Below are 54380 nucleotides of genomic sequence, written 5' to 3' on the forward strand. Positions count from 1 at the left end.
CGGCGGTCTTGGCGTCCGGGTTCTTGTTGAGGAAGTCGACCATGTCAGGCGTCTTGTAGGCGGCCATGTTGGGCGCGAAGTAGCCGGTGGCGCGGCTCCACCAGGCGCTCTTCTCGGGCGAGGTCATCCACTTGATCAGCGTCCAGGCGGCCTTCTGCTTGTCGGCTTCGACGCCGGCCGGAATGATCAGCGAGGCGCCACCGATCGGCACCGCGTTGCGGACGTTGCGCGGGATGAAGGCGACCTTGTAGTTGAACTTGGCGTTCTCGCGCACATAGGTCAGCGAGCCCGTCGACAGCATCATCATCGCGGCGTTGCCGGAGATGAAGGAGGTGCTGACGGCAGGGCCGGGCGTGGCGCCGGGCGGGTGGACCTTGTGCTTGCTCACGAGGTCGTTCCACCAGGTCAGCGCGCCGAGCATCGAGGGCGTGTCGTAATAGACCTCGCCGCCGAACTCCTCGTTGTAGTAGCGCCCGCCATTGGTCATGGTGAGCGTTTCCATCATCCAGCCGCAATAATCATAGGCGCAGGGGATCGCGATGCCCCATTGGGTGACCTTGTCGCCCTCGCGCTTGGTGAGTTTCTTGGCCCAGTCGGTGAGCTCGGCCCAGGTCTGCGGCGGCTTGTTCGGATCGAGACCGGCTTCCTTCGCCTTGTCGGCATTGATGTAGAGCAGTGGCGTCGAATTGTGGAAAGGCACGCCATAGACCGAGCGGTCGATCACCGCGTTGCCCTGCAGCGCCGGGAAGAACTGGCCCAGGAACTTGTCCTTGGTGCTGCCGTCGGCGGCGATCAGGCTGTCGAGATTGGTGAGCTCGTTCTCGATCTGCATGTCGAGCAGGAAGTTCGCCGACATGATCACGGCCGCCGGCGGCTTGCCGGCCTTGATCGAGGCGCGCGTCTTGATCAGCGTGTCGTCATAGGAGCCGGTATAGACCGCGGTCGCCTTGATGTCGGGGTGACCGTCGTTGAACTCCTTGATCAGCGTGCCCATGTCGCGGGCGAGCTTGCCGTCGACGGGGACGGGGAAGAACAGATCGATCTCGGTCGGACCTTCGGCCATCGCCGGGAAGACAAGGGCACTCGCCATAGCGAGGCCGAGCATGAGCCTGCGGGAGAACAGCATCGACAAATCTCCTATTTGATGCCTGACGTGACGAAAGAGCTGATGAAACGCTTCTGGAAGATCAGGAAGGTGACGAGCAGCGGCGCGATCACCATCAGCGTGCCGGCGGCGATCGTGCCCCAGGCCTGAGTGCCTTCCGCGGTCGCGGTGAACACGGAGAGGCCAACCGTGAGCGGCCGCTTGTCCGGCGAATTGATCACCATCAGCGGCCACAGGAAGTCGTTCCAGTGGCTGGTCACGGAGATGATGGCAAAGGCCGAGAAGCTCGGGATCGACAGCGGCACGTAGATGTGACGGATGCGCTGGATCAGGCTGGCGCCGTCGATCAGGGCGGCGTCCTCGAGCTCGGTCGGAATCGCCTCGAACGCCTGGCGCATCAGGAAGGTGCCGAAGGCGGACGCGAAGAACGGCATCATCACGCCGGCGAGCGTGTCGTAGAGGCCGAGCTGCGCGACGAGCCGCAGATTCGGCACGATCAGCAGCACCGGCACCAGCATCAGCTGCATCAGGAACAGATAGAAGATCACCGTCTTGCCGGCGAAGTCGAGCCGCGCAAAGGCGAAGCCCGCGAGCGTGATTGTGACGAATTGCACCAGCAGAATGCCGGTGCAGATGATCGTGGTGTTGAGGAAATAGCGCGGGAAGTCGCCGATCTCCCAGGCATCCCTGATGTTGTCGAGCGTCGGCTTCAGGCTCGGAATCAGCTCGGCCATCAAATTGATGCCGTCGGAGGCCGGGCGCAGCGTCGCCACGCCCATCCACAGGAATGGGATCAGCCATGCGAGCGCGAGCAGCACGGTCAGCGCGAAGCCGAGCTTTGGCGTGATCTCGTTGCGGGTGGCGAGCGGGGCGTCATTGTAGAGCTTGTCGATCAGCTTCATGCGCCACTCTCGCGGTTCGCCATGGTGCGGAACGACAGCGCGGTGAGGGCCATCAAGGCGGCGAGCGTCAGCAGCGTTGCCGCCGAAGCCATGCCGATGTCGTAATGCTCCACCGCCTGCTGGTAGATGTAGAACAGCACGAGATTGGTGGCGTTCGACGGTCCGCCCTTGGTCATGACGAAGACGTGGTCGACCTGTGTCACCGCGTTCAGCGTGGCGATCACGGTGACGAACAGGAATGTCGGCTTGAGCTCCGGCAGAATGATGTAGCGCAGCCGCATGAACGGACCGGCGCCGTCGAGATGGGCTGCTTCCATCACGTCCTCGGGCACGGCCTGGAGCCCGGCAAGGAAGAACAGCATGTAATACCCGGCGTTCTTCCAGATCGTGATGATCATGATCGCATAGAGCGCGATGTCGGGGTCACCAAGCCAGTTCGGCACCACCGGCAGCAGCCGGCCGATGTAATAGTCGAGCAGGCCGACATTGGGCAGGAAGATAAAGAGAAACAGCGCCGAGGCCGCGACCATCGGGATCAGCACCGGCAGGAACAGCGCGGCCCGCAGCGCGCTGGTCACGGCGTTGGTGCGCGCCAGCGCCAGCGCAAACAGCAGCGCGAGACCGATGCTGGGGATTGCGGTGCCGATTGCGTAGATGAGGTTGTTGACGACAGCGCCGGTGAAGGCGGGGTCCGCGAGCACCGCGGCGATATTGTCGAGGCCGACGAAGCGGAGCGGTGCCTTCGGCGTGGCGCGCTGATAGAGCGCATCGATCAGCACGCGCCCCATCGCGCCATAGGTGAACAGCGCGAGGAAGATCAGCGAAGGCAGCAGCAGCAGATAGGCCGGCAGCGAGGCTTTGAGGCGAGCAATGAACCGCGTCACGATGTGCAGGCGCGGAGGCGCCGCAGCCGCGACCGGGAGAGCCGCGGGTTCAGCGAGGCTCATGTCACCGCGCCGGGAAATTGAGCGCATAGTCGCGGCCGTCCACGCCCGCAGGGGGCTCGAAGGGAAAGCGCAGACTGGTGTCGAGAAAGTCGTGGCTGTGCACGACGAGGTTCTGATCGTCGATCAGCACGACGCCGTAGGCCGGCGGCTCGTGGCTCGCCAGATGCGGCGCGTTGGCATCGAGCTCGAACCAGACCTGGTGGTTGGTGCCGCGCAGCGTCGAGAACGGGATCTTGCCGTAGCTGCCGAAGATCGGACGGTGCACATGGCCGAAGAAGAGATGGCGGATGCGCGCACGATAGGGCGCGATCAATTCGGCGAATTCCGCGCTCTGCTTCAGCGCGATCTCGTCCATCGCGTGCACGCCGACCGGGAAGGGCGGATGATGCATGAACACGACGAACGGCATGTCCGCCGGCGCGGCGGCCAGCGTCTTCGAAAGCCAGTCGAAGCGCCTGGTGCACATCTCGCCGGCGTGGCTGGTCTCGTCCAGCGTGTCGAGGAAGACGAACAGGCCGTGCTCGGTGGTGCGCGTCCCCTGCACAAAGCCGTTGGGATCGCGCGGCGCGGCCTTCAGGCCATCGAGGCAGGCGACGCGGCGATCGTGATTACCGACCATGGCGATATAAGGCATTTTCAGCGCAGCCATTGCGTCGGCAAAATTGGCGTAGGACTCCGCCTCGCCCCAATGCGTGAGGTCGCCGGTCACGACCGTGAAGGCGGCGTCCGACTGGTGCTTGTTGATGTCGGCGATCGCCGCATCCAGCCGCGCGCGCGGGTCGAGGCCATAGAGCTTCAGCCCGGGGTTCGCCAGATGCGTGTCGGTGATGTGGATGAACTTGAAGGGCATGGCGCGCTTGTCAGGATCGTTGGAGGATGGGCGCCTCCGGCAAGACGGCCCTGACAGGCCGTTAGAGTGCGTATGTTTCAGTTTGATGACAGTGGTGCCAGGGGCGTGCGGAAGATGGGGACATGCCGTAGAAAGCCCTAGCGGAGCGTGCTTCGCGCTGCGAAGACCTCTCATGATTGAAGCGCGATAGGCGATCTACCTTGCCGCGCAGATGCGGCCATGGTTTGCTCGACCTGCTCATCGAATTCGCAATACGAGATATCCGCATGTTGCCGCTGCACGTCCGCAAGCTGGGATGGCTTGTTGCCACCCTGCTGCTCGTCGTTTTCAACGCCATCCCAGATGCGGCGCGCGCCGATTTCAACTTCGCCCGCTACAAGGAGACCGATCTCGACGAATTCCTGACGCGGCGACGGCCAGCCACCGGCCGGGACGTCTATCCAATGTCACCGGTGAAGCTCGACGTGACCCTCGCCTCCCACGGCGGGCCGTGTCCGAGCCAGGATTTCAAGCGAGCCCTGATCACGAGCGGCATGCCCAAGCAGGACTCGGACGGATTGCAGGTGACCAACTGCATCACGGTGCGCTCCGCCCAGGGACGCGAGCTCAAGGTCTTCATCCAGGATGTCGTTTACGGCTTTCTTCCCGACGAGGTGCCTGTGGGGGACAAGCTGTCGCTCTATGCGATCCACATCTACACGTCACCGGAGGGGCCGGGCCTTCTGGTCAATGAATTCCTGACGCCCAAGAGTGCGCCGCGTGCCGACAAGCCGCCGCCGAACACGGCAATGGCGTCGTGCGGATGCTGGACCCTGGGCGAGCATCCCGGCGTCGATTTCACCTCCGACAAGGCCGGCGGCCCGGTGGCGGCGATGGCGGACGGCGTCGTCGTCAAGATCGAGAATAGCGAGCAGACGCCGGCCGATCTGCCGATCATCGGCGGCTGCGGTCGCTACGTCGTGCTCAAGCACACTTATCCCAATGGCGGCATCATCTACACGCGCTACGTCCAGCTCGGCCGCATCAATGGGCCGAATGGCCAGCCGCTCGCGATGGGCGCCACTGTCAAAGCGAAAGACACGATCGGCGAGGTCGGTCCCAACAAGGTGCTGCATTTCGAGCTCCGCCCCGTCGCGCCCGGCACGATAACGACCGACAAGGCGTGGGCTGAGCGCTACGCCAACATGCCGGACATGGAATGGTCACGCTACAATCCCGTCGATCCGCAGAAATTTGATGCGGCATCGTTCGGCGGGGTGCGGAAGGCGACGAAGTAGGGGCGGGTGGGACGCGCCTCACGTCCCGCAAAACGTCTGCAACACCCGCTGGTCCGGCAGCGGCGGATCGGCGTAGGCCGCGTACTCCGGCTGGTCCTGATAAGGCTTTGCCAGCACCTTCACCAATTCCTCGAACGGCGCGTAGTCGTCGTCATTCACCGCGGCCTGGATCACGGCCTCGACGCGGTGGTTGCGCGGGATGAAGATCGGGTTGACGGCGTGCATCGCGGCCTGCCGCTCGGCCGGGCTCTGCGGCTCCAGCGCGGTGCGCTGGCGCCAGCGTCCGGCCCACTCGTCGAAGGCTGCGGGCTCCGTGAACTGCGCGCGCACGTCGGCACCGTCATCAACCGCGGCATCACCGAGCTTGCGGAAGGTGAGGGTGAAGTCGGCCTGGTTCTTGGCCATGGCATCCAGCAGGTCCTGGATCAGGGCCTCGTCGCCGTCGCGCTCCGTGAACAGGCCGACCTTCTTGCGGAGCCCCACTTGATAGGCCGCGCTGAATGTCTCGCTGAAGGCGCCGAGAATGTCCTGGGCTTCCGCGACCGCCTTCTCCTGCTCGTCTCCGAACAGCGGCAGCAGGCATTCGGCGAGCCGGGTCAGATTCCACAGCGCAATGCGGGGCTGGTTGGCATAGGCATAGCGGCCCATCTCGTCGATCGAGGAAAACACCTGCGCAGGATTGTAGGCGTCCATGAAGGCGCAGGGGCCGTAATCGATGGTCTCGCCTGATATCGATGAGTTGTCGGTGTTCATCACGCCGTGGATGAAGCCGACCAGCAGCCAGCGCGCGACCAGCCCAGCCTGGCGCGCGACGACGCCCGCGAGCAGCGCGTGATAGGGCCGCTCGGCGCGAAGCAGGTCTGGATAGTGGCGGGCGATGACGTGATCGGCGAGCCGGCGAATCGCGTCGGTGTCGCGGCGGACCGCGAAGAACTGGAACGTGCCGACCCGGATATGGCTCGCAGCGACGCGTGTCAGCACCGCGCCAGGCAGCACAGTCTCGCGGATCACGGGCTCACCGGTGATGACGGCGGCGAGCGAGCGCGTGGTCGGGATGCCGAGTGCGAACATCGCTTCGCTGACGATGTACTCGCGCAAGACCGGCCCGAGCGCGGCGCGGCCATCGCCGCGGCGGGAGAACGGGGTGGGACCCGAGCCCTTGAGCTGGATGTCGCGGCGGATGCCGTCCTTGTCGATGACCTCGCCGAGCAGGATCGCCCGACCGTCGCCGAGCTGGGGCACGAATTGCCCAAACTGGTGTCCGGCATAGGCCATGGCGATCGGGTCGGCACCCGCTGGAACCGTCTTTCCGGCCAGGATTTCGGCGCCCTCCGGGGTCTCCAGCATATCGGGATCGAGCCCGAGCTGGACCGCCAGCGGCCGGTTCAGCTTGATCAGCCGGGGCGCGGCAACGGGGGTCGGCGCAACGCGGGCAAAGAAGCTGTCCGGCAGTGCGGAATACGAGTTCTGGAAGGGAAAATGGACTGTCATGGCCTCAAGATAGGCCTCGAACGCCTGATGGCAAAGGCTCGGGCCCAGATTGGCCAAAAATGGGCACTTCGAGCCCAAAACTGCCCGTTCCCTTGGTTGCCGCCTCCGGCCTCGTCGGGTAAACCCTGCCGCAACGTCGGACCGGCTGGCTCAGTCGTCCGATTCGCTTCCTCAGACATCATTTTGGGACGACCATGCATCGCTACCGGTCACATACATGCGGCGCGCTCCGCGAGAGCAACATCGGCGAGACCATTCGCCTCTCGGGCTGGGTCCATCGCGTGCGCGACCATGGCGGCGTGCTGTTCATCGACCTGCGCGACCATTACGGCCTGACCCAGTGCGTGGTCGACCCGGACTCGCCGGCGTTCGCGCTGGCCGAAAAGCTGCGCTCGGAATTCGTGGTCAAGATGGACGGCAAGGTCCGCCGCCGCCCCGAGGGCACCGACAATGACGATCTGCCGACCGGCAAGATCGAGATCTATGTCAGCGAGATCGAGGTGCTGGGCCCCGCCGGCGACCTGCCGCTGCCGGTGTTCGGCGACCAGGAATACCCTGAGGACATCCGCCTGAAGTACCGCTTCCTGGACCTGCGCCGCGAAAAGCTGCACCAGAACATCATGACGCGCGTCGAGATCATCAAGTCGATGCGCCGGCGCATGGAGGGGCAGGGCTTCTTCGAGTTCAACACGCCGATCCTGACCGCATCCTCTCCGGAAGGCGCGCGCGACTTCCTGGTGCCCTCGCGCATTCATCCGGGCAAGTTCTACGCGCTGCCGCAGGCGCCGCAGCAGTACAAGCAGCTGCTGATGATGTCGGGCTTCGACCGCTACTTCCAGATCGCGCCATGCTTCCGCGACGAGGACCCGCGCGCCGATCGCTTGCCGGGCGAGTTCTATCAGCTCGACGTCGAGATGAGTTTTGTGACTCAGGAAGACGTCTTCGCGGCGATGGAGCCCGTCATCACCGGCGTGTTCGAAGAGTTCGCCAAGGGCAAGCCGGTGAGCAAGAACTGGCGCCGGATTCCGTTTGCCGAGGCGCTGCGCAAATACGGCAGCGACAAGCCCGACCTGCGCAACCCCATCGAGATGCAGGACGTCTCCGAGCATTTCCGCGGCTCCGGCTTCAAGGTGTTCGCGCGCATGCTCGAAGACCCCAAGAACCAGGTCTGGGCGATCCCGGCACCTAGCGGCGGCAGCCGCGCCTTCTGCGACCGCATGAACTCCTGGGCGCAAGGTGAGGGCCAGCCCGGCCTCGGCTACATCATGTGGCGCGAGGGCGGCGAGGGCGCTGGTCCCCTGGCGAACAACATCGGGCCGGAGCGGACGGCAGCGATCCGCGCGCAGATCGGCACCAAGGAGGGCGATGCCGCCTTCTTCGTTGCCGGCGATCCCGACAAGTTCTGGAAGTTCTCAGGCCTCGCCCGCAACAAGGTCGGCGAGGAGTTGAACCTCACCGACAAGGAGCGGTTCGAGCTCGCCTGGATCGTCGATTTCCCGATGTACGAGTACAACGAGGACGACAAGAAGGTCGACTTCTCGCACAACCCGTTCTCGATGCCGCAGGGTGGTCTTGACGCGTTGAAGGGCCAGGACCCCCTGACCATCAAGGCGTTCCAGTACGACATCACCTGCAACGGCTACGAGATCGCCTCGGGCGGCATTCGCAACCACGTGCCGGAAGCCATGGTGAAGGCGTTCGAGATCGCAGGCTACGGCGAGCAGGAAGTGGTCGACCGCTTCGGCGGCATGTACCGCGCCTTCCAGTACGGCGCGCCGCCGCATGGCGGCATGGCCGCCGGCGTCGACCGCATCGTGATGCTCTTGTGCGGCACCAACAATCTGCGCGAGATCTCGCTGTTCCCGATGAACCAGCAGGCCATGGACTTGCTGATGGGCGCACCGTCGGACGCCACCACCAAGCAGCTCCGCGAGCTGCATGTGCGGGTGAACCTGCCGCAGAAGTGATCTTGCTTTGCCTCTCCCCGCATGCGGGGAGAGGCCGCATCGCATCGAAGATGCGAGGCGGGTGAGGGGGCTCTCCACGAGTCGGCCAGGCCGATATCACATTAGGTTTTTCAACGTCGTCATTGCGAGCGCAGCGAAGCAATCCAGAATCCCTCCGCGGAAAGACTCTGGATTGCTTCGCTGCGCTCGCAATGACGCGGAGAGGCCCGCGGCCTCTATGACAGAGTGATTGCGGAAGCAGCCCCTCACCCCAACCCTCTCCCCGTAAGAACGGGGCGAGGGAGCGCACCGCCGCCGTAGCCCTACAACCCCGTCGACGCCTCGATCCTGAACTGCGCCAGCGCGCTCTGTGGATCGGTTTGCAGGAGCTGCATCAATTGCATCAGCGGCGCCTTGGCGCGCGGGGTGAGCTTGATGGACAGCGTCTGACCCGGCGTCTCGACGAAGCGGGCGATCGCGTCCACGGCCGCGTCCGCATCCGGATTGGCGGAAGCAATCTGCTCGCGCTTGGCCTTGATGCTCTCCACGAGCGCCTGGCGTGCGGCGTCGCGGCTGACACTTTGCATGCGCGCGAACTGCGTCACGACGAGATCGACGCCGCCATTGTCGCGCAGTGAGAGCTCGAGCGCGCCGGCCTCGATCCGGGCCGCGTGGCCCATGAGCTGCGCGGGATCGGTTGAAAATATCTCACGCGGCACGTTGCCGAGAGCCACATGTAATTGCGCCTTGGCGATGCCTCCGATGTCGAGCGTCGCCGGCGCCAGAGCGAAGCTGTTGGCCGACTCGGTCCAGGCCGCGCCGAGATCGAGGTCGATCGCGAGCTTGTCGATGCCGCTGGCGATCAATGCAAGCTGCTTCGGATCGGATGGATCGGTGGGCGTGACAAATTTGGCAACCACATGCGCCTTGCTCGGAATCGAGCCGACCAGCTGCCCCCAGTCCAGGCTCAGCGTGTCGATCGTGACCAGCTTCTTCGTGGTCTTGAACGGCGCAGTGACGCCCTTGACCTCCGCACCTGCGAGCACGCCGAACAGGCCCAGCATCTGATCCGGTGAGGGCGCCCGCCCGGGCGTAGTGAGGCTTGCTGCCCACCGCACCAGGTTCGTCGTGCTGAAGGACTTCAGCGCGAAGCGCTCCATCTTGAACTGCCCTTGCGGGGACGGCGTGTCGACGCCCTCGACTGCGAATTCGCCGTCCTTGTACCTGACCACATTGATGCTGCCGGTTCCTTGCGGCGTCGTGATCGAGGTCTTGCCGATCTCGATTTTGCCGATGCGGAGGCCTTCATAGAAGTCGGCGAGCTTCTCCATCATCTCGCGCGCCTGAGCCGGCGTCGGCGGCGCCGACGGGTCCTGGGGCAGCATGGCAAGCATCTCGGCCAGCCGGAATTTCGACGGCTGCACCCCGATATCGTCGACGGAGAAGCCGTCGACCTGAAGGCGGACTTCGCCGGACGTCACCGTGTAAGGTCCCGCCGAAACCTGCCTGTAGAGCTGATGAGTGCTGTCGTCATTCGCCTTTTGCGGATCGAACGCGGCGAGCAGGCCGGTGGCATCGAAATCGCTCATCGTCAGGTTCGACAGCTCTCCCGTCAGCTGGCCGGGCTTGCCCGGCTGCATCGTCTTGAACGCGAAGGTGATCCGATCCGCCTTGGTCGCCTCGACCCTGCCGTGCCTGAGGTTTTTCATCACCAGACCCGAATAGGTGAGATCGCCACTTTCGGGCTTGGCGGTATCGGGCTTGCTGGCGACGGTGACGGCAATCGTCGGCACCTCAATTGAGGACGCCGAGACGCTGCTGAACTGTTCGAGACCGAACCGATAGAGATCGGTGATGGCATTTGATGGCGGCAAGGCCCGGGCCCTGATCGCCCCGCTGTAATCCCGTATCGTGGCTTGCGGGACTCTGTAGCCGGCCTTCATCTGCGACGGGCCGATGGTGCTGTCGATCGCAAACTCGATGCCCGAGACCTCGATTGCATCGGCAGAAAACTGGCCCTCGTCGCCTTGGCGCACGCCGGTCGCCCTGACGCTGGCGATCTTGATATGCATTTGCGACTGCTGGCCGGGATCGACGGCGAGGTCCTCGATCGTGAGGGTGCGGCTCGGCAGATCGAACCCGATCTTGCCGTGGCTGGCCTTGCCGCCGCTGCTGCGGATCTGCTCGAAGGCCGTCTCGATCTCGGCGGTGACGCGATGTTTTGCGTAGAGGCTGAAGCCGAACCATCCGCCGGTGGCGAGCACCGCGACTGCGACCAGGCCGATCAGGATTCGCTTCATTCCCAGCTCCAGTTGCTCGTTGTGCGCTGCGCAAGCTGCCATATTCGGGAAACGTCGCGCGGTCCAGGGAAAGCTAGCGCTGTCAAACATTTGACCGTGCGCCCTGTTGATGGGGCCGCAATCGGATGTTGCCACCGGGGCGCCCGCCGTGCTTGATCCCGTTTCCATGACCCGGAAATACCGTCCGCTTGGAAGGCTGCTCCGGATGATGCATTTTGAGGCCGGTAACGCGAGGCAGAGACCGCATGTCGTCCTATTCTGATGATCTCCACCAAGCGGCGCTGGCCTATCACCGTCTGCCGCGCCCCGGAAAGCTCGAGATCCAGGCAACAAAGCCGCTTGCGAACCAGCGCGACCTCGCGCTCGCCTACTCGCCGGGGGTGGCGGCTGCCTGCACCGAGATCGCCAAGAACCCGTCGGAGGCCGCAACGCTGACGGCCCGCGCCAATCTGGTCGCAGTGGTCTCCAACGGCACCGCGGTGCTTGGCCTCGGCAATATCGGCCCGCTGGCGTCCAAGCCGGTGATGGAAGGCAAGGCGGTCCTGTTCAAGAAATTCGCCGGCATCGACGTGTTCGACATCGAGATCGCCGCCGACACCATCGAGCGCGTGGTCGAGACCGTGGCGGCGCTCGAGCCCACCTTCGGCGGCATCAATCTGGAAGACATCCGCGGGCCGGAATGTTTCGAGATCGAGGCGCAGCTGAAAGAGCGCATGAAGATCCCGGTCTTCCATGACGACCAGCACGGCACTGCGATCATCGTCGCCGCCGCCATCACCAATGGCCTGCGCCTGAACGGGAAGAAGCTGTCGGACGTCAAGATCGTGGCGTCGGGGGCGGGGGCCGCGGCGATCGCGACGCTGAACCTGCTGGTGTCGATGGGTGCGCAGCGCAAGAACATCTGGGTCTGCGACATCGACGGCCTCGTTTACGAAGGCCGCAACACCACGATGGACCGCTGGAAGGCGGTCTATGTGCAGAAGACCGACAAGCGCACGCTTGGCGACGTCATTGGCGGCGCCGACATCTTCATCGGCCTGTCCGCGCCCGGCGTGCTCAAGCCCGAGATGTGCAAGGCGATGGGCGACAAGCCCCTGATCATGGCGCTCGCCAACCCGACGCCTGAGATCATGCCCGAGGAGGCGCGCAAGGTGCGCCCCGACGCGATGATCTGCACCGGCCGCTCCGACTACCCGAACCAGGTCAACAACGTCCTCTGCTTTCCCTTCATCTTCCGCGGCGCGCTCGATGTCGGTGCCAGCGCCATCAACGAGGAGATGAAGCACGCCGCCGTCGAGGCCATCGCGCAGCTCGCGCGCGAGGCGCCGTCGGATGCGGTGTCGCAGGGCTTTGACACCGGCGAGACGCAGGGCTTTGGCCCGGGCTCGCTGATCCCGAGTCCCTTTGATCCGCGGTTGATCTTGCGCATCGCCCCCGCTGTGGCCAAGGCTGCGATGGAGTCCGGCGTCGCGACGCGGCAGATCACCAATTTCGACGAATACACCGCGCTGCTCGAGCGCTTCGCCTTCCGCTCCGGCCTCGTCATGAAGCCGATGTTCGCCAAGGCCAAGACCCAGCCGGTGCGTGTGATCTACGCCGAAGGCGAGGACGAGCGCGTGCTGCGCGCGACCCAGGTCGTGCTGGAGGAGAATCTGGCGCGGCCGATCCTGGTCGGCCGTCCGTCGGTGGTGGAGGCGCGCATCAAGCGCTTCGGCTTGTTGATCAAGGCGGGCAAGGATTTCGACCTCGTCAATCCCGAGGACGATCCGCGCTATCGCTCCTATGTCCAGTCTTATGTCGAGGTCGCCGGCCGCCGCGGCGTGACACCGGATGCGGCGCGCACGGTGGTGCGCACCAACAACACGGTGATCGCGGCGCTTGCGGTCACGCGCGGGGAGGCGGACGCCATGCTTTGCGGCGTCGAAGGCCGCTACATGCATCATCTGCGTCATGTCCGCGAAATCGTCGGCTTCCAGGCTGGCGTCGGCGACTATGCCGCGCTCGCGCTGCTGATCACCAGCAAGGGTGCCTTCTTCATCGCCGACACGCAGGTGCGCCCCAATCCGAGCGCGGAAGAGCTCGCCGAGATAGCTTCGCTGGCGGCGGTCCATGTCCAGCGCTTCAACATCAAGCCGAAGATCGCCTTCGTCTCGCACTCCGATTTCGGCAGCTACGACACCGACTCCTCGCGCAAGATGCGCCGTGCAACCCAGTTGCTGAAGGAGAAGCATCCGGAGATCGAGGCCGACGGCGAGATGCAGGGCGACACCGCGCTCTCCGCCGCTGCGCGAAAAATGGTGCTGCCGCACTCCAAGCTGGAGGGCGAGGCCAACATCATGATCATGCCGACGCTGGACACCGCCAACGTCGCCTATCAGATGATCAAGTCGCTGGCGGACGCGCTGCCTGTCGGCCCGATCCTGATCGGCCCGGCGCGGCCGGCGCATATCCTCACCCCGTCGGTGACCGCGCGCGGTATCCTCAACATGACGGCGGTCGCCGTGGTCGAAGCGCAGGAGCGCGCCGCAAGGCAGCAGCCGACGCTGTTTACGTAAGGCGGCGGTTCTTCACCTCGCCCCGCTTGCGGGGAGAGGTCGGATCGCATCGTAAGATGCGATCCGGGTGAGGGGGAGCCTCCGCGAGTCCAACTGCTACCGACCTTGCGGAGGCTCCCCCTCACCCCAACCCTCTCCCCGCAAGCGGGGCGAGGGAGCACACCTCCGGCGCATCCACACCTCGATCTTTTCAAAACAGTTCGCCATTTCCCCGTTTGTAAACCGGCGCACAACTCATCATAATCGCTCGGTACTCTCGTCAAGACGCCGATCTCAAAAGCCTGAGCCAAGAGGCCGACCATGCCAGCGTTCGTGACTTTCGGGCGAATCCTGTTCGCCGTGCTGTTCATCTACACGGGCGCGACCAAGCTCTTTGCCATCCAGGCGACCGCTGATTTCATCGCCACCAAGGTCGTGGTGCCTGACGTGATCGCGCCCTATGCCAAGCAGGTCGAGACGGCGACCGCGATGACCACGCCGCAACTCCTGGCGATCGCGCTCGGCGGGCTCGAGATCATTGCGGGGCTGATGATCGCGCTGAATTTCGGCGCGCGCTTCTTTGCGATGCTGATGATCATCTACATGGTGGCGTCGACCGTCCTGTTCTACGATTTCTGGGATCAGCCGGCGCCTGACAACGCCAAGATGCTGGTCGACGCGCTGAAGAATCTCTCGATCATCGGCGCACTCTTCATGATCATGGGCTATGGCCGCGCCACGCGCTCGGCCGAGACCGCCTACGGGGACGTGTAGGTCTGGCCCTCGCGGTGTACCCAGCTTCGCGCAAGGTCGTTGCTGCAGGATGATCGGGAGCGAGTCATCGCATCGATGATAGGGCCCCCTCGTCATGTATGCCGAAGCTTCGTCAGTTGCTGTATCGCTCGAGGCCGGTCTCGCGCACCATCGCGCAGGCCGCCTGCCGCAGGCAGAGGCGATTTATCGGCAAATTCTGGCGTCCCAGCCGGATCACGCGGACGCTGTGTTCCTCCTGGGAGTTGCTTCGCTCCAGACCGGTCACCCCGACAGGGCGCTCGATCTCTTCATCCGTGCCGTCAAGCTCCAGCCACGTAACAGCGTCTATCACAGCAACATGGCTGTCGCTCTGCGCGCTCTCGGGCGCAGGGGCGAGGCCATCGCGAGCTACCGGGAAGCGCTGCTGCATCAGCCCGGCAATCTGGATACGCACGTTCAGCTTGGTCTCCTGCTGGGTGAATGCGGAGACGTCGCGAGCGAGGAGGCCCAGTACCGGCTCGTGTTGCGACATCCCGTTGGCCTCGACCTCGCCGCAGTTCGCGCTCAGGTCGATGCGCGTTTCCATCTCGCCAATCTGCTGGTGAGACGGAAGCAATTTGATGATGCGATCAGCGAGTTTCGGCAGGTGCTGCGGCACAGACCGGATTTTGCGGAGGCCCATTGCAATCTTGGGGCCGTGCTGTTCGATCTCGCCGCCTTCGAGGAATGCGAGCGTTGCTATCGCGAGGCGCTGCGCCTCAACCCGGGATTTGCGGAGGCCCATAATAATCTTGGCGGTCTTCTCATCAAATTGGGGCGCCTCGACGAGGCCGAGGTCAATCTTCGCGAAGCCTGCAAACTCAGGCCGGATTTCCCCGAGGCCTTGAACAATCTCGGCGACTTGCTGCGTCTGCGGGGGCGGCCGGAAGAGGCGGAAGCATGCTGCAGGCACGCTTTGCGTCTGAAGCCGGACTATGTTCCGGCGCAACTGATCCTGGGCAACGCGCTTCGCGAGTCCGGGCGTTTCCACGACGCGGAGTCTTGCTATCGGGCAGCTCTCGATCGCAATCCGGCCTGGCCGGAGGCGCTCAACAATCTCGGCACCCTGCTGTACGATCTTGGGCGCCCTGATGAAGCCATTCAGAGTTTACGAACGGCGGTGTCGCACAGGCCGGATTATGCCGACGCGCATTTCAACCTTGGGATCACGCTGTTGCTGGCCGGCCAGTTCGACGAAGGATGGCGGGAATATGAGTGGCGATGGAAGCAGGAGACGAAAAAGCCGCATCTGCGCGGCTTCCGCCTGCCTCTCTGGGATGGAGGCGCTATCGGCGATCGCGTCCTGCTGCTGCATGCCGAGCAGGGCCTGGGCGACACGCTCCAGTTCTGTCGCTTCGTGCCGGCCATTGCGGCGGGGCGGCGGGTCGTTCTCGAGGTTCAGCGGCCACTGCTGCCGCTCCTGGCGGGGCTGCCGGGAATCGAGAGTATCGTCGCCCGTGGTGACCCGCTGCCGCCATTCGATCTGCATTGTCCGCTGTTGAGCCTGCCGCGGGTCCTTGGCACCACGCTCGACACCATCCCGCGAGAGGCATCCTATCTCCGGGCCGATCCGCAACGCGTGGCGGCCTGGCGCCAGCGCGTCGGGCAGCTCGATGGCCTGCGGGTCGGCCTCGTCTGGGCCGGCAATCAGACCATGAGCGGCGACCGCCGCCGCTCCATTCCGCTCGAACGATTTTCGGAGCTCGCGGATCTGCCGGGGGTGAGTTTCGTGTCTCTGCAGAAAGGAGCGGCGGCCAGCCAGTCGCCGCCGCCGGGTCTGTGCTTGCATGATTGGACTGACGATCTTCGCGACTTCGGTGAAACCGCAGGGCTGATCGAAGCCCTGGATCTGGTCATCAGTGTCGACACAGGGGTGGCGCATCTCGCGGGCGCGCTTGGCCGCCCGGTCTGGCTGCTCAATCGCTTCGATCGATGCTGGCGGTGGCTGCTGAACCGCGACGACAGCCCCTGGTATCCGAGCTTGCGGCAATTCCGGCAGATTCAGCCCGGAGATTGGACCGGCGTCCTCCGGAACGTGCGGGCTGAGCTCGAGAAATCCAAGCCGACCCGGCCCGCCGCGCAGTAGGCGTTATGCGTTGCAAGCCCATGCGTTGCATGTAGGTATCTGGACACCGGTACAGTGCATGGGGTTGTTTTGCACGTTTTAGGTCGCCGGCCGCCACGGCGTGACGGTCACTCCATGCGCCGCATCGAGCATGTAGGGCGTGCCCGGCTTCATCCCATGCGACGCCAGCACTTCGTGCGGTGTCCGCTCCGGCACGCCCACAAAACAGCCTTCGCCGCCGGGCAGCCGCACATGCGGGGCTTCCGACAGCCAGAACGTGTCGAAGCGTTCCATGAACAGGTCGAACACGACGGGGCCGCCGATGATTGCGATCCGCCCCGAGGCGACATCCGCAAAGGCGCAAGCCTCCTCGAAGCTTGCATGATCCGGATTCCACAGCGTCGCGTTCGGCATCTCCGGATCGACGGTGAGGGCCTTGATCTTGCGGGTGGTGATCAGCCGCTTGCGCTTGGGCGAATTTTGCTGCTGCTCATGCGAGTTACGGCCGTGCACGATCAGCGCCGCGCCGTCGAGCGCCTGCTCGAAGAACAGCTTGTCGCCTTCGAACTTCAGGCTGTCGGGCATGACGCGGCTGGCGTCGGCAAGCATGCCGTCCGCCGAGACGATGACATAACCTTCGAAATGGAAGGACAAGCGACTTCTATTCGGAAACGGTCGTCACCACGGAATTGACCGGACGCGTGCTCACCGTCGGCAGCTTGACGTCCTTCATCAGGTCCTGGTCGTATTCGGGGAGCGAGGCGACCGGCGCCTTGGCGCGCATCGCCACCACCTTGTAGCCGCCGGCCTTGAGACGGTTCAGAAGCTCGGGCAGGGCTTCCGCCGTGTGCTTCTGGAAGTCGTGCATCAGGATGATGCCCTTGCCCTTCTTCTCGAGCCCCTTCATCACGGTCTCGATCACCTTCTCGGGCTTCGAGGCCTTGAAGTCGAAGGAGTCGATATCGCAGGAGAAGATCGCGACGTTGCGGTTGCCGAGATAGGTGACCATCTCCGGCGGATGTTGCAGCGCCGGGAAGCGGAAGAACGCTGCGGGCGAGATGCCGCCGAGCGCCCATTTCACGGCGCTGATGCCCTTCTCGATCTCCTCCTTGCGCTGCGCCTCGTTCAGCTTCTTGTTGTTGAGGTTGGCGTGCGACCAAGTGTGGGTGCCGACGACGTGGCCGGCCGCGTAGACCTGCTTCAGGATCTCCGGCTCGTAGGTGGCGTGCTTGCCGATCGAGAAGAAGATGCCGGTGGTGCACTGGTCGGCGAGCGCCTTCAGCACGGCGGCCGTGTTATGCGGCCAGGGACCGTCGTCGAAGGTCAGGACGACCTCCTTGTCGCGCAGGAAGTCGAGCTCCTTGAAATGCTCGAAGCCGAAGCCGGGACCGCCTGTCGTGTCGATCTCCACGGTGCGGGCGACGCCCAGCGCGTCCGGATTGTTGCAGGCCGCGCGTGCCGGCTGCGGCGCCTGTTGCGGCGGCGGCGGGAAGGCAGCGGCCTGCGGCGCGGGCGCTGCGGCTGCAGCAGGTGCCGGAGCAGCGGCTGGTGCTGCCGCGGGGGCGGCCTGGGTGGCGGCCGCGGGTTTCGCCGCCGGGGTCTGCGACCAAGCCGCGCCTGTCAGCGCAACAGACATCGCGCTTGCCAAAATCAGTCCTGCCGCCACACGCATGGTGTTGTCCTCGAGATTGATCCCGTTGTTCCGCCGCGGCTTTTCGCCTCTGGCAAAACCTATCCTGCCCCTGATCATCCTAGCCTAGATGGTGCTCCATCGCCATTGCAACGGCTGTTTGGCTCTTCGTCCCAATTGTGCCCAAGCCTGTTGAGCGAGGGGCCTCAACTGTCAGCCAAGGCCCGGGCGATTGCCGTCTTCATGCGTGTGTCGGCAGGCTCGACAGCTGACGGAAAGACCTCGGCGATGTAGCCGTCGCGGCCGATCAGGTATTTGTGGAAGTTCCACTTAGGAACCTCCTTCGGCCGTGCCTCGGCCGCCCATTTGTAGAAGGGATGCGCCTTCGCCCCGACCACGACGGCCTTGGCGGTGATGGGGAAGGTAACGCCGTATTGGTGGTGCGCAGTTTCCGAGATCTCGCTGGTGCCACCGGGCTCCTGGCCGCCGAAATCGTTGGAGGGCACGCCGATCACGGTGAGCCCGCGCTCGCGAAACTCGCTCCAGAGCTCCTGCAGCCCGGCATATTGCGGGGTGTAGCCGCACAGCGAAGCGGTGTTCACGACCAGCACGGGCTTGCCAGTGAACGCGGCCAGCCGAATGTCGTCGCCGGACAAAGCGGGGAACGAGAATGCGTAAGCGGAGATCCGGCTCATGCCGCCATCCGCCTGCGCGCGCGTTGCCGATGTGGCTGCCGCGAGAAGCGCCGTGGTGAGTAGGGTTCTGCGGTTCAACATGGCGGCGTCCCCCGGATGTGATCCGACAGGCAGCTTACTCCGGCGAGACGACCGGCCCGCTCAACACCGCGTTATCTGACGCGGTGCCAGGCTTAGTACAGGCGGACGATGAAGTCGGTGCCTTCGCCGGTCTCGCCCTGGTTGATGCCCTGGTCGGAGACGATGACCGAGCCGCCGGTGGTGAGCATCTCGTTGATCTTCGCCATGGCGTCGGCAGGGATGGTGATGCGATCAAGTGCCTCGGCCGGGCTATCCGGCGTGATCACCGGCTTTGCGGCAACAGGGATCACGGCGGCGCCACGCTGGCGGCGCGTGACGCGACCGTCGTCCTCACGCGCAGCGGCGCGGACGGCGACGGGTAGAGACACCACGGACCAATGCAGCGCATTCGTATCGGTCTTGTCGACCTCGGCGGTGAAAACGTGAGTGCCGAGCGGCCGGTCGCTTGCCGCGATGGTCACGGGCACATCGAACAGCGGCGCAAAGTTCTGCCGTACGTAGAGCTTGGAATCCTTGCGGCTGATGAACACCGCAATCTGACCGGTCCGCTTCGGCAGGTCCGGCTTCACGGACGGTGCGGGATCGGCGACGCGGGTCTGGTCCTTCTTTGCGTCCGGCGAAGCGGCTTGCGCGGGCGCAATTGCCGTTACCGCCGCGTCGGGCTTCTTCTCGGTCGTTGCGGCGTCAGCCTTGACCGGCTCGGATTTGGCAGGTTCGGAAGTGGCAGCCTCTGCCTTTGGCGCGTCGGACTTCGCGGCCTCGACCTTGTCAGCCGGCTTCTCGTCCGATGTCGTATTGGGAGATTCTGCGGCTTCTGCAGGCTTCGGTTCCGTGCTCGCCGCTTCGGGCTGCTTGGCCGGCTCGGAGGTCTCGGCGGACTTGGTGTCGGTCTTGATCTCGGCTTTGGTTGCTTCCTCACGGACCGGCGCATTACCCGTGGTCATATCCGACATCACGATATGGCCGACCGAGGAGCGCAGTTCGGGCACGCCTTCAGCGCTGGCGGTTTTGGTTTCAACCGGCTTCGCTTCAGTGACCTTGGTTTCAGGCGCACCCTTGTCCGCCTTGTCGCCAACGCTTGTCGTCGGCTCGAGGCTTGCAGCCGGCTGCGGCGGGACGCGCAGCGAGGCGAGCATTGGATGCGAGAAGTTTTGCGGTGTCATCTGGCCGGGCGTGACGATCACGCGTGCGCCCATCTTCGTCCAGTTCCACATCTTCACCGCAAACGCCATCGGCATGCGGATGCATCCGTGCGAGGCCGGATAGCCCGGCAGCACGCCAGCATGCATGGCGATACCGGACCAGGTGATCCGCTGCATGTACGGCATCGGCGCGCCGCTATAGATGTTGGAGTGGTGGAACTTGTGCTTCTGGATGATGCTGAACACGCCCATCGGCGTGGAGTGGCCTTTCATGCCGCTCGACACCGGCGACTCCGCGAACACGCCGTTGGAATCGTAGACCGTCACCTTCTGGCGGTCGATCGAGACCACGATGACGAGCGGACCCTGCGGTTTCGCGCCGGTCTCCTTCTCGACGAGGGTCTCCTTCTTGGCGGCTGCCGCGCTGCGCTTCTGCGGCTTCCGTCGCGGCTCCTCGGGATACCGCTCTTGCTGGGAGTAGTAGGACGTGCCCGAATAATCCGGTGTGTAATAGAACGCTGCTTCTGCGTGGCTGGACGTACCGATCGCACCCGCGGCCGTCAGAATGGCGAACTGCCACAGCCGTGCCGGAGCGGCAGCAAAACGGGACCCGTTCACGCTAGTCATTCCTCGAATCCGTAATCCAAATCAGACATTAGTGTCGCAGAGGGGATACGCGTTCACCAGCATAGCAGTTCTGCCATCAGCGACATTTGTCCAAGACGTAGCAAAAAAGCCTCACAGAGCGGTAAACGGCGGCCGCGCCCGGCTGCCATCGTCTTCCTGAACGATCACCCCATGCCTACATTGCGGGAACTTGGTACCGGAGAACTTCATGTCATCTCGTTTCCCCGGTCTTTCCGGCATCCGCTTGAAAGGCCTCGCTTTATTCCTCCTGGCTCTGGCCATGCCGGCGGTATCCGCGCAGGCCGCCGACGAGCCGGATCTGATCTTCCGCCGCTCCACCGTGTTCAAATGGATGAGCCCGAATGACAAGCTCGCGACCTACGGCCTCGACGACCCCGAGGTCGAGGGCGTGGCCTGCCATTTCACGGTGCCGGAAAGGGGCGGCTTCAAGGGCTGGCTCGGTCTTGCCGAGGAGGTTTCCGACGTCTCGCTCGCCTGCCGCCAGATCGGTCCAATCAAGTTCAAGGACAAGATGGAACAGGGCGACGACATGTTCCGGAAGCGCCGTTCGCTGTTCTTCAAGAAGATGCAGATCGTGCGTGGCTGCGACGCCAAGCGCAATGTGCTGGTCTACATGGTCTATTCGGACAGGCTGATCGAGGGATCGCCGAAGAATTCGACCTCGACGGTGCCGATCATGCCATGGGGACCGGCCGACGCGAATGTCCAGAAGTGCGGGGACTTCTTCACTCAGTGATGTGATCGCGGCTCGCGCGCGGTTTCGCAAGGTGCGAGCCGCTCAGACGTACGAACGCCTGCGGCGCGGCCTCGTAGCCGCGGCCTGATTGCAGGGCCATCGCCCCTGGCGAAGCGGTGCGTTGATCGGCGGGGTCGTTCCGTTCGGCCGCGTCGCGCGCCATTGCGCGATCTTGCGCCATCATAATGGCCATTCCTTACATGGGCCCGTTGATGGGCCTTTCGATTTTCGAAGGCTTCGGTCGCGCCCGGCGAGTTCCGGGGTCATCGGCCGGACCGGCGTTCGTTTGCGGTTCTCTTCAGCAGAAAACCGTAAAATGCGTGTGAAGCGCTGACGTCGTGGATGTGACCGCGTCACTTCAACCCGCGTGGACGGTTGCTCCCAAGCGGGTTCAACCCGTTACGCGCCCCATCTGAAATGATTGATGTTTTCCGGGAATTGTTTCGTCCTGCCACGGGCGACGAAACAATTTTCATCGTGGACGAAACCATTTTGGGCTTTGGGCGCATCACGGAAGAAACCGCGGATGGTTATCAGCGTCACAACGACGACGGCACATCGTCGGCCATCCGGGGACAGATCCATGCGCGCGCTCAGCTTCATCCTCGCTTTAGGCTTCGTGCTCGCCGGTTCCTCGTTCGCCGGCGCGCCGGACGGCAATCTGCCTGGTATCGGTACCTTCCAGTACAGCGGCTCGCCGGTGACGACCACGGCACCGCAGCCCATCGTTCTCGCCGCGCGCTTCTGATCAGCAACAAGAAAATCAGCCGGCAAAGGCCATCATGTCCCTTCGTCTCTGCGCTGCAGCGGTCCTCTCCCTTCTGACGATCAGTTCCGTCCAGGCGCAGGTGCGCGCACCGAGCCGATTGCCGGACCCGCGCACCGAATTCGTGCGGCAATGTGCTCCGCGCATGCTGGGGCGATGGGAGCATCCGGAGGAGGTCTGCGGCTGCCTGCATGACCACGCCGCGGCCGTGGTCGAGGATCGCGACCTGCGCGAGGCGCTGCTGCGCGGCATCAGCGAGACCGGCGTTCCCACGATCGAGACCGAATGGGTGCCTGCGGCAAAGCAAAGTGAGATCGGCGCGACCTTCACCAAGATCGCCAAGCCGACCCTGCAGTGCATGTTCGATCCGGCGAAGTCCTAGCGGTTATTTCGATTTCGGACCGTACCGCGCCACGCAGGAACTGATTCGCACGACACCCTGGTCGCTCATCTTCGAACCGCGCACTTCCTTGACCTGTCCGGCCGGGCAGGTTCCGTCATCCACCATCACGCGCTGACCAAGCTTGAGATCCACGATGTCCTGCTCGCGGCCGACCGAGGCTGCGTGCGTCGCTGTCGCGAGGGTGGCGGAGATCAGGAGTGAGAGACAGGCTGCGCGACAGAGTGGCATGATGAGGGGTTCCGGCATCGGTGCAGCAATGTAGGGAGCGGTACACGATTCTCATAGTGAACCTTTGTCACGCCCGCCGGCCCGACTTGCCTTTGTTGCGCAAGACGGCCCGCGCCTCCCGCGCGAGTCGTTCGGCGGAGGCGACGAGGCGTGGAACCGCATGCCCCGAAAATCCCAGTACGAAACCGGGTAGCGGACGTGCCCGCGCATAGGTGTCGGCGAGCAGCCAGCCTTCCGCGCCCGCGGCCTGTTTCGCTTCGGCTGCAATCGCTGGCGCAACCGACGGATCGAACTGCGCGACGAGGTGCAAGCCCTGCGACGGCACCGGGACCGACAGCGCACCATCCGATGCCGCCTCCAACGTTTCGGCCAGCGCATCGCGCGCCTCACGGTAAAGCTTGCGCACGCGCTTCAAATTTGCGGCGAACGCGCCGGAATTGAGCATGTCGGCAACCGCGCCTTCCATCAGCGTTCCCGGAAAACGGTCCAGCGCGGCGCGGGCAGCGGTGACGTCGCCGACCAAGCGTTCGGGCAGGGCGCAATAGCCGATGCGCAGTCCCGGAAACAGCGTCTTGGCGAACGTGCCCATGTAGATCACGCGCTGAAGGTGATCGATGCCGGCAAGCGACATCAATGGGGCGCCGTCATAGCGGAACTCGCTGTCGTAATCGTCCTCGAACACGAAGGCGCCGGCCTGCTTCGCCCAGTCGAGCAGCTCGAGCCGGCGCGGCATCGACATCTGCACGCCGAGCGGAAACTGATGCGACGGCGTGACATAGGCCGCGCGCGCGGCCGGCGCGGCGGTGCGGCCCCTCGCGATTTGCAAGCCGTGGGCGTCGACGGGAACGGGCACGGTGCGATAGCCGCATTGCGCGATGGTCCTGCGCGCGATGGGATAACCGGGGTCCTCGCACCAGACCTGATCGTCGGCCTTCAGGATCGCGCCGAGCACGATGCGCAACGTATGCAGCGTGCCTGACGTGAGCATGATCTGGTCGGGGTCGCAGCGCAGCCCTCGCACCGATAGCAGATGGTCCGCGATTGCGACGCGCAACTCACGGCTGCCACGCGGATCGCCGTAGTGCAGGTGCTCGGCGCCGAAGGCGCGCATGCGCCGGCCGACAAACGCGCGAAAGCGCTGTACCGCGCGCTCGTCGATATGGGTGCAGCCGAGCGAGAGCGCGCCTTGCTTCGGCGCCTCGACAATCACCTTCGGTTTCTTTGATGTGGCGGCCCGCGCCGGAATGCGCGCGGCAACGAACGTGCCGGAGCCGACGGTGGCTTGCGCAAACCCGTCGGCGATCAGGCGCTCGTAGGCCGTGACGACCGCGTTGCGCCGAAAGCCGGTCTGTTTCGCCAGCGTGCGCGACGGCGGCAGCGGCTCGCCGGGCTTGACGAGGCCAGAGACGATCATCTCGCACAGCGCTTGGTACAGCCGGTGCGCCGAGGAGGCGCCGGCAGTGATGTGCGGGCCGGTGAGGTCGAGCGGCAGCTCGGCTTTGGCCGGGGCGAGAGAATTGGTCGGAATTTTTTGCATCGAATTGGCACTATCGCAGACCAAATGCGTGGCTACAACTAGCTTGGAGTTCTTCCAATTCCGACGAGGAGCGGCCGTGAGCCAGACCGAGAGCCAAAATTCCTATCCGACGTCATCGCGCAACCAGGTGAAGCGCCGGCACGATCGCGGCTTCTACGATCATGAGACGGTTCATCGTATCCTGGATTCCTCGATGCTGTGCCACGTCTCCTATGTCATCGACGGCCAGCCATATTGCACGCCGACCTTCTTCTGGCGCGAGGGGACGAAGCTCTATTGGCACGGCTCGAGCGCGAGCCGCATGCTGCGCAACCAGACCAAGGGTGAGCGCGTGTGCCTGACGGTCGCCCATCTCGACAGCCTCGTGCTGGCGCGCTGCGGCTTCAATCATTCCGCCGACTACCGGGCGGTGATGGCGTTCGGCACCGCCTATCTCGTCACCGACGCTCAAGAGAAGGAGCGCGCCGTGGTCGCGATGGTCGACCGCTTCTTCCCGGAGCGCACCGCGAGCCTGCGGGCGAGCAACACCCAGGAGATCAAGGCGACCTCCTTCATCGCGATGGAGATCGAGGAAGCTTCCGCAAAGGTCCGCGCCAAGGGTGTCGCCGACGACGATGAGGATTACGAATTGCCGATCTATGCCGAGCGCATTCCGGTTCGCACCGTTCTCGGTGCTCCGGAGCCATGCCCGCGGCTGCTCGACGGCGTGAGCCGGCCGGCGACGCTGAATGGCTATTCCGAAGGCCGACTGCTCGAAGATGCATTGCGGGATGCTTATTTTGTGGAGTACCCGAACGGCTGAAATCGGCTAGCTTGCGCGCACCCTTGACCAACTGGATGCCCGGAGTTGCCTGATGAATGCCGAAACGCAGCAGAGGATTCTTGACGCCGTCGATGCCGGCTTCGAAGCCCAGCTTGCGACCACACGCGATTTCGTCGCGATCCCGTCGACCCGCGGGGCGGAGGGGCCGTGCCAGGACATGATCGGCGACCTCCTGCGCGCGCGCGGCTATGAGGTCGACGACTGGCACATCAACGTCGATGATCTCAAGGATCTGCGCGGCTTCGGCCCGATCGAGCATGATTTCTCCAAGGCACGCACGGTGGTCGGCACTTATCGTCCGAACACCGAGGCCGGCAAATCGCTGATCCTCCAGGGGCACTGCGACGTGGTGCCGGCAGGTCCGCTGGAATTGTGGGACACGCCGCCGTTCTCGCCTGTCATCAAGGACGGCAAGATGTTCGGCCGCGGCGCCTGCGACATGAAGTCGGGTACCATCGGCGCGCTCTATGCGCTGGATGCGATCAAGACAGCCGGCCTTAAGCTGACGGCGCGGATTCACTTCCAGTCGGTGATCGAGGAGGAGAGCACCGGCGTCGGAGCACTCTCGACGCTTCAGCGCGGCTACCGGGCCGATGCCTGCTTCATCCCCGAGCCCACCGCCGGCAAGATGGTCCGTTCGCAGGTCGGCGTGATCTGGTTTCGGCTGCGGGTGAAGGGCCATCCGACCCATGTCGCCTTTGCCGGCTCCGGCTCCAATGCGATCATGGCGGCCTATCACCTCGTCCACGCGCTACAGAAGCTCGAGATCGAGTGGAACGAGCGCGCCAAGGCCGACCGTCACTTCAAGACGCTCAACCATCCCATCAACTTCAACCCCGGCATCATCAAGGGCGGCGATTGGGCCTCCAGCGTGCCGGCCTGGTGCGACGTCGATTGCCGTATCGCCATCCTGCCGGGCTGGTCGGTCGCCGATCACCAGAAGGAGATCATGGCCTGCGTTGCTGCTGCCTCGCGCAACCACCGCTTCCTCGCCAACAATCCGCCGGAGGTCGAATGGTCGGGCTTCCTGTCGGAAGGCTATGAGCTGACCGATTCCGCCGCGCCGGAAGCGGCGTTCGGAAAGGCCTTCGACAAGGTCTATGGCGGCGCGGTCGAGAATCTCGTCTTCACCGCGCTCACCGATACCCGCTTCTACGGACTCAATTACGGCATCCCCAGCCTGTGCTTTGGCGCCAGCGGCGGGGAGATGCACGGCTTCAACGAATATGTCGATCTGGAGTCGTTGAAGAAGACGACCAAGGCCATGGCGCTGTTCATCGCAGAATGGTGCGGGTTGGAGAAGGCGTAAGACTCTCTCCGTCGTCATTGCGAGGAGCTCTTGCGACGAAGCAATCCAGACTGTTTCCGCGGAACCAGACTGGATTGCTTCGCTTCGCTCGCAATGACGGGTGGATAGATCCGTAGGTGGGCAAAGGCGTCCGTCGCCGGGAAATTGTGACCACGGCTGCCCAATCCATCGGCTTCCTCAAATCCTTTAAGCTTAAAAGAAAGACTAGGATGCGGCCCTGACCGGTGGCAGACTGGCGTCCGTTTGCTGGGCGAGTCCGCGGGAGTCACGATGCGCGATTGGGATGATGCTTACGCTAATTCGGCCCATATCCCGGGCTCGGACAAGATGCCGGCGCAATGGGCGGAGCGGGCGGCGGCTTACCGCGCCGGGCTCAAGGGTTTTCGTGCCGACATCGCCTATGGCTCCGGTGAGCGCCAGCGTTTTGACCTGATCCTGCCCGACGGCGACAGCGAGGGCCTCGTCGTGTTCGTGCACGGAGGCTACTGGATGCGCTTTGACAAGTCGACCTGGACGGACCTCGCCGAAGGCGCGCGACACCACGGCTGGACGGTCGCGCTGCCGAGCTACACGCTGACGCCGGCCGCGCGCATCTCCGACATCACCGCGGAGATCACCGCCGCGATCGCGAAAGCGGCGTCACTCGTCGCAGGACCGATCCGGCTCGCCGGCCATTCCGCCGGCGGCCATCTCGTCACCCGCATGCTGTGCGACGACAGCCGGCTCGAGCCCGCCGTCTTCAACCGCATCGCCGGCACGCTCTCGATCAGCGGCCTGCACGATCTGCGGCCGCTGCTCAAGACCAGGATGAACGAGACACTGCGCATGACCATGGAGGAGGCGACGCTTGAAAGCGCGGCGTTGCATCTGCCGCGCGGACATTCGCCTGTCACCGCCTGGGTCGGCGGCAGTGAGCGGCCCGAATTCATCCGCCAGTCCGATTTGTTCGCCAATGTCTGGACCGGCTTCGACGTGCCGACGCGTCTTGTCGTCGATCCCGGGCTCAACCATTTTACCGTGATCGATGCGCTCAAGGATCCGTCGTCGCCGATCACCGCGCGGCTGATAGGCCTCGACTGACGAGGGCAAGGATGATCGATCGAGAGGGCCTGTCATGACGTCCAGCGATTACGATCCCTCAAGCGACGGCGCCGAGACCGATTTCGCCCGGCGCATGTCCTATGGCGACTATCTGTCGCTGGATGCGATCCTTGGTGCACAGCATCCGCTCTCCGAAGCGCATGACGAGATGCTGTTCATCATCCAGCATCAGACCACCGAGCTATGGATGCGGCTTGCCATCCACGAGCTCAGCGCCGCGCGCAGCGCTATCGCCAAGGATGAGGTGCAGCCCGCGATGAAGATGCTGGCGCGGATGTCGCGCATCTTCGAGCAGCTCAACAACGCCTGGGATGTGCTGCGCACCATGACGCCCAGCGAGTACACACGCTTCCGCTCGCAACTGGGCCAGTCCTCCGGCTTCCAGTCGCGGCAATACAGGCTGATCGAATTCCTGCTCGGCAACCGCAATCATGCCATGCTGAAGCCGCACGCGCATGATGCCGAGACGACGAAGTTGCTCGAAGCCGAACTCGCAACGCCGAGCCTTTATGACGAGGTGCTGCGGCTCGCCGATCGCAATGGGTTGAAAATGCCTGCGGCCGTGCTGGCGCGCGATGTTCGCGAGACCCACAGTTTTAGCGAGGGGGTACTGCAGGCCTGGCGGATCGTCTACGAGGCGCCGGAGACGCATTGGATGCTCTACGAACTCGCCGAAAAGCTGGTCGACTTCGAGGACTACTTCCGGCGCTGGCGCTTCAACCACGTCACCACGGTCGAGCGCGTCATCGGCTTCAAGCGCGGCACCGGTGGCACCGGCGGCGTCAGCTATCTCAAGCGCATGCTGGAGGTCGAGCTGTTTCCCGAGCTCTGGCGCGTGCGGACGATTTTGTAGAGATGACCAAGATGTCTACTCGCATGACCAGGCTTCGCGTCTACGACGACACCAAAGCGCTGTTTCATATCCCCGACGGCGTCGTCTATCTCGACGGCAATTCGCTCGGTGCAATGCCGCTTGGCGTTGCCGAGCGCGTCAGCCGCGTGATCACCGCGGAGTGGGGCAACGAGCTGATCCGCGCCTGGAACACCGCCGGCTGGTATGCCCAGCCGCGCCACGTCGGCGACCGCATCGCGCGGCTGATTGGCGCGGAAGCGGGGTCGGTCATGGTCGGCGATACGCTGTCGCTCAAGGTCTATCAGGCGCTCGCCGCCGCGCTCGACATGAATGCATCGCGCAAGGTCGTCCTGTCGGACACCGGCAATTTCCCGACCGATCTCTACATGGCCGAAGGTCTGATCGCGACGCTCGGGCGTGGCCATCAATTGCGTTTGGTGGCGCCCGAGGAGATCGAGGCCGCGCTGTCGGAAGAGATTGCGGTGCTGTACATCACCGAGGTCGACTACCGCACCGGCCGCCGTCACGACATGGCGGAGCTGACCGCCAAGGCGCATGCGCTCGGCATCATCACGGTCTGGGATCTCGCTCATTCGGCCGGCGCGCTGCCGCTCGATCTCGCCGGTTGCAGCGTCGATTTTGCAGCGGGGTGCACCTACAAATATATCAATGCCGGCCCCGGCGCGCCGGCGTTCCTCTATGTCGCCCCGCGTCATGCCGACGACGCACGCGCCGCGCTGTCCGGATGGATGGGCCACGCAAAGCCGTTCGCGTTCGAGCTTGGCTATGCGGCCGCCGGCGGTGTCGAACGCATGCGCGTCGGCACGCCGCCGGTGCTGGCGATGGCCGCGCTGGAGGCTTCGCTCGATATCTGGGATCGCGTCGACCTCGGAGAGGTCCGTGCACGTTCGCTAGCGCTCGGCGATTTGTTGATCGCTGAGGTCGAGCGCCGCTGTCCCTCCTTGAAACTGGTCACGCCACGCGCGCACGAGCGCCGCGGCTCGCAAGTCTCGTTCGCCTTCCAGGGCGGCTACGCCGCCATGCAGGCTGTGATCGCCCGCGGCCTCATCGGCGATTTCCGCGCGCCTGACATCATGCGGTTTGGCATCACGCCGCTTTATATCGGCGAGAGCGAGATCGTGCGGGCGGCCGAGATCATCGAGGACGTGATCAATGGCGAGGTGTGGCGGCAGCCGGAGTATCAGGTCGTCAATGCGGTGACGTGAGGACGGTTTCGTGTCCCGGGACGCAGCGCAGCAGAGCTGACGCGCTGCAAATGGGCGTGCCGATGTCACGGCGGCCATTACCTCCGACGTCATTGCTTTGCCGCGCGCAGCCATTCACGCTGAGACAACAACGAATTGGGAGGAGATCTGATGACGCCGCTCGAGAAACTTAAAGCGATGAAGATGCCGTTCGCCGAGCTCAAGGGCGTCGAATTCGTCGAAGCCGAGAAGGATCGCGTGGTGGCGCGGATGACGGTGCGGCCCGATCTCTGCACGCTGCATCACACGATCCATGGCGGTGCGGTGATGGCGTTCGCCGATTCCGTTGGCGCGGCCGCAACCGTGATCAACCTGCCGGAGGACGCCAAGGGCACGACGACGCTGGAGAGCAAGACCAACTTCATCGGCGGCGCCAAGGAGGGAACCACTGTCATCGCCACCGCCACCCCGGTCCATCGGGGCCGCCGGACCCAGGTCTGGACCACCCGGCTGGAGACGGAGGACGGCAAGCTGGTCGCAATCGTGACCCAGACGCAGCTGGTCCTGTAAGACTACGGGGCCTTGATTTTGTTAACGAATTAGTCGTTTCCGCTGCCTCAAACTTAAGCAGGTTCCCGTCTTGAAAAATTTGTTGCGGCGCACAATATTGGAGGCCTAGGGATTCGAACGCCTCCTCGAGGGACACCAAGAGGAGTTTTGACGTGGTACTTGAAGACACCGTCCGCACCGCCCCCGGCTATGTGCGGACCCTGATCCAGCAGGAAGAATTGCCGCTGTTGCGCGATCATCTGCTGAGGCTCGATGCCGCAAGCCGGCATGACCGTTTCAACGGTTTTCTCGACGACAGCTTCATCGAGCGTTACGCCGCCCGCTGCGCCGAGGATGGCACGGTGATCGTCGCCTATATCGTCGATGGCGTGGTCCGTGGTGCGGCCGAGCTGCATCCGCCGGAGGGCGATTCGTTGCCCGAGGTTGCCTTCAGCGTGGAAGCCTCCGCCCGCCGCCAGAACGTCGGCACCGTGCTGTTCAGCCGCCTGATCGCGGAAGCGCGCTGGAAGGGCTACAGGAGCCTGCGCGTTACCACGGGCGCGGAGAATCACGCCATGCGGGCGCTCGCCAAGAAGTTCGGCGCGCATCTGCAGTTCCGCCATGGTGAATCGACCGGCACGATCGATCTGACCAAGACACCCGAGGACGAACTTGCCGATCTCGCAGCGGCGCCGTTCAAGGCCGGTCGTGCGATGCTCAACTTCAACTCGACCTGCTGGAAGCTGATCTCCAGCATGTACGGCAATCGCGCGGCCTGAAATTCAAGGGCCTGAATCAAAAAGCGGACCGGCAAGGCCGGTCCGCTTTCTTATTGGAGCAAAGGAAGGGCGCTCAGGTGCCGGTGCGCTTGTCGTTGCCGAAGCGGCGGACGACGCGGCGTTCGACCACGACGGAGCGCTGCGCACCCTGTTCGCCGGCGATCACGCGGGTTGCGGTGACACGGCTGTTGGTGCGGGCCTGCTTCTTCACCTCGGCCTGAACGACGTCCAGCGGCATCCCCATCAGCGAGGCGGCGATCTCGGCCTGCTGCTCCTGGTCGTCGGTGATGCCGACGGCGGCGAAGATCGCCTCGTCCAGGGTGGGCGGATCGTGGCGCACGCGCCGCGTGCCATATTTGGTATTCCAGTCTGCGCTCATAACGGCCTCGGTTTGATGCCGGGATACCTAGTGCGGTCCATGTTGCATTGCAATATGAATTTGGCGTGGCATCTCAGCTATGCACCGGTCGGGTGTCATGGCGGTGACACGACACCGGCCGGGATCTCAACCCGTTGCTGCGGCCAGCGTTTCAGCGCCGCATGTCCTGCCTCCGTAAGCCCGTAGATTCCCCGGTCGGCGCGCTCGAACCAGCCATACACATTGCTAAGCAAGATCTTGCCCGCGTCGGGACAGCGTTCGCGCAAATCGCGCACGCGCCGCGGGCCTGCGGCGAGCTCTGATGCGCAAGCCAGCGCCTGCTGCCGGTACGCCGTCATGATTGGTGCGCGCGTGCTGCCGCCGAGCACGGGATCGCCCTGGCGGCGCTGATGTTCGGCCACGAGTCGCGAGCGCGTCTTCGGCTCGCGGCGGGGTGCTGCCGTTGGTGGCTTCACCAGCACCTCGACCTGGCCGTTGTCGGTCACCCCGAGCATACCGAAGCCGAGGCGCCGGCACAGATTGCGATAGCGTGCGTCGCTCTCGCGTCCCTTGCCGCGGATCGACATCTTTGCGGCGATCCAGACTTCGTCGCCCGCCGGCGCGCGATCGACCGCCTGCAGGATCAGCTCGAGATTGAACGCGAGCTTGAGCTCGCCGATCACCACCACCGGCGGATCGCCGGCGCTCAGGCCCACGAGATCGCAGCCGCCGATCTCGCCCTTCACGGAGAAGCCGAGCTCTTCGAGGAAGCGTTTGACGGGGAGATAGAGCGCGGTTTCCAAAGCGAGTTTCCGATCGCAGAATCAGTTACGGCCAGTTTAGCCCGGATCGAAACCGGGCTGCCGGCCATTTGCCCGGACACAGTCAAGCCAGCTATACCGCCTGCGCGGGGAATAGGCGGGCGCGACGATGACGATCAGGAACGGGCTCTATCACATCCGGATCGAGATGCTGGACGGCGTGCGGCTGCTGGTGCCGGATTGATCAGACCCGTCCGCTCACCGGAATCAGCGCGCCGGTGACGCCGCTTGCGGCGTCGCTGATGAGGAACAGGATCACCTCGGCAAGCTCTTGCGGTGTGACCCATTTGGCGAAGTCGGCTTTCGGCATGTCGGCGCGGTTGGCCTTGGTGTCGATGATCGACGGTAGCACTGCATTCACCGTGACCTTGCCCTTCCATTCGTTAGCGAGTGCCTCGGTGAGGCGATGCACGCCGGCCTTCGATGCCGCGTAGGGACCCATGCCGGCACCCGCGTGCAGTGCGCCGATCGCGCCGATATTGACGATGCGGCCAGCCTTCGAGGCGGCCAGATGCGGCAGTGCCGCGTGCGAGGCGTTGAGGGCCGTCAGCACGTTCAGCGCATGCATGCGGTGCCACGTCTTGATATCGCCGTCGCCGACGGTCTCGAAGGCAAAGCCGCCGGCGATGTTGACCAGGGCGTCCAACCTGCCGAAATGCTTCGCGGCAGCGTCCACCGCCGTCTTCGCCTGCGCCGCGTCGGACAGGTCGACGCCGCCGATCTCGATGCGCTCTGTCGTCGCCGGCATTTGAGAGGGCGCGTGATCGATGCCGGCAACCCGCGCGCCGCGTGACTGTGCGACGTCGGCGACCACTTTGCCAAGCGCGCCGAGCGCGCCGGTCACGACAATGATTTTTCCCTGCATGATATTCTCCGTCGTCTCACTTCGCGCCGACTATTGCGTGAGGCAAATTGGACTTGCAATGGCGGCGGCTTCAAGGCTGGGCTACTATAAGTGCAACTTAGATGGCGACGAAGGTTGTTTCATGGCTGATGAATTGCCGACTCTCGATAATCCTCCAGAGATTGTTGAATTGAAGCATCCGCTGGAGAATTTCCGGGCGGCGTTGGGCAGAAGAGGCCCCGTGCGCGTGGTGGCGATGGGGTCGTCCTCGACTGCGGGACTTCGCAATGTCGTTCCCTATCCCGCGCGGCTCGAGCTGTATTTGAGAAAGCACTACAAGGACGATGATCCCCATCCGAACATCCGGATCGACGTGTTCAATCGCGGCCAGGGCGGCCAGGAAGCGCCATTGGAAGTGCCTCGGTTCGACGACGATATCTTTGCTGACAATCCTTCTCTGGTGCTCTGGCAGGTCGGCACCAACGCGGTCTTTCGCCAGAAGGAGTTCAACTTCGACGAAGTGGTCGCGAGCATCACCAGGGGGTTAACCCTCCTGCGCGATCACCCGACCATGGATGTCATCCTGATCGACCCGCAATATGTGACGGCCATGCTGTTCGACGACAACGCCGATCTCGCGGAGAAGATGGTTTCGGCGATCCGAAGCGCGGCGGAGGACGCTGGGGTCAACCTGTTCCAGCGTTGGGCGCTGATGCGCCACTGGCACGTATACAACAATGCCTCGTTCGAGCAGCTGCTCGATCCGGAGGATGATCTGAAGCTGCATCAGAGCAACTGGAGTACCATGCAGGTATCGCTTGCGCTGACCAATTCCATCATCAAGGCCGCAACGCCGACGGCGTGAGGCGCCCGGCGTCGCTCACGCCTGAAGATAGCGCTCCTTCAGTGCCGTCCGCTCTGCCGCCCCGAGCTTGAGACCGTCGCGCAGGTAAGTTTCGACATCGCCATAGTCGCGGCCGACGGCATCGAAAGCGGCGTCGAGATAGGAGGCGTTGACCGAGCCGATCGCGTCGAGGACGTCGGCGGGCAGATCCGAGACGCTCGACACGTCGCGCTTGTAGTGGCGATTGGTCAGCAGGTAATCCTCCGCAATGACCGCCTCGGGCACGCCGAGCGCATGCAGGATCAGGGCGCTGGCAAAGCCGGTGCGGTCCTTGCCGGCGGTGCAGTGGATCACCAGCGGGGCGCGGTCCTCCAGCAGATGGCCAAACAACATGCGGAAGCTGTGCGTGTTGTGGCGGATATAGTTGCGGTAGGACTCGCGCATCAGCTCGAGCGCGACCGGCGCAGTCAGCGCGCCCCTGGCGAGCTCGGCGCGCAGGGAAGCCACCACCGTCGGCTCGATCGGCAGCGAATGCACGGTGATCTCGTCGACGACGCAGACGCCGGCCGCGCGCTCCTCGACGCCGCGGAAGTCGAACGCGCTTCTGACGCCGAGTGCGCGGACGATCGCGATGTCTTCCGCGGTGAGCTGGCCGAGATGGTTGGAGCGGAAGATGTGACGCCAGCGCGTGGTGCGACCGTCGCTTGTGGCGTAACCGCCGAGGTCGCGAAAATTGCTGGCGCCTTGCAGAGCGAGGTGACGGGCAGGGGAGTCTGACATCGGAGCTGCTTTTGTTATGTTGCCGACGGACCATTACGGGGGGTGATCATGGGCCGGCACAAGGCCATTCTTTTGGTCATCACCATGCTGGCGGCTGGAATTTCCGGCGCGGGGCAGGCTGACGCGCAGACGTTCCACAACTATCGCTGCGCCGATGGTACGCAGTTCATTGTTGCGTTTTATGACGCGACAGACGCGTGTTCCTCCCGATCGACGGCGAGCCGGCGACGCTTGCCAAGCGGTTGGCCGTTTCGGGGGCGCGCTAAGCAGGTCCAGAATCAAAAAGGGTCGAAACCTCGTTGTTTCGACCCTTTTTCAAACTTCCGTCGAGCGCTTGAGAGTGCGCGGCGGTATCAAACTTGACATAGGCATTAGCGTTCCCATTTGGGCTTTGCTTCGTCGACCGCGTCCTGGTGGTACCAACTGTCGCTGCAGATCGAGACGTTCGCGGGAAGCGACGCGTGATCGGCGGGAAAGCGGGTGTCGCCATAGCGGCGTCCGGCGAGAGCCGCGCGGCCCCCGACGGGGAATTGATAGATCTTCGCAGATCCCTGACTCAGTCCATTGTTCATCATTGCGATTTGCTCCTGGGTCGAAGCGCCTTGGCCTCCATGGTGCGCCCGACTCGTTCGATTGTGGTTACTGGACTCCCCATATCGGCCCCGCACTCCGAAATGCAAAGTGCTGAAAAGGAAATCAGATTCCGCTCAATTTGTAGGCAGGTGACAGTCTGCACCCCCCAAGGCAGCGTATGGGTGACTAACGCCTGGGCCATTCCAAAGGTTGCTAGGCATGGGCCGGGCGCTTTGCGAAAGTTGCCGGACGTTGATGCGCGTTTGATCGGCAACCTCCGGCAGGAGCCGGCCTGCTCCAGAATCGGGCGTTTTCCGCGGGATTTTTGCAGTGCAGCTTCACGGGAAGGTGCGCGCCTATGCCGCACGTCGCTGCGGACGATTTTCCGCCGGCCGACGGGTTCCGGTCGCGGTGGATAACCTCCCGCGCTGCGGCCTTTTGGCACGCAAAATGCCTGTAAAGGGCCGGCCGATGATGGCCGGGTACAAACGTGCGGGGGCTCTCAACCCCACCTTTCGCATCATCTACAGAGAGGCTCAATGACCAAGTATAAGCTCGAGTACATCTGGCTCGACGGATATACGCCGACTCCGAACTTGCGCGGCAAAACTCAGATCAAGGAATTTGCGTCGTTCCCGACGCTCGAGCAGCTTCCGCTCTGGGGCTTCGATGGCTCCTCCACCCAGCAGGCCGAAGGCCACAGCTCGGATTGCGTGCTGAAGCCGGTCGCGGTGTTCCCGGACGGCGCCCGCACCAACGGCGTGCTGGTGATGTGCGAAGTCATGATGCCCGATGGCAAGACCCCGCACGCCTCCAACAAGCGCGCCACCATCCTCGACGATTCCGGCGCCTGGTTCGGCTTCGAGCAGGAATACTTCTTCTACAAGGACGGCCGTCCGCTCGGCTTCCCGGCCTCCGGTTATCCGGCGCCGCAGGGCCCGTACTACACCGGCGTCGGCTACTCGAACGTCGGCGACATCGCCCGCAAGATGGTCGAAGAGCATCTCGACCTCTGCCTCGCGGCGGGCATCAACCATGAAGGCATCAACGCGGAAGTCGCGAAGGGCCAGTGGGAATTCCAGATCTTCGGCAAGGGCTCCAAGAAGGCCGCTGACGAAATGTGGATGGCCCGCTACCTGATGCTGCGCCTGACCGAGAAGTACGGCGTCGACATCGAGTTCCACTGCAAGCCGCTCGGCGATACCGACTGGAACGGCTCCGGCATGCACGCCAACTTCTCGACCGAGTACATGCGTACGGTCGGCGGCAAGGAGTACTTCGAGGCGCTGATGGCGGCCTTCGACAAGAACCTGATGGACCACATCGCCGTCTACGGCCCCGACAACGACAAGCGTCTGACCGGCAAGCACGAGACCGCGCCGTGGAACAAGTTCAGCTACGGCGTGGCCGATCGTGGCGCGTCGATCCGCGTTCCGCACTCCTTCGTCAACAACGGCTACAAGGGCTATCTGGAAGACCGCCGTCCGAACTCGCAGGGCGACCCATACCAGATCGCCTCGCAGATTCTGAAGACGATCGCATCCGTCCCGGCTGACAAGAAAGCCGCGGCTTAAAGATCCTCCCGGCCCGGGCTGGGGCTGGTCCGGGTTGGCTTTCAATCCGCCGGAGCTGAAAAGCTCCGGCGGATTTTTGCATTTTGATGACGACTGATCCTGTGGGGCTGCGGCGGCGCAAAACTTGTCCATCGCGACGGAAAGCGGGATAGAGTACCAGCAGGATGCGCGCGGGGCCGGGGACACGGCTGGTGTTTGAAGGCTTCTACAAGGTGCGATTTCAGCTCGGCGACAACGTCGGCCGGAGCGTGATGCATGCCGGCAACGGCAAGATGCTCGGCGGCAATTCGGCGTTCGCCCATATCGGTACCTACGCGAAGACCGCAGGCGGCATCGACATCGTCATCAAGACCGTCCGGCACAACCCCGATCCGAGCTACCGCGCCATGGCCGGCACCGACGATGCGACGCTCATTGCAAAGGGCTGGGCGGACGGTGATCTCTACCGCTTCAAGGGCGAGCTGAAAGAGTTGCCCGGCGTGCCCTTCCAGTCGGTGATGACACCGATCACGGAAGAGGAGGTGCCGATCGCCGGCGGCGTCGGCGAGGCCGGCATCGCCGATGGCCTCTACTCGGTTCACCTGCGCATGCTCGACGGCATCGACGGTGGGCTCACCGGTGTGATGCTGCTCAACCAAGGCCGCATCCTCGGCGGCGATGCTTCGTTCTACTATCTCGGCAGTTACACTGCCGCCAACGGCCGCTGGAAGGGGCAGATCCTCAACCAGGAGCACACGCCCGCCAAGGACGATCCGATCTTCGGCGGACACGAGGTCGGCATCGGCTTCTCCGGGTCCTATGACGGCGAGCAGGCGGTGCTGGAAGCAACCGCGCTTGCCGGCAAGCGCAGCCTGCGCCTGACCGCGGCACTGAAGCTGATGCATCGCGCCTGATCGCACCAGGGAATTGCACATGGAAAAAGTTCGCATGCTCTCGACGCTCGGCTTGATGGGCGCGATGCGCAGCCTGTCCTCCGCGTTCGAGACCGCAACAGGCATTCACGTCGATGCCGACTTCGCGCCGACGCTCGCGCTGCTCAAGCGCTTGCGCGCCGGCGAGGCGGCCGATCTCGTGATCCTCACGCGCGAAGGGCTCGACGAAATGATCGGCGAGCGCCGGGTGATCGCGGACAGCGCAGCCGACCTCGCGCGCTCCTTTGTCGGCCTTGCCGTGCGGAAAGGCGCGCCGCATCCCGACATCGCTAATGAGGCTGCGCTGCGCAAGGCGCTGCTTGCGGCACAATCCGTTGCCTATTCGCGGCTCGGCGCAAGCGGAGTCTACTTCGCCCAGCTGATCGTACGGATGGGCATCGCCGCCGAGATCAACGCCAAGGCCACCATCGTCGAGCAGGGCTTTACCGCCGAGCGGCTCGTCAGCGGCGAGGCAGACCTTGCCGTGCAGCAGATCAGCGAGCTGAAGCAGGTCGAGGGCATCGAGGTGATCGGCCCGGTGCCGCATGATTTGCAGACGCCGGCCGTATTCTCAGCCGGCCGCATGGTGGATGCGAAGCAGGCCGAAGCGGCTGACCGGCTGCTGCGCTATCTGGCATCGCCCGAGGTCGTGCCTGTTCTGCGGCAATCCGGACTCGAGCCTTGAAATCGCCCGCACGCGGACGCAACGTGACGGCCATGCGGATTTGTCTCTTTGCCATCCTTGTCGCGCTTGCCGCGCCCGTCGCCGCGCATGCGCAATCGGCCGACCTCGTTCTGTGCGACCGTGTCGCCGCCGATCCGAGCGATCCCGACAAGCCGGCTGACGTGAAGGGCGTGCCTGAGATCGCAGCCTCCGACGTCGCGACCGCGGTCAAATTCTGCAAGCAGGCAGCAAGCTCGTCGCGGCGGGCGATGTTCGCGCTCGGCCGCGCCTATGCGGCCAACCGGCAGACAGGCGAAGCCATCGCGGCCTGGCGCAAGGCGGCCGACAAGGGCTCGAGCGCTGCGATGGTCGAGCTCGGCGTCGCCTACGGCACCGGCTCCGGCGTTGCCAGGGACGAGGCGCAGGCGCGAAAGCTGTTCGAGAAGGCTGCTCAAGCCGGCAACCCCCGCGGCGTCTCCAATCTCGCGGCGCTCGGCACCGCCGGCGGTGGCGCGCCCGCCGATCCCGCGCAGGCGCGCACGCTGCTCGGCAAGGCCGCCGAGACCAATGCGGAGGCGCAGTACCAGCTCGGCCTGATGCTTGCCAACGGCAATGGCGGCGAGAAGGACGATGTCGCGGCGCGCGCGCTGTTCGAGAAGGCGGCCGCGCAAAACCATCCCGGCGCGCTGGAGCGGATGGGCGCCTTCGCGCAGGAAGGCCGCGGCGGTCCGAAGGACAAGGACGCCGCGAAGGCCTATTACGAGCGCGCGGCCGCGCTCGGCGACGAGGACGCCAAGAAGGCGCTGGAGCGGCTGCGCTGCCCATACGCGCTCAAGGACAAGCAGGGCAAGCTCGTCACCACGCTGTGCTTCTAACTCACGTCATGCCGGCACTTGTGGGTTCGAAAGGGCGAAAACAACCCCATGCACAGTAGCCAAGTGGTTGAAATTCAAGACAGCCGGGTCTCGAAACTGCTCAATGCGGATTTTACGAAATCAACTTGACCCGTCGGGCAAAACAGGTGCATGCTGGCATCATGGCAACGGTCGGCTCCGCGAGCGGCCCCTGCGCGGATAAGCCGGATGGCATCGGTGCGGCGACGGTGCTAGGTACCCCGCGATTCTTTTTGATTTTGCGGGTTCAGGACATTGCTCGACGGGCTCTACAAGGTTGAATACGGCATCCACGATGCCTTCGGGCGCAGCATCATGTGCCTGCACGACGGCAAGATGCTAGGGGGCAATTCCGCCTTCGCGCATCTCGGCACCTATTCGGAGCGGGACGGCGAGATCATTGCCGAGGTGATCACCGAGCGCCACAACGACGACCCGCATTACAAGCCGCTGATGGGCGCCGACGTCGCCACGATCGGCGCGCGGGGCCGGCTGAACGGCAACCAGATCCGCCTCGAGGGCAGCGCGGACACCATGCCGGGCGGAAATTTCTGGGCCGTCCTCACGCGGCTCGACGATGGCGCGCTGCCGCCACGCGGCACGATCGGGGAGGGTGGCATCGCCAACGGACTCTATGGGATGAGCCTGCGCGCGCTCGATGGTGTGGATGCCGGGCTCTCCGGCGTGATGTTGCTGATCGACGGCCGCATCCTCGGCGGCGATGCGTTCTTCTACTATCTCGGCTCCTATTCCTCAGTGGACGGCCGCTGGAAGGGCGAGATTCTCAACCAGGAGCACACGCCGGCGAAGGGCGACAATCCCGTGTTCGGCGGCTACGAGGTCGGGATCGGTTTTTCAGGCACCTGCACGCCCGACAGCGGCGAGCTCGAGGGCATCGCACTCGCCGGCAAGCGCAGTTTGCGGCTGGCCGCCACGCTCAAGCTGATGCGAAGGGCGTAGGGCGTCTGCTCACACAAAGTCGTCGCGTCCGCTTTGCTGTCAGAAGGCGACATTAAAGCCTGGTGTCTGGATGTCGGCCTTGGGGCCACAACCGGACAGAGCCGATCTTTGGCCGCTCGCGATCAATTCCAGAGCTGTTCAGTTTGTGATGATCTTGGCCTTCCCGCCAGCCGTCTCGGATGCCTCAAGGCATGCTTGTACTCGGATCGGGAAATGAACGGCCAAGCATTGTAATCTCCAGCCGCAAGAAACTCGGAGGCACGATCGTGAGAAATCGCGTTATGCCAACTTAGCCACACCGGGCGAGCACGTCGCATGGGGTGGAGGCCGGGCAATGAAATCTTCGGCCAGCGGTACTCAAAGTCGCCGTCGAGAAACAAAATCCACCGCAGCACTTCGCGTTTCCAGACCGGAGCGAGGCTGTGACGTCCGACCAAGCGATGCTCCTTCATATCGCTGTAGAGCAGCCACGACATGTCTGTAATCGCCCAGATCGCCGGGTCCCCGTCGTTCACCGGCGTACTGCGTTCAAACTGATCGTTGGTAATCCTGCCGGCAATCAGGTGTCTAAGGTTCTCCGACAGCTGGTCGCGTGCTGCGCGATCTATCATCCTGCTACTCCGATCCGACCGATGAATCTTTCACCCGGCAAACCTTCCGTCAAGTTAGCAAGCTTTGCTTGCAGTTGAGAGAAATCTAGTGAAGTCCGCTACGGGGTCAAACTCGGACGTGATCCGCCAGATCATTCTCAGAAGGGTGGCCCTAGTTCACGCAAGAGCCCGACTTTGAGGCGGTCCATCGGGAAACCCAACTCCGCCAGCCGGGCCGGAAAATGAATGAATGTACTTGGCGACGTATATATCAGGATCGTTTTGCTGTTTGTGCGCCAGCGAATGAAATCCTTCCATTGCAGTGTGCTGATGCCGCGTGGACTTTGTAAGGTGATCCCCTCCGGCCGTAGCACTAACTTGTGCGCAAGATGAGAAAGGGGGTACCTAGCAAAGGTGCGGCGTGCAAGCCACGGAAGGATGACACACGCGAAGGCTAGCGTGCCCAAGACCGCTCCGATCAATACGACAGCGACCGCCAGTATGGTTGGAGTGACTTCGCGCAGGTGAAAGAATGTTGCTCCACCGATAACAAGTGCCAGCACCAGTACCAATGTCCAAACGCGTCGCGTTGCCGCGCCGTGGAGCTGATACGCGGCGATGAAGTCGGCCTTCACATATTGGAGTTCGACAGAACCAGTGTCGCATTCCTCGGGCTCATGAAATGCGTTAGTAATCCCTGTCATGCCGTTTCCCTTACTGACCAATATTCGAAGCTTTTGGTAGATCTACCCGTAGTAGAGCTACCAGATCATCCACTAATCGTGAGCGAGTTCCGGCAACTCTGATTAAAAGGGAGTAAAATCGACGAAGCTGGGAACAGCGGAATAACGACCGAACGTCCGTTGTGGGGATCACGGTGACAGTGCACTTAACTAGACGTGGGTAGAGCCGCCTTGAGTGCAGTCCAGCACTGTCACCGCAATACCAGGACCGAAGCCAAGGCGAGGGGTGAAGTTCGACGCCAAGGCCTCACAGAAGACATTCTGATCTTGCTCTGATATGAGCGAAGGATGGTCATCAGCGGGTGTCACGGGGGATCATAGTGGCGGCGTCACGTTTCCTGCTCTGGGCATTCGTCACGGAGATTGTCGGGCTTTCGATCACCCTGATGCTAGTTGCGCTGTTGCTGCGCCGATTGCGTTTGGTTCATCCGGCAACGTGAGAAGAGCTGGGCCGACCATCCTTATTCATATGGACTTGGCCCGGATCGATTGTCGCGTTTCTTGAGCGCGTTGATGCCAATATGCGGCTGATCCTGTTTCCTTTCCGAACTCAAAGCTTCCAGCTTGGCGATCCTATGGTGGCTGGTAAGGGGGTCTCTGGCCTTGCTCGTGATACTCCGTTGTTGGTCGTGGTGGGCGAATGGATAGAAGCATCGCACTTGCCAGGAAGCGCAGTTTGCGCCTTGCGGCCACGCTCAAGCTGATGCGGCGGGCGTAGGGCGTCTGCTCACCACAAAGTCGTCGCGTTCGCTTTGCTGTCAGAAGGCGACATTAAAGCCTGGTGTCTGGATGTCGACCTTGGGGCCAACAGCGGACTCATGCGCCGCAGCAAACGACCTGCATGGGTCGCGGTAAGACCACACCTCGCGTCTGTCCTTGCAAGAGGCCGGAAAAGCCCGGATATTTTACTTCAGGTCGGGACCTATCCGGGGGATTTCGGGTAGGCAAACTGCGAGCACAGCATGGCATTACCAGTGGCGACGCTCGATCACGTGGTCATCAACGCGCGTGACGACCTCGATCACGCCGCCGACACCTATCGACGGCTGGGCTTCACCCTCACCCCGCGTGGCTACCATTCGCTGGGCTCGATGAACCACCTGGCGATGTTCGGCAACGACTTTCTCGAACTGATCGCCGTGCCCAAAGGCGCGACCATTCGCCGGGACCTCCTCAGCTACTCCCTCGGACTCAATGGGCTCGCCTTCGGCACCGAAGATTCCACGACCACCTATGACGCGCTTTCGAATGTGGGCTTGGCGGTTGAGCCACCTCTCGAATTCATCCGTCCGGTGGAAGTCGACGGCGGCGCGGCGCGCGACGCCCGCTTCCGAGCGGTGCGCATGAAAGGAGGCGGGGTGCCTTATGGCCGCGTCTTTTTCATCCACCACTTCACGCGCGACCTGCTTTGGCGCGATGAATGGCGCCACCACGCCAACGGCGTCGTCGCGGTCGTCCGCGCGATGATCGTCGACGCCGATCCGGCCAGCGGCACCAAGCTCTATGCCGATATGTTTGGACCAGAGGTCGTGCACGACATCAAGGGGGGCAAGAACGTGGTTGCGGGCAACGCGAACCTCGAAGTCATTACCGAGACGACGCTGAAGGATCAGTTCGGCCCGTCAGTGCCGGATGCAGAAGGACGCGGAGCTTACATGGCAGGGCTCACCTTCCGCACGGTATCGCTAGCGAAGGTGGCGAAGGCCCTGCAAGCTGGAGAAATCGAGTTCGTCCAGAGCCCGGGCCGGCTGGTCGTGCCGGCAAGGCTGGCGTTGAACACTCTTCTGGAGTTCGTCGAATAGGCACTGGCGGGAGCACGAGGGCGGCATGCAGAGTGTCGCGCTCGACCTCCGGAAAGGGTCAATCGCAACGGTTTGGCGATCAGCGACAGACTTCCGGTCCGCTCCCATCAGGAGGCAAGTAGCTGCAGCACGTCAACGGAAGCGACGGGCCAGAAGCGGACCATGGACGATCCACGCGCCCTTGTAGATTTCGATCTTAGTTGGGCGTTTTTGGACGGCGTGGCCACGGGGGGGCCGATGGCTGCGCTTCTTTCGCAGCGAGACGCGATTGCTCCTTCTTTCGAAAGGATGACGGTGCGGTGCACGCTGCCACAGCGCACACGAAGCCCACCGCTAGAACGAGCAGGTTCTTAAAGGCCGCGGCCACGAACAGTCCCGGCGCTTCGCTGTACGACGTGTAAACGCCGTGGCCATACTTGGCAGGGAAATAAAGGCTGCCGGTGAAGTACCAATCGTAAAAGTCGGAGCCAGCAACGGCTAGGCTGAAGACGCCGATCAGGCTGAACACCAGCACGAACGGGATCGTACCTTTGGCAAGCCGGGAATTTCGAGCCATCAGCGTGAGCAATCTGTAGCAGGGCTTCCTAGGGAGCGATGCTGCCGCAATCGCAGTTTAGTTGCAGGACAGATCAATTCAATCTGTAACGCACAGAATGCTCAATTTTGGATGAAGCAGTGCTGCTTCCGCTTTGAGCTCAAAATGCGAAGAACTCAGCGTGAGCAGATCTGTCCGCTCCACTCCACTGACCGGACCTCAATGAGAGGTGTCGCCACTTCGCACCTGGGCCAGAAGGCGACATCGGACGAAATGTGTCGGCCAAGGGCCACAGCGCGCCATTCGATACAAAGAACAGCATCAATCCTTTTTTGACCGGTAGTACGCCGTAGCACCAAGAACAAAAAGAAGTCCCGTGATCGGGACGAGGGCATTCATCCAAAACAACTGGCCACTCGTCAGATAGACCAATGCGCCGTGATGCAGGTGCGTAGCGTGAATCTGACCGGTTTCTGCGACGGGGCTTCGTGGGCTACGTGCTGCAAAATAAGAATCGAGATTGATGGCCAGCACCAACGTAACAATCCCTAGCGCAAGTGAAATGTAGGAAGTTATCCGCTTCAGCCGTTGAACTCTTCCCGTCATCAGAGCCTTTAGAATTCTAGAGAGAGGTCTAGTCCCTAGGGTCGAGTATACAGGGCAGTCCTTCGGCGCAGTTACCCACTTAATTCAAAATCGAGAAAATCGAGCGAGGGCAGCTTAGGGTCACACGCGGAAAAACTCATAGCGGGCAAATTGGGGCCGCTCGGATCCCCACACCGGACCTAACAGCGCACATGGCGCTTCGTCGCTTGAGGGCCCAGAAGCGGACTTTGCTACGAAGCGTAAAGCCGCAGTCCGTTATTCTTCCGCGATATCTGGATATCTGATCTTATAGAATCGAAAGAGGTTGTTGAGGCGATCCTCCCTCATCGAAAGCCTGCATTGTGCAAGAATGGTTGGTTCTCCACTGCCACCCAGCATGTAGGCGGACGCATGAGAGCACTCTGTCTCGCTGTAAGCGATCCACGCGCGTTCAGAGGCAACCAACCGTTTTAGTAGCTCTTTTCGTTCTTGGAGGTCATGGTCGGGATCCTCGTTCTGTTTGAGCTTCGCGACGATCTTTCCATACAACGTGTTCAGTAAGACATCGACGGCCTTGTAGGCCTCTACCGCGCAAAGCATCTCGTTGATATTGCCTGGCTGAGTGTCTGTGCAGTGATCGAGATTGGCCTGAATACGGGCAAGCGCAGGATGCGGCGGGTTCAGTGCATCATCAGCATGTGCGGTAAGCGGCGCGAAACCCAGCAGAAGCGCGACAGCCAGAAGGCGCATTGTTGCTCCAAGGCTAAACTCTGTTCTGTTCGATCATACATTAAAGGGAAGTCGACGTCCGCTACGGGGTAGCTTCTGGGTCCTCGGGTCGGGTGCACCGTGGCGCGACCTGCCAGCGGCCGTTGGTCGCCGCACCACTTGTTACAATCGCTTCGTTCGTTGGCGGCGGGCGCGTCTGGGACCAGATCATGGATACGCTGGCCGCTGGTCATGATCCGGCGGTACAGATGATCGATACCTCTGTCATGCGCGTGCGCCAGTCCACGCCCTAATCTAGTCCGTAGATCGGGTTTTGGACGGGGGCAGTGCACCTTCGGAAGAATGTAAGACCGGCGGCAAGAACTGGGCCGCGAGGCGCATCAATTCGGATTGGCGCGAGGTCCCGGTTTTCTCGAACACTTTGGCAATATGGGTCCGAACGGTGGCCATTGCTGTTCCCATGGCCCTTGCTGTCTCCGCCGGCGTCCGGCCGGCGAGCAGGGAGCCGAGGACGCGCGTCTCTGCAGACGTCAAACCAAAAAGCGATGCCAAGGACTCCGCGGGGATAGCGGTGCGCATTTCCGATGTAACAAACAAAGCCGCGCTTGCGCGTAGCGCTATGCGTTTGCCTCGATTGCCGCCAGCAAGTGGCAGCACATGAATCAGAGCGGGCGAGCCATCGGCTTGCGGCGCTGGCAGACCGATTCCGAGTTTGCCGACCGCAGCCTCATTCGCCGCCGCGGTCGCGACGGCGGCCCGAAGGGCGGCTGATGTTTGGGGCGACCCAGTTCGCAGTTCGCCCCGATGGGAACTGATCGGAGATCCGGATTTGAGCATAGTCTCAGCTGCACGATTGGCATGAACGATTTTTGTCTCACCATCGAGAAGAACAATACCTGCCTGGAAGAGATCAAGCGAGGCCCGCAGCGTTTCGGCTTCGATCGCCTGCATATTGAGCACATCGCTGATCGTCACTGCGCGCCGGATGTGCGGCGCCAGCAGTCTCATGATCGACAGATCGCGCTCCGTTATTTGGCCGAGGCTCTTGTGACGCCACACCCCGAAGGCGCCGATCCGGCTGGGCTGACGCAGCGGGGTCATCTGGATGGTATCGATGAAGCCCAGCGGCTTCGCCCATTCGCGGTAATAGCGAGACTGGACGAACTGCTCCGGAATATCGCGCAGAGCAGTCAGTGGTTCATCGATCGGCCGTTCGTGGAGGTCGGCGACGCCGTCCCAAAGTCCGGCTAGCTCGGTGGCACAGATTTGAATTTTCTCGAGCCACTCAGGCTCGTAGTTCCAATGTTCGCGAATGAGCGAGGAGAGCGTGTTGAGATCATGAGCCCCAATGATCCCCGCGGCACAATTGGTTGCCTGGCATACTTCGCGAATAGCGTTTGGCCACTGTCTTGGATCGATGGCGCAATCGTAAATTGCGCCGACAACGTGCGAAAACTCGGTGATGGATGCAATGTCTTCTCGCAATGTCGCCTCCCAAACTGAGGGGACTCTCCCATTCGAATCCTTTTGAGCGTTCGGCTCCTTATTCGTCGTCATTCAGCGGCGGATCGCGAAATTGCGCGTCTACACCAGTTTTGCTGAAGTCGTCATCAACATGAATGATGCCACAGGGGCGCGACAAGGCACAATGGCCCACCTATGGCGCGCGAGCCGCGGTGGCAGCATAGGCAGTCCCCACGCGCGCAGATGAGACAGTAATTCTGACGTGAGAAGACGTCGGGCGGAGGCAGCGCGCCTGCCCGGATGAATACGACACCGGCGCAACTGACGTCGAGACCGGCACATCATGCCGCACAGCGGCCTGTGTCGGAAGGAGCATCGTCGCAGGAGACCGCAATGAGCACGACGCACGCCACAACGTGGCTAGAACGAACATCCGTATCGACCCGGCACATCGCCAGCTTCATCTCGAAATATTGGGATGACATTCAGGAGCGCCGCGAACGCCAGAAACTGCGCGCGACCTTGGCCGATTTAAGTGACAGGGAGTTGATGGATATCGGCACCACGCGCGGCGAGATCGACTACGTCGCGACTCACCAAGGCATCGACCCACGAGGCATACGACCGATGCCCTGATGATCAGGACACGGCTGGCAAGCAAGTAAGGCGAACGAATTGACCAAGGAGGAAATTTCAATGTCGATTACACAATTCACCCGGTTCAAGAGCGACAAGTCCGAGGAAATGATCAAGACAGCCAAGGAGGCGAAGGCAATCTTCGAAAGACATGGCGCCGAATTTCTCCGATTGTCGCGATTCCACACAGGCGCGTGGGCCGGGGAGTGGTTGGCTGTCACGCGTTATTCCAATTGGGAGGTGTACGGCAAGGTTCAGGAGGGGGTGTCGAAGGACCCGGCCTTTGCAAAACTCCTCGCGCACTTGAGCACCATTGCAGAATTGACGGCCCGCAACATTGCCGTGGGCGTCGATCTCTGATCGCCGCGACCACTCCCGCGATCCAGATGTGGTGACCGGTCACGAGCCACGGTGACGGTGCAGTCCAGCACTGTCACCCTATTCCGGTCGTTACGGTGCGCGTCTCACCACGTGCGTGGAAGCACACCTCGCCGCACGGCGGGGGATGTTATTGCCGGAAGGGCCTATGAGGGCCCGGCGGTGCAGCAAACCAAAGTCCTAGCATGCACGCTTCGCACGCTCGAAGATCGTCGTCGCCACTCCACCGCCCGACGAGTGCGGGTCTGTGAAGTGCAACTCATCGCCCCTGACACAAAACGAACGCTTGGTGTTCTTGCCGTCCCAGTTTGGAAACGTCGCACGCTCGACCTGAAACGTGAAACTCTTGTCCGCCGCGTCGACGAGGTAAGTGCCGAAATGAGCAAAGCTTCCGGCAACGACGGCGTTGCTCTCATCTGCCGTACTGCTGGAACGGTTTCCCGACGCAAACTTCGGGAGGTCACCGGCAATGAAGATGATCGAATATCGCCCGATCGCATCGAACACCAGGTGGCCCTTTGCATTTGGGCCATAAGCGTCGAATTTTTTACCGTCCCGCTCGGTTACGACCGAAACGAGTGTCCATGTGCCTACCAAGTCCTTCGGATCGTGGCTTGCCGAAGGGGTGAGATCGGAATTGACCATCGACTATCCTCCCTCTTTCCTCGAAAAAGCATTCCGGTCACGCGCGATCTTCCAGCCAACGTCTTGCGGCATCTACATCGATGGCTTCCCAAAGCGAAAGCTCGTTTTGCACATGGCTCCTACGACTGTCCGTTCTGGGTCTTGGGTGCGTGGAAACGCGAAGCCGCTCTATCGTGGCAGAACAAGTTATTCGTCCAAGACCACTTTAGCCGCTCAACGCGCAAGCGAATTCACGTTGCCGGGCGGGCCCCGGTTGGGCGCTTACGGGCAGAAGCGGACATCAGGCAGCCGACAATCTCCGCTGAAACCGTCGAAAATGACCCATAGCGGTCTTTTCGAAGTTCGAAGCACCGTGTAGCTTACCGCGAGTTGCCCGCAACAATTTCGTGAAGCTGAGCGCAGTGCTCAGTGAGACGTCCGGCGGAATTCTCCAACCGCTAGGACGTAGAACTTGCTGTTGTTCTCTCCTTCGGCAATGTCGAGATTGTTCACGACGCGAGAGAAACAAACGATCAGAGTGTCAGAGTCTTTCTGAGTAAGGGCAAAATTCCAGGTTTCAACCCATTGGTGGGCATTTTGGTAACCAGTATCGGTGGCGAACACCACGGCGTTGGTCATATAGATCTGAGTCTGAAATGAGGTCGGCATAACCTCGGTTTCGCCAAAGTAGACACTAGCTCTTTGTCCATGGATGGCGATGGCAATCGGAGAGTCTCCAAGGGCAGCTTTGGTCCGGTCGTAGGATTGAGAGCCCTTGGTATCGACAACATCAAGCTTACCTTCCCATCTTCCTTCAAGTGAGCCGGGGCGCTGTCCGGCGCTGGGTTGCAAAAAAGCAATTCCCGACACGAGTAAAAAAATCGCAATGAAGCCGGTGCGACGTATTCCCAAAAACATATCCACCTCGCTCGCCTTAACGTGACTGCCTTGGCCAAGCGCAGCATCGCAATCGAAGCTGATCAAATTGTTAGCTTTCTCCGGAATTGTAGCTGCACAAGGGAGAGTTAACGCTGTGGAATATCCAGCGCTCAAGCCAACCGCGCTTTGCTTCTAGAGGTCCGGATTTGGCCCATCAGCGAAGTGACGGTACGCTTCATTGAAGTCCGCTTAGCGGGGACGAGCCGACTTGATTTGCTCGTGCTGAGTTCTTCGCATTTTGACCCATGGCCGACCAAACAGTGGGATGCTCTAACTCGACTTGGCATATCCGCGAGGATACCAAATGCCTCGCCAATTCGGGCTCTCCATATTTGGAAGGATGTGGCCTGCATCGAGCTTCGAAATATCTACGTCGGCTTGCAGGGCAAATGGCGGCATAGGTTCGCCACCGAAAACATCAAGTTGCACAATCTGCAAAGCATCGCTTTCGTTCCATGCCGTCACGCCATAGCCCAGTCCGTGACGCAAGTTGTCACCATCGAACTTCAACCAGAAGCAACGCAGTTTTGCTGACATCGGAAAATCACTCTGAAGGCACCTGACGGCCTCTCTTATATCATTGACCAGCCTGCCATGTCGGCCTTTTGGCCCATCAGCGAAGTTGCGGCCCGCCTAATTGAGGTCTGCTTAGCGGGTCGCAGCTGACTGGATTTGCTCATGCTGAGGTCTTCGCATTCTGACCCGTTGCTGACATTGACAAGTCTGCGGGCTTTATTGGTATTTCGGATAGGTTTCCCGCTTAGGGTGTGGCTAGGAGCAGGTAGCCACGCAATGATCCAAGCAGCAGCGGACGTAATCCGAAAATTTCCGGGGCCGATTGTCTTATCTCCCACCTCTACGAAGGGGCTCTGGTGGTTTCTGATGCTGGGCTCGGCGGCGATGGCTACCGCGAGTGTCATCGTAATTTGGGCTGCGCTGTCGAATTCGAACCTGCGACCTGCGCTTGGCTTTGGAATACTGGGCCTGCTCTTCTTCGCCGTTGGGGCCATTGTGGGCGCAATTCTTCTTCGGCCTAACTCGGGCTCGCTCAGCCTAAGTGCCACCGGCTTTGAAGTGACCTATCTGTATCGGAAGCGGTTCTATTACTGGGACCAAGTCGACGATTTCGCGGTCTATTCCAGCAAGGGGGGCGAACACGTCGTGTTTCGCACGGCGAAGCCATACTTCGGGTTTTGGGACAAGCTCAACGCTGGCCTGACAGGAGGTCGAAACGGTTGGCTCCCCGATACCTATGGATACGAGGCGTCGGATTTCCTTACGCTGCTCATCACGTGGCAATGTCAGTCAACGGAGGCCCCCGTAGCAGATATGAAAGGTCTCTGATTTCGTTTAGCCAAGCGTGCACTTCCGGTTCTGGCCCATCGCGACATATCGCGCTGCCGCACGAACTTGGTCGCTATTGGAGCAAAGCGGACGTAGTCACCAGTCACACGACGCTGCCGGGTTTATAGGTACACTGCCGAGATGGAGCGATTGGAGGCCGTGATGAGGTGCCTGCGCATATATGCAACGCCTGACGGGGAATCCCATTTTGGAGAAGTCGAAATCGCGATGACGATGAAGCCGGCGTTTCCCAACAAAGCGCCGTTCGAAATTTCGGCTTTCTACCCAGCGTCACGCATCCGTTTTTCTCACATCCCCGCCGGGGTGCGCGAAGTGGGCTTTCACAACCCGCCGGATCGTCTCCTCGCCATATGGCTGGATGGCCACGTGGAATTGAAACGAGCGATGGCGAGGTGAGACGCCTTCCGGCGGGAAATGCTGTTCTCGTCGAGGATACGCACGGGAAAGGACACATCTCGCGCCACCCCGAGGAAGGACAGAACGCTATCATCGTCATGCTGCCGAGCGGCCTTGGCGCACCACTTGATTAGTCGGCGTCTGGCCCCAAGGCGGACATGCCGTGGTCATCCGGCGATGTCCGGCTTTAGGGGGTAGAGCCGACATGGCGGATTTATGAGTACGCGCCCCAAAGCATGATCCGGAAAAGTGTGAGGCGGTTTTCCGAAAGGATCATGCTCAAGCAATAACCTCACTTCGTGTAGTAGTCATGTGCGGCAACTCCGCCTTCGCGCGTCGCGGCAGCTACGACGCTAAGGACGGCGTGGTCGAGGCCGAGGTCATCACCGAGCGCCACAATCCCGTGTTCGGCGGTTACGAGGTCGAGATCGGCTTTTCGGGGAACTGTACGGCCGACAGCGGCGAGCTCGAAGGCATCGTGCTCGCACGGGAAGCACAGCTTGCGGCTGGCGGCGTCGCTCGGGTTGATGCGAGAAAGCGACATTAATGCATAGCTTCTGGATGTCGGCCTTGGGCCCAACAGCGGAAGTCAGACGATACCTCACGTCTGTTGGATGCCATCGGCCCCTCTAATTTCGCAACTAGCGTTCTTTACCTTCCGGTATCCGTCCTTGGGACCAAAGCTGGTTATTCGATCGATAACGAGTATCATGCTGCGCATTCAACTTTAGGGATTTTCACTCAACGACGTACATTCGCTCTCCTGAGGTCGGAATGTTCATCTCTGGAAGCATGGCGATAATCGGCTTCTTAGCAGTGGGGAAATTGGCTCAAGAGCGATGGCGTCGCCGACACAATTGGCGCGCCGATGAGAAATACCGCGCTTTTTGGAATAGCCGGATTTTGCCGATGATTGTCTGGTTAGGCGGCTCTCTAATTGTACTAGCAGCATACATTCAGGACTATCGCGATCAACTGATGCACGGCCCGTAGCGGCTCGAATTGCTAATAGCTTTCGTGGAGACTATGGCTGATCATCACCTCAGGGATCAGGACTCGTGAATGCGAAGTCTTTTGCTAAGCTTGTTGGAATGGTGGCTATATCGGTGGTGGTGGCCACATTGCTTCTCGGTGGGAGCAAGGATGCAAACACCTTTGGTTTTGTTGGTCTCTTAGTAGCAACCTTCTGGGGGATACCGGCAATCGTTGTGATCACGCTGTACCGTTATGTTGAAAAGCGCGATCATGATCGGTGACTTCTAAAGGTCTGCTCTGGGGTCATTAGCCGCCGGTGCCGGCCAAGAGGGGCGACTTCCGCTTTAACCTCGGAAGCCGACGTTCAAGAATTCCCGCCCCAGCCCCCATCACGGCGCCGGACACGCTGCTCCCGTCTTCACCCAGGCCTCCACCAGCGCGCCGGCCTGCGCTTGCGTGCCCGGTGCGGGCGAGCGGCCGAAGCCGGGCTTCCAGGCCCAGCCGACGAGGGTGTCCTTGCCGATGTGGTCGATCAACTCTTCCACCTTGCGGCCGCCGTTGCGGGCGGGGTCGCGGATCTGCTCGCAGATCTCGCCGATCGTCTTGCCTTCCCAGGCCATCTCGCGCGGGGCGAGGTGCCATTCGGGATGGCCGGGAATGCGGCCGGGCTCGAAATTGGCCTTCTGGTGGCAGGTGTGGCAGCGCATCGCTTCCATGCCGTGGCCGTCGGCGCCGCGCGTCACCGGCGGCTGATGCAGGCGCGGAGTGTCGCCCTGGCGGGGGCTGTCGCCGGCCGGATGGCAGTTGGTGCAGCGCGGATGCGTCAGCACTTTTCCAAGCTCGGTGAAGATCGCGGCCGAGCGCTTTTCGGTGTCGGCTATGTTCGCAAAACTTTCGGGCGAGGCGAGGCCGTGGCTCGTCGTGTCCGACGCGGCGTAGCCTGCGCACAGGCTGCTCGTCAGCGCCGCTATCACAGCCATGATCTTGACGCGCGTGGTGATCATCGCTGGCGCACTCATTTGGTGGCGACAAGGTAGCGGCTGGAATCGGCCAGGATCACGTCGCGGACCGCCTCGTGATACTTGATATAGCCGGTGCAGCGGCACAGATGTCCGTCGAGCGCATCCGCAATCGTCTGCTCGAGCGCCTCGCGGGCGACCGGGGTGCGGGAGAGACGTTCGAGCAGCACCTGGCTCTCGCCAAGGAAGCCTGCGGTGCAATAGCCGCACTGGAAGGCGAAGTGATCGATGAAGGCCTGCTGCAGGGCCGAGAGCTGGCCGTCCTTCGCATGTCCTTCGACGGTGCGGATCGACTTGCCGTCGAAATTCACGGCGGGCGCGACGCAGGTCGGGCTGGTGTAGCTGGTGCCATCCGGCTCGTCGACGATGATGGCGCAGCTCAGGCATTGCGCGGCACCGCAGCCGAACTTGGTGCCGGTCATCCCGAGCATCTCGCGCAGGAAATCGTTCATCGAGAGATCGTCGCGGACATCCATCGGACCGTGCTTCCGGCCGTTGATGGTGAGGCTGAGGGTCGTCACGCCAAAACTCCCTTCAAGAGGCTCGCCGTGACCGGCAGCGCGCGAAAACGATGGCCGGTGGCGTCATGGATGGCGTTGATCAGCGCCGGCACGATCGGGATCATCACGACCTCCGCCATGCCCTTGGGCGCTTCGTCCGGGGTCAGCGGCTTCAGCATCTCGATCTCGAGGTCGCGCAAGGGAAGATCCGAGCCGCGCGCGACGAGGTAACGGCCGAGATTCCACTCGCCGTTGCCGGGGCCGCCCTCGAACGGCGGCAGCGTTTCCAAAAGAGCATAGCCGACGCCCATGGCGAAGCCGCCATGGGTCTGGCCCATCACCACCTCGGGCACCAGCGCCGTGCCGCATTCGAACACGCTATAGGCCTTGGCGATGCGAAGCGCGCCGGAGGCGCGCTCGATCTCGACGCGGACCAGCGTGCCGCACATCGAGGTGTAGGCGGTGCCGAAGCGGTTGTTGTCGGTCGGCGGAAATTTGACGCTGATGCGGTTGATCCGCTCAAACTTGCTGTTGCCGCGGCGGATCGCGAGCGCGTCGATATCGGCGCGATATTGCTCGCCGAACAGGGGAAAGCGCGCGCGCGACCAGGCCCAGCGCGAAAAGCTGTGCGCGACTGCGCCGGTGACGAAGCCGCGCGCATGCGCGGTGGCGGCGAGCGCCGGCAGCGCCAGCGGTTCGAGGCCGGGCATGGTCAGCTGGCCGTTCTGCCAGCTCGCGTTGGCCCATTGCCTGGCGCGGGGGTCGGTCTTGGGAATACGCCACAGCTCCAGTGCGGCGGGCCACAGGCCGAAGCGGAAGATGACGCGGGCGGCTTCGGCGGCGGAATGCGTGCCGACATGGGCGCCGACCGAGGCCGAGGTCGCCGAGGAGATCGCGGGCACCCAGCGCGGATTTTTCTCCGCGGCGTCCTGCGTCTTCTGGTCCATGGTGTAGGGATTGCCCGACGAGACAAGGCCAAGCACGTCGTAGCTGTCGACGCGCGCGACCGAGACCTCGTCGGCGATGACGCCGAGATGGCCGGCGACACGGTTGGCGAGCGCCGTGCCGATGCCGTTGCCCATCTCGACATGGTCGCAGAAGATCGCGATTTTGCCGTCGGCGCCGAGCTCGACGCGGCCGAGCGAGCAGTCTGCGCCGCCGCCGTAGTCCTTGGTGACGCAGGC

61 protein-coding genes and 2 pseudogenes (2 of these 63 cut by a window edge) are annotated in these 54380 nt (G+C 62.7%); 32 read left to right on the forward strand and 31 right to left on the reverse strand.

All coding sequences use genetic code 11. The features are described 5' to 3' along the window. The 4 genes in view from ACLFLU_RS20040 to ACLFLU_RS20055 are tightly spaced (at most 11 nt apart) and all read right to left on the reverse strand, a layout consistent with a single transcriptional unit that may run on beyond the window. Positions 1-1126, reverse strand: the 5' portion of a protein-coding gene (locus ACLFLU_RS20040; RefSeq protein WP_426413867.1) for an ABC transporter substrate-binding protein. The gene continues 194 nt to the left of window position 1, outside the view; only the first 1126 of its 1320 coding nucleotides appear in the window; the start codon lies at positions 1124-1126; its stop codon lies beyond the left edge, outside the window. Positions 1127-1137: 11 nt separating this feature from the next. Beyond that, positions 1138-2007, reverse strand: coding sequence for a carbohydrate ABC transporter permease (locus tag ACLFLU_RS20045; protein WP_426413868.1), 870 nt, complete (start codon positions 2005-2007; stop codon positions 1138-1140). After that, positions 2004-2954: a carbohydrate ABC transporter permease gene (locus ACLFLU_RS20050; RefSeq protein WP_426413869.1), complete on the reverse strand. Its 951-nt coding sequence runs from the start codon at positions 2952-2954 to the stop codon at positions 2004-2006. The genes ACLFLU_RS20045 and ACLFLU_RS20050 overlap by 4 nt, the downstream gene beginning before the upstream one ends. 1 nt (position 2955) lies before the next feature. After that, positions 2956-3804: a phosphodiesterase gene (locus ACLFLU_RS20055; RefSeq protein WP_426413870.1), complete on the reverse strand. Its 849-nt coding sequence runs from the start codon at positions 3802-3804 to the stop codon at positions 2956-2958. Positions 3805-4070: 266 nt separating this feature from the next. Here ACLFLU_RS20055 and ACLFLU_RS20060 point away from each other — a divergent pair, with 266 nt between their 5' ends. Continuing rightward, positions 4071-5081, forward strand: a complete 1011-nt coding sequence (locus tag ACLFLU_RS20060) for a M23 family metallopeptidase (RefSeq protein ID WP_426413871.1) — start codon at positions 4071-4073, stop codon at positions 5079-5081. 18 nt (positions 5082-5099) lie between these two features. Here the strand turns inward: ACLFLU_RS20060 and ACLFLU_RS20065 are convergent, their stop codons facing one another. Continuing rightward, entirely contained in the window at positions 5100-6572 is a 1473-nt protein-coding gene (locus tag ACLFLU_RS20065; protein WP_426413872.1) for a protein adenylyltransferase SelO, read from the reverse strand. Between the two features lie 194 nt (positions 6573-6766). On the opposite strand from ACLFLU_RS20065, the gene aspS reads away from it, so the two are divergent. Beyond that, positions 6767-8539, forward strand: a complete 1773-nt coding sequence (gene aspS, locus ACLFLU_RS20070) for an aspartate--tRNA ligase (RefSeq protein ID WP_426413873.1) — start codon at positions 6767-6769, stop codon at positions 8537-8539. Between the two features lie 302 nt (positions 8540-8841). Here aspS and ACLFLU_RS20075 read toward each other — a convergent pair whose 3' ends face one another. Continuing rightward, positions 8842-10818, reverse strand: a complete 1977-nt coding sequence (locus tag ACLFLU_RS20075; RefSeq protein WP_426413874.1) for a hypothetical protein — start codon at positions 10816-10818, stop codon at positions 8842-8844. Between the two features lie 245 nt (positions 10819-11063). Here ACLFLU_RS20075 and ACLFLU_RS20080 point away from each other — a divergent pair, with 245 nt between their 5' ends. The 4 genes and pseudogenes from ACLFLU_RS20080 to ACLFLU_RS20095 all read left to right on the forward strand — a co-directional run bounded on the left by ACLFLU_RS20080 (position 11064) and on the right by ACLFLU_RS20095 (position 16230). Further along, on the forward strand, positions 11064-13373 hold the full coding sequence (locus ACLFLU_RS20080) for an NADP-dependent malic enzyme (protein ID WP_426413875.1): 2310 nt from the start codon (positions 11064-11066) through the stop codon (positions 13371-13373). 300 nt (positions 13374-13673) lie between these two features. Further along, positions 13674-14126, forward strand: coding sequence for a DoxX family protein (locus ACLFLU_RS20085; protein ID WP_426413876.1), 453 nt, complete (start codon positions 13674-13676; stop codon positions 14124-14126). Positions 14127-14220: 94 nt separating this feature from the next. After that, a pseudogene (locus ACLFLU_RS20090) lies at positions 14221-14760 on the forward strand (tetratricopeptide repeat protein); the annotation flags it as partial. 42 nt (positions 14761-14802) lie between these two features. After that, entirely contained in the window at positions 14803-16230 is a 1428-nt protein-coding gene (locus tag ACLFLU_RS20095; RefSeq protein WP_426414034.1) for a tetratricopeptide repeat protein, read from the forward strand. Between the two features lie 78 nt (positions 16231-16308). Here ACLFLU_RS20095 and ACLFLU_RS20100 read toward each other — a convergent pair whose 3' ends face one another. The 4 genes from ACLFLU_RS20100 to ACLFLU_RS20115 all read right to left on the reverse strand — a co-directional run bounded on the left by ACLFLU_RS20100 (position 16309) and on the right by ACLFLU_RS20115 (position 20384). After that, positions 16309-16863: a dihydrofolate reductase gene (locus ACLFLU_RS20100; protein WP_426413877.1), complete on the reverse strand. Its 555-nt coding sequence runs from the start codon at positions 16861-16863 to the stop codon at positions 16309-16311. Between the two features lie 7 nt (positions 16864-16870). Then, entirely contained in the window at positions 16871-17881 is a 1011-nt protein-coding gene (locus tag ACLFLU_RS20105; RefSeq protein WP_426413878.1) for a polysaccharide deacetylase family protein, read from the reverse strand. Between the two features lie 164 nt (positions 17882-18045). Next, the gene (locus ACLFLU_RS20110) at positions 18046-18615 is read right to left on the reverse strand and encodes a glutathione peroxidase (RefSeq protein WP_426413879.1); all 570 of its coding nucleotides are present in this window, start codon (positions 18613-18615) and stop codon (positions 18046-18048) included. 92 nt (positions 18616-18707) lie between these two features. Next, positions 18708-20384 carry a L,D-transpeptidase family protein gene (locus ACLFLU_RS20115; RefSeq protein WP_426413880.1) on the reverse strand — a complete coding sequence of 559 codons (1677 nt, stop codon included), beginning with the start codon at positions 20382-20384 and terminating at the stop codon, positions 18708-18710. Positions 20385-20592: 208 nt separating this feature from the next. Here ACLFLU_RS20115 and ACLFLU_RS20120 point away from each other — a divergent pair, with 208 nt between their 5' ends. Next, positions 20593-21141, forward strand: a complete 549-nt coding sequence (locus ACLFLU_RS20120) for a CreA family protein (RefSeq protein ID WP_426413881.1) — start codon at positions 20593-20595, stop codon at positions 21139-21141. Here the strand turns inward: ACLFLU_RS20120 and ACLFLU_RS20125 are convergent. Then, positions 21131-21325 carry a hypothetical protein gene (locus ACLFLU_RS20125; RefSeq protein ID WP_426413882.1) on the reverse strand — a complete coding sequence of 65 codons (195 nt, stop codon included), beginning with the start codon at positions 21323-21325 and terminating at the stop codon, positions 21131-21133. The genes ACLFLU_RS20120 and ACLFLU_RS20125 overlap by 11 nt on opposite strands. Before the next feature lie 215 nt (positions 21326-21540). After that, positions 21541-21726 (reverse strand): hypothetical protein, encoded by a 186-nt coding sequence (locus ACLFLU_RS20130; protein ID WP_426413883.1) that lies wholly within the window; start codon positions 21724-21726, stop codon positions 21541-21543. On the opposite strand from ACLFLU_RS20130, the gene ACLFLU_RS20135 reads away from it, so the two are divergent. Further along, entirely contained in the window at positions 21725-21889 is a 165-nt protein-coding gene (locus tag ACLFLU_RS20135; protein WP_426413884.1) for a hypothetical protein, read from the forward strand. The two genes, ACLFLU_RS20130 and ACLFLU_RS20135, sit on opposite strands and share 2 nt — an antisense overlap. A 34-nt stretch (positions 21890-21923) precedes the next feature. Beyond that, positions 21924-22289, forward strand: a complete 366-nt coding sequence (locus ACLFLU_RS20140; RefSeq protein WP_426413885.1) for a hypothetical protein — start codon at positions 21924-21926, stop codon at positions 22287-22289. Between the two features lie 3 nt (positions 22290-22292). Here ACLFLU_RS20140 and ACLFLU_RS20145 read toward each other — a convergent pair whose 3' ends face one another. Continuing rightward, positions 22293-22538, reverse strand: a complete 246-nt coding sequence (locus ACLFLU_RS20145) for a DUF6719 family protein (protein WP_426413886.1) — start codon at positions 22536-22538, stop codon at positions 22293-22295. Positions 22539-22605: 67 nt separating this feature from the next. Continuing rightward, positions 22606-24075 (reverse strand): PLP-dependent aminotransferase family protein, encoded by a 1470-nt coding sequence (locus tag ACLFLU_RS20150; protein ID WP_426413887.1) that lies wholly within the window; start codon positions 24073-24075, stop codon positions 22606-22608. 76 nt (positions 24076-24151) lie between these two features. Between ACLFLU_RS20150 and ACLFLU_RS20155 the strand changes: the two genes are divergently transcribed. The 7 genes from ACLFLU_RS20155 to ACLFLU_RS20185 all read left to right on the forward strand — a co-directional run bounded on the left by ACLFLU_RS20155 (position 24152) and on the right by ACLFLU_RS20185 (position 30694). Next, positions 24152-24877: a pyridoxamine 5'-phosphate oxidase family protein gene (locus ACLFLU_RS20155; RefSeq protein ID WP_426413888.1), complete on the forward strand. Its 726-nt coding sequence runs from the start codon at positions 24152-24154 to the stop codon at positions 24875-24877. A gap of 52 nt (positions 24878-24929) precedes the next feature. Then, the gene (locus ACLFLU_RS20160; RefSeq protein ID WP_426413889.1) at positions 24930-26207 is read left to right on the forward strand and encodes an ArgE/DapE family deacylase; all 1278 of its coding nucleotides are present in this window, start codon (positions 24930-24932) and stop codon (positions 26205-26207) included. A gap of 270 nt (positions 26208-26477) precedes the next feature. Further along, on the forward strand, positions 26478-27287 hold the full coding sequence (locus ACLFLU_RS20165) for an alpha/beta hydrolase (protein WP_426413890.1): 810 nt from the start codon (positions 26478-26480) through the stop codon (positions 27285-27287). Between the two features lie 34 nt (positions 27288-27321). Next, positions 27322-28161 carry a tryptophan 2,3-dioxygenase gene (gene kynA, locus ACLFLU_RS20170; protein ID WP_426413891.1) on the forward strand — a complete coding sequence of 280 codons (840 nt, stop codon included), beginning with the start codon at positions 27322-27324 and terminating at the stop codon, positions 28159-28161. A 23-nt stretch (positions 28162-28184) separates the two neighbouring features. Then, a complete protein-coding gene (gene kynU, locus ACLFLU_RS20175; RefSeq protein ID WP_426413892.1) occupies positions 28185-29387 on the forward strand; it encodes a kynureninase in 1203 nt (400 codons plus the stop codon). Between the two features lie 150 nt (positions 29388-29537). After that, positions 29538-29936, forward strand: a complete 399-nt coding sequence (locus ACLFLU_RS20180) for a PaaI family thioesterase (RefSeq protein ID WP_426413893.1) — start codon at positions 29538-29540, stop codon at positions 29934-29936. A 152-nt stretch (positions 29937-30088) separates the two neighbouring features. Continuing rightward, positions 30089-30694 (forward strand): N-acetyltransferase family protein, encoded by a 606-nt coding sequence (locus tag ACLFLU_RS20185; RefSeq protein ID WP_426413894.1) that lies wholly within the window; start codon positions 30089-30091, stop codon positions 30692-30694. 73 nt (positions 30695-30767) lie between these two features. On the opposite strand, the gene ACLFLU_RS20190 is transcribed toward ACLFLU_RS20185, so the two are convergent. From ACLFLU_RS20190 to ACLFLU_RS20200, 3 genes are all read right to left on the reverse strand, one after another. Next, positions 30768-31073: a hypothetical protein gene (locus ACLFLU_RS20190; RefSeq protein ID WP_426413895.1), complete on the reverse strand. Its 306-nt coding sequence runs from the start codon at positions 31071-31073 to the stop codon at positions 30768-30770. Between the two features lie 95 nt (positions 31074-31168). After that, positions 31169-31855: a DUF2161 domain-containing phosphodiesterase gene (locus tag ACLFLU_RS20195; protein WP_426413896.1), complete on the reverse strand. Its 687-nt coding sequence runs from the start codon at positions 31853-31855 to the stop codon at positions 31169-31171. 202 nt (positions 31856-32057) lie between these two features. Beyond that, positions 32058-32738 carry an SDR family oxidoreductase gene (locus ACLFLU_RS20200; protein WP_426413897.1) on the reverse strand — a complete coding sequence of 227 codons (681 nt, stop codon included), beginning with the start codon at positions 32736-32738 and terminating at the stop codon, positions 32058-32060. A gap of 58 nt (positions 32739-32796) precedes the next feature. Between ACLFLU_RS20200 and ACLFLU_RS20205 the strand changes: the two genes are divergently transcribed. Continuing rightward, positions 32797-33582 (forward strand): SGNH/GDSL hydrolase family protein, encoded by a 786-nt coding sequence (locus ACLFLU_RS20205; RefSeq protein ID WP_426413898.1) that lies wholly within the window; start codon positions 32797-32799, stop codon positions 33580-33582. 15 nt (positions 33583-33597) lie between these two features. Here ACLFLU_RS20205 and ACLFLU_RS20210 read toward each other — a convergent pair whose 3' ends face one another. Further along, entirely contained in the window at positions 33598-34341 is a 744-nt protein-coding gene (locus ACLFLU_RS20210) for a tyrosine-protein phosphatase (RefSeq protein ID WP_426413899.1), read from the reverse strand. Positions 34342-34389: 48 nt separating this feature from the next. On the opposite strand from ACLFLU_RS20210, the gene ACLFLU_RS20215 reads away from it, so the two are divergent. Beyond that, positions 34390-34704: a hypothetical protein gene (locus tag ACLFLU_RS20215; RefSeq protein ID WP_426413900.1), complete on the forward strand. Its 315-nt coding sequence runs from the start codon at positions 34390-34392 to the stop codon at positions 34702-34704. 8 nt (positions 34705-34712) lie between these two features. On the opposite strand, the gene ACLFLU_RS20220 is transcribed toward ACLFLU_RS20215, so the two are convergent. Continuing rightward, positions 34713-34916, reverse strand: coding sequence for a DUF2735 domain-containing protein (locus ACLFLU_RS20220; RefSeq protein ID WP_426413901.1), 204 nt, complete (start codon positions 34914-34916; stop codon positions 34713-34715). 537 nt (positions 34917-35453) lie between these two features. Between ACLFLU_RS20220 and ACLFLU_RS20225 the strand changes: the two genes are divergently transcribed. The 5 genes from ACLFLU_RS20225 (at position 35454) to ACLFLU_RS20245 (ending at position 39916) form a co-directional block, all read left to right on the forward strand. Then, complete coding sequence (locus tag ACLFLU_RS20225) at positions 35454-36488, forward strand: glutamine synthetase beta-grasp domain-containing protein (protein WP_426413902.1); 1035 nt, start codon at positions 35454-35456, stop codon at positions 36486-36488. A 191-nt stretch (positions 36489-36679) separates the two neighbouring features. Beyond that, positions 36680-37381 (forward strand): GrlR family regulatory protein, encoded by a 702-nt coding sequence (locus tag ACLFLU_RS20230; RefSeq protein WP_426413903.1) that lies wholly within the window; start codon positions 36680-36682, stop codon positions 37379-37381. Between the two features lie 19 nt (positions 37382-37400). Beyond that, entirely contained in the window at positions 37401-38084 is a 684-nt protein-coding gene (locus ACLFLU_RS20235; RefSeq protein WP_426413904.1) for a substrate-binding domain-containing protein, read from the forward strand. A gap of 32 nt (positions 38085-38116) precedes the next feature. Beyond that, positions 38117-38938 carry a tetratricopeptide repeat protein gene (locus ACLFLU_RS20240; RefSeq protein WP_426413905.1) on the forward strand — a complete coding sequence of 274 codons (822 nt, stop codon included), beginning with the start codon at positions 38117-38119 and terminating at the stop codon, positions 38936-38938. Between the two features lie 273 nt (positions 38939-39211). After that, on the forward strand, positions 39212-39916 hold the full coding sequence (locus ACLFLU_RS20245; protein ID WP_426413906.1) for a GrlR family regulatory protein: 705 nt from the start codon (positions 39212-39214) through the stop codon (positions 39914-39916). 122 nt (positions 39917-40038) lie between these two features. Here ACLFLU_RS20245 and ACLFLU_RS20250 read toward each other — a convergent pair whose 3' ends face one another. Both ACLFLU_RS20250 and ACLFLU_RS20255 read right to left on the reverse strand, forming a co-directional pair. After that, on the reverse strand, positions 40039-40527 hold the full coding sequence (locus ACLFLU_RS20250; RefSeq protein WP_426413907.1) for a hypothetical protein: 489 nt from the start codon (positions 40525-40527) through the stop codon (positions 40039-40041). Positions 40528-40664: 137 nt separating this feature from the next. Then, a complete protein-coding gene (locus tag ACLFLU_RS20255) occupies positions 40665-41210 on the reverse strand; it encodes a YcxB family protein (protein ID WP_426413908.1) in 546 nt (181 codons plus the stop codon). A gap of 1001 nt (positions 41211-42211) precedes the next feature. On the opposite strand from ACLFLU_RS20255, the gene ACLFLU_RS20260 reads away from it, so the two are divergent. Beyond that, the gene (locus ACLFLU_RS20260; RefSeq protein WP_426413909.1) at positions 42212-43051 is read left to right on the forward strand and encodes a VOC family protein; all 840 of its coding nucleotides are present in this window, start codon (positions 42212-42214) and stop codon (positions 43049-43051) included. A 196-nt stretch (positions 43052-43247) separates the two neighbouring features. On the opposite strand, the gene ACLFLU_RS20265 is transcribed toward ACLFLU_RS20260, so the two are convergent. The 3 genes from ACLFLU_RS20265 to ACLFLU_RS20275 all read right to left on the reverse strand — a co-directional run bounded on the left by ACLFLU_RS20265 (position 43248) and on the right by ACLFLU_RS20275 (position 44921). Next, the gene (locus ACLFLU_RS20265; protein WP_426413910.1) at positions 43248-43619 is read right to left on the reverse strand and encodes a hypothetical protein; all 372 of its coding nucleotides are present in this window, start codon (positions 43617-43619) and stop codon (positions 43248-43250) included. Positions 43620-43907: 288 nt separating this feature from the next. Next, a complete protein-coding gene (locus ACLFLU_RS20270) occupies positions 43908-44123 on the reverse strand; it encodes a hypothetical protein (RefSeq protein ID WP_426406654.1) in 216 nt (71 codons plus the stop codon). Positions 44124-44447: 324 nt separating this feature from the next. After that, positions 44448-44921 carry a lysozyme inhibitor LprI family protein gene (locus tag ACLFLU_RS20275; RefSeq protein ID WP_426406655.1) on the reverse strand — a complete coding sequence of 158 codons (474 nt, stop codon included), beginning with the start codon at positions 44919-44921 and terminating at the stop codon, positions 44448-44450. Positions 44922-44973: 52 nt separating this feature from the next. Between ACLFLU_RS20275 and ACLFLU_RS20280 the strand changes: the two are divergent. After that, positions 44974-45181: pseudogene (locus ACLFLU_RS20280) on the forward strand (transposase); the annotation flags it as partial. A gap of 13 nt (positions 45182-45194) precedes the next feature. Here ACLFLU_RS20280 and ACLFLU_RS20285 read toward each other — a convergent pair. Next, on the reverse strand, positions 45195-46385 hold the full coding sequence (locus ACLFLU_RS20285) for a helix-turn-helix transcriptional regulator (protein ID WP_426406656.1): 1191 nt from the start codon (positions 46383-46385) through the stop codon (positions 45195-45197). Positions 46386-46757: 372 nt separating this feature from the next. Here ACLFLU_RS20285 and ACLFLU_RS20290 point away from each other — a divergent pair, with 372 nt between their 5' ends. Further along, positions 46758-47000: a DUF1127 domain-containing protein gene (locus ACLFLU_RS20290; protein WP_426406657.1), complete on the forward strand. Its 243-nt coding sequence runs from the start codon at positions 46758-46760 to the stop codon at positions 46998-47000. Positions 47001-47039: 39 nt separating this feature from the next. After that, complete coding sequence (locus ACLFLU_RS20295; protein WP_426406658.1) at positions 47040-47360, forward strand: hypothetical protein; 321 nt, start codon at positions 47040-47042, stop codon at positions 47358-47360. A 198-nt stretch (positions 47361-47558) separates the two neighbouring features. Here ACLFLU_RS20295 and ACLFLU_RS20300 read toward each other — a convergent pair whose 3' ends face one another. The 3 genes from ACLFLU_RS20300 to ACLFLU_RS20310 all read right to left on the reverse strand — a co-directional run bounded on the left by ACLFLU_RS20300 (position 47559) and on the right by ACLFLU_RS20310 (position 49478). Continuing rightward, complete coding sequence (locus ACLFLU_RS20300; protein WP_426406659.1) at positions 47559-48023, reverse strand: lipocalin-like domain-containing protein; 465 nt, start codon at positions 48021-48023, stop codon at positions 47559-47561. Positions 48024-48428: 405 nt separating this feature from the next. Beyond that, positions 48429-48986, reverse strand: coding sequence for a hypothetical protein (locus ACLFLU_RS20305; RefSeq protein WP_426406660.1), 558 nt, complete (start codon positions 48984-48986; stop codon positions 48429-48431). Between the two features lie 225 nt (positions 48987-49211). Further along, positions 49212-49478: a hypothetical protein gene (locus tag ACLFLU_RS20310; protein WP_426406661.1), complete on the reverse strand. Its 267-nt coding sequence runs from the start codon at positions 49476-49478 to the stop codon at positions 49212-49214. 255 nt (positions 49479-49733) lie between these two features. Between ACLFLU_RS20310 and ACLFLU_RS20315 the strand changes: the two genes are divergently transcribed. From ACLFLU_RS20315 to ACLFLU_RS20335, 5 genes are all read left to right on the forward strand, one after another. Continuing rightward, positions 49734-50285 carry a hypothetical protein gene (locus tag ACLFLU_RS20315; RefSeq protein WP_426406662.1) on the forward strand — a complete coding sequence of 184 codons (552 nt, stop codon included), beginning with the start codon at positions 49734-49736 and terminating at the stop codon, positions 50283-50285. 228 nt (positions 50286-50513) lie between these two features. Further along, positions 50514-50702 (forward strand): hypothetical protein, encoded by a 189-nt coding sequence (locus tag ACLFLU_RS20320; RefSeq protein WP_426406663.1) that lies wholly within the window; start codon positions 50514-50516, stop codon positions 50700-50702. Between the two features lie 310 nt (positions 50703-51012). Then, positions 51013-51249, forward strand: a complete 237-nt coding sequence (locus ACLFLU_RS20325; RefSeq protein WP_426406664.1) for a hypothetical protein — start codon at positions 51013-51015, stop codon at positions 51247-51249. Positions 51250-51476: 227 nt separating this feature from the next. After that, positions 51477-51695 (forward strand): hypothetical protein, encoded by a 219-nt coding sequence (locus tag ACLFLU_RS20330; RefSeq protein ID WP_426406665.1) that lies wholly within the window; start codon positions 51477-51479, stop codon positions 51693-51695. 65 nt (positions 51696-51760) lie between these two features. Next, positions 51761-51958: a hypothetical protein gene (locus ACLFLU_RS20335; RefSeq protein WP_426406666.1), complete on the forward strand. Its 198-nt coding sequence runs from the start codon at positions 51761-51763 to the stop codon at positions 51956-51958. A 108-nt stretch (positions 51959-52066) separates the two neighbouring features. Here ACLFLU_RS20335 and ACLFLU_RS20340 read toward each other — a convergent pair whose 3' ends face one another. The 3 genes in view from ACLFLU_RS20340 to ACLFLU_RS20350 are tightly spaced (at most 11 nt apart) and all read right to left on the reverse strand, a layout consistent with a single transcriptional unit that may run on beyond the window. After that, positions 52067-52681, reverse strand: coding sequence for an Isoquinoline 1-oxidoreductase subunit (locus tag ACLFLU_RS20340; protein WP_426406667.1), 615 nt, complete (start codon positions 52679-52681; stop codon positions 52067-52069). Positions 52682-52692: 11 nt separating this feature from the next. Then, a complete protein-coding gene (locus ACLFLU_RS20345) occupies positions 52693-53217 on the reverse strand; it encodes a (2Fe-2S)-binding protein (RefSeq protein WP_426406668.1) in 525 nt (174 codons plus the stop codon). Continuing rightward, positions 53214-54380 carry the final stretch of a xanthine dehydrogenase family protein molybdopterin-binding subunit gene (locus tag ACLFLU_RS20350; protein ID WP_426406669.1) on the reverse strand. The gene runs 1605 nt beyond the window's last position, so the window shows 1167 of its 2772 coding nt (coding positions 1606-2772); the start codon falls outside the window, past its right edge — the gene reads right to left on this strand; the stop codon is at positions 53214-53216. Before ACLFLU_RS20350 ends, ACLFLU_RS20345 begins: the two co-directional genes overlap by 4 nt.

It is taken from the genome of Bradyrhizobium ganzhouense (assembly GCF_049949285.1).
In the GTDB taxonomy this organism is placed as follows: domain Bacteria; phylum Pseudomonadota; class Alphaproteobacteria; order Rhizobiales; family Xanthobacteraceae; genus Bradyrhizobium; species Bradyrhizobium ganzhouense.

Coding starts and splice junctions, on each gene's coding strand:
- ACLFLU_RS20225 (WP_426413902.1), top strand. CDS start 35,454: ATGACCAAGTATAAGCTCGAGTACATCTGGCTCGACGGATATACGCCG.
- ACLFLU_RS20300 (WP_426406659.1), bottom strand. CDS start 48,023: ATGGTCAATTCCGATCTCACCCCTTCGGCAAGCCACGATCCGAAGGAC.
- ACLFLU_RS20275 (WP_426406655.1), bottom strand. CDS start 44,921: ATGCGCCTTCTGGCTGTCGCGCTTCTGCTGGGTTTCGCGCCGCTTACC.
- ACLFLU_RS20060 (WP_426413871.1), top strand. CDS start 4,071: ATGTTGCCGCTGCACGTCCGCAAGCTGGGATGGCTTGTTGCCACCCTG.
- ACLFLU_RS20340 (WP_426406667.1), bottom strand. CDS start 52,681: ATGATCACCACGCGCGTCAAGATCATGGCTGTGATAGCGGCGCTGACG.
- ACLFLU_RS20045 (WP_426413868.1), bottom strand. CDS start 2,007: ATGAAGCTGATCGACAAGCTCTACAATGACGCCCCGCTCGCCACCCGC.
- ACLFLU_RS20260 (WP_426413909.1), top strand. CDS start 42,212: ATGGCATTACCAGTGGCGACGCTCGATCACGTGGTCATCAACGCGCGT.
- ACLFLU_RS20205 (WP_426413898.1), top strand. CDS start 32,797: ATGGCGGCGGCTTCAAGGCTGGGCTACTATAAGTGCAACTTAGATGGC.
- ACLFLU_RS20150 (WP_426413887.1), bottom strand. CDS start 24,075: ATGCAAAAAATTCCGACCAATTCTCTCGCCCCGGCCAAAGCCGAGCTG.
- aspS (WP_426413873.1), top strand. CDS start 6,767: ATGCATCGCTACCGGTCACATACATGCGGCGCGCTCCGCGAGAGCAAC.
- ACLFLU_RS20200 (WP_426413897.1), bottom strand. CDS start 32,738: ATGCAGGGAAAAATCATTGTCGTGACCGGCGCGCTCGGCGCGCTTGGC.
- ACLFLU_RS20115 (WP_426413880.1), bottom strand. CDS start 20,384: ATGACTAGCGTGAACGGGTCCCGTTTTGCTGCCGCTCCGGCACGGCTG.
- kynA (WP_426413891.1), top strand. CDS start 27,322: ATGACGTCCAGCGATTACGATCCCTCAAGCGACGGCGCCGAGACCGAT.
- ACLFLU_RS20110 (WP_426413879.1), bottom strand. CDS start 18,615: ATGTTGAACCGCAGAACCCTACTCACCACGGCGCTTCTCGCGGCAGCC.
- ACLFLU_RS20160 (WP_426413889.1), top strand. CDS start 24,930: ATGAATGCCGAAACGCAGCAGAGGATTCTTGACGCCGTCGATGCCGGC.
- ACLFLU_RS20240 (WP_426413905.1), top strand. CDS start 38,117: ATGCGGATTTGTCTCTTTGCCATCCTTGTCGCGCTTGCCGCGCCCGTC.
- ACLFLU_RS20105 (WP_426413878.1), bottom strand. CDS start 17,881: ATGCGTGTGGCGGCAGGACTGATTTTGGCAAGCGCGATGTCTGTTGCG.
- ACLFLU_RS20130 (WP_426413883.1), bottom strand. CDS start 21,726: ATGGATCTGTCCCCGGATGGCCGACGATGTGCCGTCGTCGTTGTGACG.
- ACLFLU_RS20165 (WP_426413890.1), top strand. CDS start 26,478: ATGCGCGATTGGGATGATGCTTACGCTAATTCGGCCCATATCCCGGGC.
- ACLFLU_RS20190 (WP_426413895.1), bottom strand. CDS start 31,073: ATGAGCGCAGACTGGAATACCAAATATGGCACGCGGCGCGTGCGCCAC.
- ACLFLU_RS20180 (WP_426413893.1), top strand. CDS start 29,538: ATGACGCCGCTCGAGAAACTTAAAGCGATGAAGATGCCGTTCGCCGAG.
- ACLFLU_RS20315 (WP_426406662.1), top strand. CDS start 49,734: ATGATCCAAGCAGCAGCGGACGTAATCCGAAAATTTCCGGGGCCGATT.
- ACLFLU_RS20055 (WP_426413870.1), bottom strand. CDS start 3,804: ATGCCCTTCAAGTTCATCCACATCACCGACACGCATCTGGCGAACCCC.
- ACLFLU_RS20145 (WP_426413886.1), bottom strand. CDS start 22,538: ATGCCACTCTGTCGCGCAGCCTGTCTCTCACTCCTGATCTCCGCCACC.
- ACLFLU_RS20140 (WP_426413885.1), top strand. CDS start 21,924: ATGTCCCTTCGTCTCTGCGCTGCAGCGGTCCTCTCCCTTCTGACGATC.
- ACLFLU_RS20135 (WP_426413884.1), top strand. CDS start 21,725: ATGCGCGCGCTCAGCTTCATCCTCGCTTTAGGCTTCGTGCTCGCCGGT.
- ACLFLU_RS20050 (WP_426413869.1), bottom strand. CDS start 2,954: ATGAGCCTCGCTGAACCCGCGGCTCTCCCGGTCGCGGCTGCGGCGCCT.
- ACLFLU_RS20080 (WP_426413875.1), top strand. CDS start 11,064: ATGTCGTCCTATTCTGATGATCTCCACCAAGCGGCGCTGGCCTATCAC.
- ACLFLU_RS20075 (WP_426413874.1), bottom strand. CDS start 10,818: ATGAAGCGAATCCTGATCGGCCTGGTCGCAGTCGCGGTGCTCGCCACC.
- ACLFLU_RS20220 (WP_426413901.1), bottom strand. CDS start 34,916: ATGATGAACAATGGACTGAGTCAGGGATCTGCGAAGATCTATCAATTC.
- ACLFLU_RS20215 (WP_426413900.1), top strand. CDS start 34,390: ATGGGCCGGCACAAGGCCATTCTTTTGGTCATCACCATGCTGGCGGCT.
- ACLFLU_RS20125 (WP_426413882.1), bottom strand. CDS start 21,325: ATGATGGCGCAAGATCGCGCAATGGCGCGCGACGCGGCCGAACGGAAC.
- ACLFLU_RS20330 (WP_426406665.1), top strand. CDS start 51,477: ATGTTCATCTCTGGAAGCATGGCGATAATCGGCTTCTTAGCAGTGGGG.
- ACLFLU_RS20255 (WP_426413908.1), bottom strand. CDS start 41,210: ATGACAGGGATTACTAACGCATTTCATGAGCCCGAGGAATGCGACACT.
- ACLFLU_RS20065 (WP_426413872.1), bottom strand. CDS start 6,572: ATGACAGTCCATTTTCCCTTCCAGAACTCGTATTCCGCACTGCCGGAC.
- ACLFLU_RS20210 (WP_426413899.1), bottom strand. CDS start 34,341: ATGTCAGACTCCCCTGCCCGTCACCTCGCTCTGCAAGGCGCCAGCAAT.
- ACLFLU_RS20250 (WP_426413907.1), bottom strand. CDS start 40,527: ATGATAGATCGCGCAGCACGCGACCAGCTGTCGGAGAACCTTAGACAC.
- ACLFLU_RS20290 (WP_426406657.1), top strand. CDS start 46,758: ATGAGCACGACGCACGCCACAACGTGGCTAGAACGAACATCCGTATCG.
- kynU (WP_426413892.1), top strand. CDS start 28,185: ATGACCAGGCTTCGCGTCTACGACGACACCAAAGCGCTGTTTCATATC.
- ACLFLU_RS20325 (WP_426406664.1), top strand. CDS start 51,013: ATGTGCGGCAACTCCGCCTTCGCGCGTCGCGGCAGCTACGACGCTAAG.
- ACLFLU_RS20235 (WP_426413904.1), top strand. CDS start 37,401: ATGGAAAAAGTTCGCATGCTCTCGACGCTCGGCTTGATGGGCGCGATG.
- ACLFLU_RS20120 (WP_426413881.1), top strand. CDS start 20,593: ATGTCATCTCGTTTCCCCGGTCTTTCCGGCATCCGCTTGAAAGGCCTC.
- ACLFLU_RS20085 (WP_426413876.1), top strand. CDS start 13,674: ATGCCAGCGTTCGTGACTTTCGGGCGAATCCTGTTCGCCGTGCTGTTC.
- ACLFLU_RS20320 (WP_426406663.1), top strand. CDS start 50,514: ATGACGATGAAGCCGGCGTTTCCCAACAAAGCGCCGTTCGAAATTTCG.
- ACLFLU_RS20310 (WP_426406661.1), bottom strand. CDS start 49,478: ATGTCAGCAAAACTGCGTTGCTTCTGGTTGAAGTTCGATGGTGACAAC.